The 57671-nt window shown below is 48.5% G+C and carries 51 protein-coding genes, 11 tRNA genes, 3 rRNA genes and 2 other RNA genes (2 of these 67 cut by a window edge); 65 read left to right on the top strand and 2 right to left on the bottom strand.

The window, feature by feature from the left end:
- From fba to QMK20_RS00525, 51 genes are all read left to right on the top strand, one after another.
- On the top strand, window positions 1-123 hold the final stretch of the coding sequence (fba, locus tag QMK20_RS00275; RefSeq protein WP_044646876.1) for a class II fructose-1,6-bisphosphate aldolase. It extends 732 nt beyond the left edge of the window; 123 of the gene's 855 nt are visible here — the last part of the coding sequence; the start codon falls outside the window, past its left edge; the stop codon is at window positions 121-123.
- Window positions 124-331: 208 nt separating this feature from the next.
- Window positions 332-1585, top strand: a complete 1254-nt coding sequence (locus QMK20_RS00280) for a UDP-N-acetylglucosamine 1-carboxyvinyltransferase (RefSeq protein ID WP_025683194.1) — start codon at window positions 332-334, stop codon at window positions 1583-1585.
- A gap of 257 nt (window positions 1586-1842) precedes the next feature.
- Window positions 1843-3177 carry a transcription termination factor Rho gene (gene rho, locus QMK20_RS00285; RefSeq protein WP_044646878.1) on the top strand — a complete coding sequence of 445 codons (1335 nt, stop codon included), beginning with the start codon at window positions 1843-1845 and terminating at the stop codon, window positions 3175-3177.
- A gap of 150 nt (window positions 3178-3327) precedes the next feature.
- A complete protein-coding gene (locus tag QMK20_RS00290; RefSeq protein ID WP_283654122.1) occupies window positions 3328-4599 on the top strand; it encodes a radical SAM family protein in 1272 nt (423 codons plus the stop codon).
- A gap of 157 nt (window positions 4600-4756) precedes the next feature.
- Window positions 4757-4954, top strand: coding sequence for a 50S ribosomal protein L31 (gene rpmE / locus QMK20_RS00295; RefSeq protein ID WP_044646880.1), 198 nt, complete (start codon window positions 4757-4759; stop codon window positions 4952-4954).
- 107 nt (window positions 4955-5061) lie between these two features.
- Window positions 5062-5328, top strand: an RNA gene (gene ffs / locus QMK20_RS00300) — signal recognition particle sRNA large type.
- A gap of 161 nt (window positions 5329-5489) precedes the next feature.
- Complete coding sequence (locus QMK20_RS00305) at window positions 5490-5900, top strand: GNAT family N-acetyltransferase (RefSeq protein WP_283654123.1); 411 nt, start codon at window positions 5490-5492, stop codon at window positions 5898-5900.
- Window positions 5901-6065: 165 nt separating this feature from the next.
- Window positions 6066-7817, top strand: a complete 1752-nt coding sequence (gene dnaX, locus QMK20_RS00310; protein ID WP_283654124.1) for a DNA polymerase III subunit gamma/tau — start codon at window positions 6066-6068, stop codon at window positions 7815-7817.
- 45 nt (window positions 7818-7862) lie between these two features.
- Window positions 7863-8174, top strand: coding sequence for a YbaB/EbfC family nucleoid-associated protein (locus QMK20_RS00315; protein ID WP_013308226.1), 312 nt, complete (start codon window positions 7863-7865; stop codon window positions 8172-8174).
- 26 nt (window positions 8175-8200) lie between these two features.
- Window positions 8201-8800 (top strand): recombination mediator RecR, encoded by a 600-nt coding sequence (recR, locus tag QMK20_RS00320; RefSeq protein WP_044646883.1) that lies wholly within the window; start codon window positions 8201-8203, stop codon window positions 8798-8800.
- Window positions 8801-9012: 212 nt separating this feature from the next.
- On the top strand, window positions 9013-9324 hold the full coding sequence (locus QMK20_RS00325; RefSeq protein ID WP_044646884.1) for a DUF2508 family protein: 312 nt from the start codon (window positions 9013-9015) through the stop codon (window positions 9322-9324).
- Window positions 9321-9596 (top strand): pro-sigmaK processing inhibitor BofA family protein, encoded by a 276-nt coding sequence (locus QMK20_RS00330; protein WP_283654125.1) that lies wholly within the window; start codon window positions 9321-9323, stop codon window positions 9594-9596. Before QMK20_RS00325 ends, QMK20_RS00330 begins: the two co-directional genes overlap by 4 nt.
- Before the next feature lie 463 nt (window positions 9597-10059).
- Window positions 10060-11617, top strand: a 16S ribosomal RNA gene (locus QMK20_RS00335).
- 159 nt (window positions 11618-11776) lie between these two features.
- Window positions 11777-11893: ribosomal RNA gene (gene rrf, locus QMK20_RS00340) — 5S ribosomal RNA — on the top strand.
- Window positions 11894-11931: 38 nt separating this feature from the next.
- Window positions 11932-12008 (top strand) — tRNA-Ile (locus QMK20_RS00345).
- 21 nt (window positions 12009-12029) lie between these two features.
- Window positions 12030-12105 (top strand) — tRNA-Ala (locus tag QMK20_RS00350).
- 265 nt (window positions 12106-12370) lie between these two features.
- Window positions 12371-15298 (top strand): 23S ribosomal RNA (locus QMK20_RS00355).
- Together the 16S, 23S and 5S rRNA genes with 10 tRNA genes alongside form the textbook arrangement of a ribosomal RNA operon.
- 131 nt (window positions 15299-15429) lie before the next feature.
- A tRNA-Ser gene (locus QMK20_RS00360) sits at window positions 15430-15521 on the top strand.
- A gap of 31 nt (window positions 15522-15552) precedes the next feature.
- Window positions 15553-15629, top strand: a tRNA-Met gene (locus tag QMK20_RS00365).
- 10 nt (window positions 15630-15639) lie between these two features.
- A tRNA-Val gene (locus QMK20_RS00370) sits at window positions 15640-15715 on the top strand.
- A 4-nt stretch (window positions 15716-15719) separates the two neighbouring features.
- A tRNA-Thr gene (locus QMK20_RS00375) sits at window positions 15720-15795 on the top strand.
- A gap of 16 nt (window positions 15796-15811) precedes the next feature.
- A tRNA-Asp gene (locus QMK20_RS00380) sits at window positions 15812-15888 on the top strand.
- A 77-nt stretch (window positions 15889-15965) separates the two neighbouring features.
- Window positions 15966-16038 (top strand) — tRNA-Phe (locus tag QMK20_RS00385).
- A 9-nt stretch (window positions 16039-16047) separates the two neighbouring features.
- Window positions 16048-16133, top strand: a tRNA-Tyr gene (locus QMK20_RS00390).
- Window positions 16134-16140: 7 nt separating this feature from the next.
- A tRNA-Lys gene (locus QMK20_RS00395) sits at window positions 16141-16213 on the top strand.
- A gap of 164 nt (window positions 16214-16377) precedes the next feature.
- Window positions 16378-17367, top strand: a complete 990-nt coding sequence (locus QMK20_RS00400; protein WP_283654126.1) for a PucR family transcriptional regulator — start codon at window positions 16378-16380, stop codon at window positions 17365-17367.
- A complete protein-coding gene (locus tag QMK20_RS00405) occupies window positions 17318-17527 on the top strand; it encodes a PucR family transcriptional regulator (protein ID WP_283654127.1) in 210 nt (69 codons plus the stop codon). Before QMK20_RS00400 ends, QMK20_RS00405 begins: the two co-directional genes overlap by 50 nt.
- Window positions 17528-17630: 103 nt before the next feature.
- The gene (locus QMK20_RS00410) at window positions 17631-18755 is read left to right on the top strand and encodes an ABC transporter ATP-binding protein (protein WP_283654128.1); all 1125 of its coding nucleotides are present in this window, start codon (window positions 17631-17633) and stop codon (window positions 18753-18755) included.
- 294 nt (window positions 18756-19049) lie between these two features.
- Window positions 19050-19988 carry an HPr(Ser) kinase/phosphatase gene (hprK, locus tag QMK20_RS00415; protein WP_044645057.1) on the top strand — a complete coding sequence of 313 codons (939 nt, stop codon included), beginning with the start codon at window positions 19050-19052 and terminating at the stop codon, window positions 19986-19988.
- A gap of 43 nt (window positions 19989-20031) precedes the next feature.
- Entirely contained in the window at window positions 20032-21090 is a 1059-nt protein-coding gene (gene lgt / locus QMK20_RS00420) for a prolipoprotein diacylglyceryl transferase (protein ID WP_283654129.1), read from the top strand.
- On the top strand, window positions 21087-21740 hold the full coding sequence (gene ppaX, locus QMK20_RS00425) for a pyrophosphatase PpaX (protein ID WP_283654130.1): 654 nt from the start codon (window positions 21087-21089) through the stop codon (window positions 21738-21740). Before lgt ends, ppaX begins: the two co-directional genes overlap by 4 nt.
- Complete coding sequence (locus QMK20_RS00430; RefSeq protein ID WP_283654131.1) at window positions 21737-22231, top strand: acyltransferase; 495 nt, start codon at window positions 21737-21739, stop codon at window positions 22229-22231. Before ppaX ends, QMK20_RS00430 begins: the two co-directional genes overlap by 4 nt.
- Window positions 22232-22640: 409 nt before the next feature.
- On the top strand, window positions 22641-23846 hold the full coding sequence (locus QMK20_RS00435; RefSeq protein WP_283654132.1) for an ATP phosphoribosyltransferase regulatory subunit: 1206 nt from the start codon (window positions 22641-22643) through the stop codon (window positions 23844-23846).
- Window positions 23843-24487: an ATP phosphoribosyltransferase gene (gene hisG / locus QMK20_RS00440; RefSeq protein ID WP_283654133.1), complete on the top strand. Its 645-nt coding sequence runs from the start codon at window positions 23843-23845 to the stop codon at window positions 24485-24487. Before QMK20_RS00435 ends, hisG begins: the two co-directional genes overlap by 4 nt.
- Window positions 24488-24546: 59 nt before the next feature.
- On the top strand, window positions 24547-25854 hold the full coding sequence (hisD, locus tag QMK20_RS00445; protein ID WP_283654134.1) for a histidinol dehydrogenase: 1308 nt from the start codon (window positions 24547-24549) through the stop codon (window positions 25852-25854).
- Window positions 25844-26452: an imidazoleglycerol-phosphate dehydratase HisB gene (hisB, locus tag QMK20_RS00450; RefSeq protein WP_283654135.1), complete on the top strand. Its 609-nt coding sequence runs from the start codon at window positions 25844-25846 to the stop codon at window positions 26450-26452. The genes hisD and hisB overlap by 11 nt, the downstream gene beginning before the upstream one ends.
- A 3-nt stretch (window positions 26453-26455) precedes the next feature.
- Window positions 26456-27085 (top strand): imidazole glycerol phosphate synthase subunit HisH, encoded by a 630-nt coding sequence (gene hisH, locus QMK20_RS00455; protein ID WP_283654136.1) that lies wholly within the window; start codon window positions 26456-26458, stop codon window positions 27083-27085.
- A 43-nt stretch (window positions 27086-27128) separates the two neighbouring features.
- Window positions 27129-27860, top strand: coding sequence for a 1-(5-phosphoribosyl)-5-[(5-phosphoribosylamino)methylideneamino]imidazole-4-carboxamide isomerase (gene hisA / locus QMK20_RS00460; RefSeq protein ID WP_283654137.1), 732 nt, complete (start codon window positions 27129-27131; stop codon window positions 27858-27860).
- An 11-nt stretch (window positions 27861-27871) separates the two neighbouring features.
- The gene (gene hisF, locus QMK20_RS00465) at window positions 27872-28630 is read left to right on the top strand and encodes an imidazole glycerol phosphate synthase subunit HisF (protein ID WP_025684761.1); all 759 of its coding nucleotides are present in this window, start codon (window positions 27872-27874) and stop codon (window positions 28628-28630) included.
- On the top strand, window positions 28627-29367 hold the full coding sequence (gene hisIE / locus QMK20_RS00470) for a bifunctional phosphoribosyl-AMP cyclohydrolase/phosphoribosyl-ATP diphosphatase HisIE (protein WP_283654138.1): 741 nt from the start codon (window positions 28627-28629) through the stop codon (window positions 29365-29367). The genes hisF and hisIE overlap by 4 nt, the downstream gene beginning before the upstream one ends.
- 36 nt (window positions 29368-29403) lie before the next feature.
- Complete coding sequence (gene hisJ / locus QMK20_RS00475) at window positions 29404-30228, top strand: histidinol-phosphatase HisJ (protein ID WP_283654139.1); 825 nt, start codon at window positions 29404-29406, stop codon at window positions 30226-30228.
- 231 nt (window positions 30229-30459) lie between these two features.
- Window positions 30460-32238, top strand: coding sequence for a tetratricopeptide repeat protein (locus QMK20_RS00480; protein WP_283654140.1), 1779 nt, complete (start codon window positions 30460-30462; stop codon window positions 32236-32238).
- 40 nt (window positions 32239-32278) lie between these two features.
- A complete protein-coding gene (gene trxB / locus QMK20_RS00485) occupies window positions 32279-33232 on the top strand; it encodes a thioredoxin-disulfide reductase (protein ID WP_044645043.1) in 954 nt (317 codons plus the stop codon).
- A 288-nt stretch (window positions 33233-33520) separates the two neighbouring features.
- On the top strand, window positions 33521-34471 hold the full coding sequence (locus QMK20_RS00490; protein ID WP_283654141.1) for an ROK family glucokinase: 951 nt from the start codon (window positions 33521-33523) through the stop codon (window positions 34469-34471).
- A gap of 51 nt (window positions 34472-34522) precedes the next feature.
- Window positions 34523-35422, top strand: a complete 900-nt coding sequence (gene rapZ, locus QMK20_RS00495) for an RNase adapter RapZ (protein WP_013308254.1) — start codon at window positions 34523-34525, stop codon at window positions 35420-35422.
- Between the two features lie 12 nt (window positions 35423-35434).
- Window positions 35435-36421, top strand: coding sequence for a gluconeogenesis factor YvcK family protein (locus QMK20_RS00500; RefSeq protein WP_134911640.1), 987 nt, complete (start codon window positions 35435-35437; stop codon window positions 36419-36421).
- 5 nt (window positions 36422-36426) lie between these two features.
- Entirely contained in the window at window positions 36427-37371 is a 945-nt protein-coding gene (gene whiA, locus QMK20_RS00505) for a DNA-binding protein WhiA (RefSeq protein WP_014279171.1), read from the top strand.
- A 135-nt stretch (window positions 37372-37506) separates the two neighbouring features.
- Window positions 37507-37776 (top strand): HPr family phosphocarrier protein, encoded by a 270-nt coding sequence (locus QMK20_RS00510; protein ID WP_007428150.1) that lies wholly within the window; start codon window positions 37507-37509, stop codon window positions 37774-37776.
- 270 nt (window positions 37777-38046) lie between these two features.
- Window positions 38047-38805, top strand: a complete 759-nt coding sequence (locus QMK20_RS00515; RefSeq protein WP_283656165.1) for an SIMPL domain-containing protein — start codon at window positions 38047-38049, stop codon at window positions 38803-38805.
- 235 nt (window positions 38806-39040) lie between these two features.
- Window positions 39041-39961: a stalk domain-containing protein gene (locus QMK20_RS00520; RefSeq protein WP_283654142.1), complete on the top strand. Its 921-nt coding sequence runs from the start codon at window positions 39041-39043 to the stop codon at window positions 39959-39961.
- Window positions 39955-40152: an RsiV family protein gene (locus QMK20_RS00525; RefSeq protein ID WP_283654143.1), complete on the top strand. Its 198-nt coding sequence runs from the start codon at window positions 39955-39957 to the stop codon at window positions 40150-40152. Before QMK20_RS00520 ends, QMK20_RS00525 begins: the two co-directional genes overlap by 7 nt.
- 127 nt (window positions 40153-40279) lie before the next feature.
- Here the strand turns inward: QMK20_RS00525 and clpP are convergent, their stop codons facing one another.
- Window positions 40280-40876, bottom strand: a complete 597-nt coding sequence (gene clpP / locus QMK20_RS00530; protein WP_025686039.1) for an ATP-dependent Clp endopeptidase proteolytic subunit ClpP — start codon at window positions 40874-40876, stop codon at window positions 40280-40282.
- 208 nt (window positions 40877-41084) lie between these two features.
- Window positions 41085-41159: transfer RNA gene (locus tag QMK20_RS00535), tRNA-Arg, on the bottom strand.
- A gap of 235 nt (window positions 41160-41394) precedes the next feature.
- Between QMK20_RS00535 and QMK20_RS00540 the strand changes: the two genes are divergently transcribed.
- From QMK20_RS00540 to QMK20_RS00605, 14 genes are all read left to right on the top strand, one after another.
- Complete coding sequence (locus QMK20_RS00540) at window positions 41395-42432, top strand: sugar-binding transcriptional regulator (RefSeq protein WP_283654144.1); 1038 nt, start codon at window positions 41395-41397, stop codon at window positions 42430-42432.
- 91 nt (window positions 42433-42523) lie between these two features.
- Entirely contained in the window at window positions 42524-43534 is a 1011-nt protein-coding gene (gap, locus tag QMK20_RS00545) for a type I glyceraldehyde-3-phosphate dehydrogenase (protein ID WP_014279176.1), read from the top strand.
- Between the two features lie 123 nt (window positions 43535-43657).
- Window positions 43658-44839 carry a phosphoglycerate kinase gene (locus QMK20_RS00550; protein WP_149095409.1) on the top strand — a complete coding sequence of 394 codons (1182 nt, stop codon included), beginning with the start codon at window positions 43658-43660 and terminating at the stop codon, window positions 44837-44839.
- Between the two features lie 59 nt (window positions 44840-44898).
- Window positions 44899-45651 carry a triose-phosphate isomerase gene (tpiA, locus tag QMK20_RS00555; protein ID WP_283654145.1) on the top strand — a complete coding sequence of 251 codons (753 nt, stop codon included), beginning with the start codon at window positions 44899-44901 and terminating at the stop codon, window positions 45649-45651.
- Between the two features lies 1 nt (window position 45652).
- Window positions 45653-47197 carry a 2,3-bisphosphoglycerate-independent phosphoglycerate mutase gene (gene gpmI, locus QMK20_RS00560; RefSeq protein WP_283654146.1) on the top strand — a complete coding sequence of 515 codons (1545 nt, stop codon included), beginning with the start codon at window positions 45653-45655 and terminating at the stop codon, window positions 47195-47197.
- A 63-nt stretch (window positions 47198-47260) separates the two neighbouring features.
- A complete protein-coding gene (gene eno / locus QMK20_RS00565) occupies window positions 47261-48547 on the top strand; it encodes a phosphopyruvate hydratase (protein WP_044645031.1) in 1287 nt (428 codons plus the stop codon).
- Window positions 48548-48887: 340 nt separating this feature from the next.
- Entirely contained in the window at window positions 48888-49121 is a 234-nt protein-coding gene (secG, locus tag QMK20_RS00570) for a preprotein translocase subunit SecG (protein ID WP_043922593.1), read from the top strand.
- Between the two features lie 188 nt (window positions 49122-49309).
- Window positions 49310-51937, top strand: coding sequence for a ribonuclease R (gene rnr / locus QMK20_RS00575; protein ID WP_283654147.1), 2628 nt, complete (start codon window positions 49310-49312; stop codon window positions 51935-51937).
- A 267-nt stretch (window positions 51938-52204) separates the two neighbouring features.
- Window positions 52205-52684, top strand: a complete 480-nt coding sequence (gene smpB, locus QMK20_RS00580) for an SsrA-binding protein SmpB (RefSeq protein ID WP_014279183.1) — start codon at window positions 52205-52207, stop codon at window positions 52682-52684.
- Between the two features lie 334 nt (window positions 52685-53018).
- Window positions 53019-53383, top strand: a transfer-messenger RNA (tmRNA) gene (gene ssrA, locus QMK20_RS00585).
- Between the two features lie 631 nt (window positions 53384-54014).
- On the top strand, window positions 54015-54689 hold the full coding sequence (locus QMK20_RS00590; protein WP_283654148.1) for a hypothetical protein: 675 nt from the start codon (window positions 54015-54017) through the stop codon (window positions 54687-54689).
- The gene (locus QMK20_RS00595; protein ID WP_283654149.1) at window positions 54686-56101 is read left to right on the top strand and encodes a phage baseplate assembly protein V; all 1416 of its coding nucleotides are present in this window, start codon (window positions 54686-54688) and stop codon (window positions 56099-56101) included. The genes QMK20_RS00590 and QMK20_RS00595 overlap by 4 nt, the downstream gene beginning before the upstream one ends.
- A gap of 76 nt (window positions 56102-56177) precedes the next feature.
- Window positions 56178-57473, top strand: coding sequence for a pentapeptide repeat-containing protein (locus QMK20_RS00600; RefSeq protein WP_283654150.1), 1296 nt, complete (start codon window positions 56178-56180; stop codon window positions 57471-57473).
- 14 nt (window positions 57474-57487) lie between these two features.
- Window positions 57488-57671: the 5' end (the start) of a hypothetical protein gene (locus QMK20_RS00605; protein ID WP_283656166.1), read on the top strand. The gene runs 323 nt beyond the window's last position; only the first 184 of its 507 coding nucleotides appear in the window; its start codon is at window positions 57488-57490; its stop codon lies off the right edge, out of view.

Genomic DNA, 57671 nt, shown 5'->3' on the forward strand with positions numbered 1-57671 from the left:
GAAGTGCTTGCTGAGAAACCGGATGCTTATGACCCACGTACATTTATCGCTCCAGGTCGTGAAGCGATTAAACAAACCGTTATCGGTAAAATCCGTGAGTTCGGTTCCAACAACCAAGCGTAAGAATAAGTTGATGTACCGTGCGTCTGCATGGTTCAATGTATCTTTTGATTGTAATAGTAGTTCTGCACAGAAGATTTGAATCTGTTCAGTTGAATAGTTTGACTTGGAAAGCACACCGCTTAGCCGGTGTCTTTCCATTTTAACCACCAAAAAGTTGAAAGTTTATTATTTGACCGACTGCAAAACAAGTAGGGGGACCCTCAAGCTTATGGAAAAATTGATGATCACCGGTGGACGGCCGCTTCAAGGTACAGTTTCCATCAGCGGTGCCAAAAACAGTGCCATCGCCTTGATTCCCGCCGCCATTCTGGCAGAGTCGGAAGTCATTTTGGACAATTTGCCGCTGTTGAGTGATGTGGCGGTGTATTCCGAAATACTGGAGGAGCTTGGTGCAACCGTTGCCTGGGAAGGCAGCCAGATGAGAATAGATCCATCCTCCATTAAATCCATTCCCATGCCGAATGGACCTGTTAAGAAATTACGAGCATCCTATTATATGATGGGAGCCATGCTAGGCCGCTTCAAGGAAGCGATCATCGGTTTGCCAGGAGGGTGTAATTTTGAACCTCGGCCCATTGATCAGCATATCAAAGGTTTTGAAGCACTGGGTGCTACGGTTACGAACGAGCACGGTGCTATTCATTTGCATGCCAAAGAGCTGCGTGGTACCAAGATTTATTTGGATGTCAGCAGTGTAGGAGCTACGATTAACATTATGCTGGCGGCCGCACGTGCCAAAGGCGCCACAATTATCGAAAATGCGGCTAAAGAGCCTGAGATTATAGATGTAGCAACCTTGTTAAACTCCATGGGGGCCATTATTAAGGGGGCCGGAACGGAAACGATCCGGATTGAAGGTGTGTCCGAGCTGCATGGCTGCCGTCACTCCATCATACCTGACCGCATACAAGCGGGCACATATATGATTGCTGCTGCGGCTACTCGTGGTAATGTTTTGATTGACAACGTAATTCCCAAGCATATGGAGGCCCTGACTGCAAAAATGCAGGAAATGGGTATTGGTATAGAGGAATATGACGAAAGTATTCGTGTTCTGGGTTCACCTTCATATGAGCATGTTGATGTTAAAGCCTTAATTTACCCCGGATTCGCCACAGACTTGCAATCTCCTATGACCAGTTTGCTTACTCAGGCGCAAGGGGTTAGTGTACTGAGCGATTTTGTTTATAGCAATCGTTTTAAACACGTCCCGGAACTTGTGCGAATGGGGGCTAAAATCCGCGTGGAAGGTCGTTCGGCTATTATTGAAGGTGGCAAGCTAAATGCGGCTAAAGTCAAAGCGGCCGATCTGCGTGCTGGTGCAGCGCTTGTCATTGCCGGACTTACAGTAAGTGAAGGCGTAACCGAGGTGTCAGGTGTCGAATACATCGACCGTGGTTATGACCATCTCGTCTCCAATCTGCGTCTTTTGGGCGCGGACGTATGGCGGCAGACAGAATAACAAACTTCGTACATTTTGGGACTCCCGGAACGGATGAACAATAGAATGGATAGGCTCTATGCAGCCGCTGCATGATACAAGATATAGGTCCATACCTAACAATCTTTTATCGGAAAACCGGAATAATTCGGTATAATCCAAGCAGATGGCTGCATAACTTTATTTGTTTTGGTTAAAATTATGTTGATGGCGTTTATGATATCATTGTCTATCATTTAGTTTTGAATGGACTTAATAATTGAATAGGTGGTTATTATATGGATCTGCAAATTTCCGATCTGGAAGAAATGAAGCTGACCGATCTGTACAAGCTGGCCAAGCAATACCAGATCCCGTACTACGGAACGCTCAAGAAAAAAGAATTAATTTTTGCCATCCTGCGTGCACAAGCCGAGAAGAGCGGATTGATGTTTATGCAGGGCGTTCTGGAAATACTTCCTGAAGGTTACGGCTTTCTGAGGCCGATCAATTACCTCCCGAGTACCGAAGATATTTACATCTCTGCTTCACAAATCCGCAAGTTTGACTTGAGAACAGGCGATCTAGTATCCGGTAAATGCCGGACTCCGAAAGAGAATGAACGATATTTTGGATTGCTTCAAGTTAACGCTGTCAATGGAAGAAGTCCTGAACAAGCTGCTGAGCGGCTACACTTTCCAGCACTGACTCCACTGTATCCGCAAACTAAATTAGTCCTTGAAACTACCCCCAATAATTTGTCTACGAGAATAATGGATATATTGGCCCCTGTCGGACTTGGACAGCGTGGACTCATTGTGGCACCTCCCAAAGCTGGTAAAACACTTCTCCTCAAAGAAATTGCCAATAGCATTTCTACCAACAATCCCGAGATTGAGCTGTTTGTCTTGCTGATTGATGAACGTCCGGAAGAAGTGACTGACATGCAGCGTTCTGTTAAAGGTGAAGTTGTTGCTTCCACTTTTGATGAACTGCCTGAGAACCATATCAAGGTAGTGGAATTGGTTCTAGAGCGTGCCCTTCGCCTTGTAGAGCATAAAAAAGACGTGGTTATTCTGCTGGATAGCATTACTCGTCTTGCACGTGCCTACAACTTGGTTATTCCAGCATCTGGTCGTACGCTTAGTGGGGGGATTGATCCAGGGGCCTTCCACCGTCCGAAACGCTTTTTTGGTGCGGCGCGGAATGTGGAAGAGGGCGGAAGTCTTACTATTTTGGCCACAGCGCTCATTGATACAGGATCGCGGATGGATGACATTATCTATGAAGAGTTTAAAAGTACAGGCAATATGGAGCTTCATTTGGACCGCAAGCTTGCGGAACGCCGCATATTCCCGGCTATTGATATTCGTCGCTCCGGTACCCGGCGTGAGGAAATGTTGTTAGGCAAGGAAGAATTGGATACCATTTGGGCTATTCGTAAAAATATGACGGAAAGCCACGATTTTGTGGAAGGCTTCCTAAAGAAATTGCGGAACAGCAGCAATAACGCAGAGTTTTTGGCCTCGTTTGATACAACGGCACCGTCCGGCGGGTCACAAAGCACTTCAAGCACTCCGCAACGGAGAACCACGCGTTCCACCGCAGCATCGGTTCCAGCTTCAACCAACTAAAAACAGCAGTATAGCTACCCTGAATAACAATGATCAGCCTATGGATAATCGTCATTTCCATGATAGGTATTTATCTGTTCCTCAAGCACGCAGCCGTCAAGGTTCGATTGGTTTAAGGCGTGCGCTTGACGGAACGAAAGGAGCTCCACAATGTATTTGGTGTATGCCGACGAAAAAGGCAATGTATACGATCATGCTTCTTTGTATGGGCTTGCCCGCAGTGCAGACATGATTGTCGAAATCATGGAAGATGAGCTTATTCCGCTACCGGAAGGAGCTACGCTGGTAAGTCTGCCCAACACACGCCCGGTCGGTATGAACCCTGAATCCGGAGAAATGGTTTCCTTGCCAGGCGATATGCAGGCAGTGGGGGCTTTGTTACCTCAAGGCTTTACACGCTTGTGCCTGCCAGGGTATGTGAAGACCGATAAGGAGTATAAGCTCCCCTTGTTCGGCTATTCGGCCGTGGTCTGGAAAGATGGAGCTTTCTATGTAACGGCAGAGCGGAGTGATAATCCGTCCAAATGGAATCCGGAAAACTGTGACCGCCACGAGGTAAAGCAGGGCGTGCAGCGGATGACAGAGCAGTACCCGGAAAATCGGCTGTACCAACATTTGTCCAACTGTGCATTAGGCTATGAGTGTCTTACTTCCTCGAACACGTTCCTGAATCGCTGGGAGGGCGGAGTTCCGGTATCTTATTCTTGTAATGCCGGATGCTTTGGTTGCATATCGGAACAGCCGGATGACAGTGGTTTTGTATCCCCTCAGACGAGAATGAACTTCCGTCCTCGTGTCGATGAGATTGTGGAAGTCATGTTGGAGCATTTGAAAACACCGGAGTCCATCATTAGTTTTGGTCAAGGGTGTGAAGGTGAGCCTTCTACTCAGGCCAAGTTGATTATAGATTCGATCAAAGAGGTCCGTTCCGTTACAGATATGGGATACATCAATATTAATACGAATGCAGGTTTGAACGATCATATCCGGGGAATCGTAGATGCTGGACTTGATCTGATGCGGGTCAGCACGATTAGCGCGCTGGACGACCATTACAATGCTTATTACAAGCCGCGTGGTTACACGTTAGCCAATGTGGAAAAATCACTTCGTTATGCTTCCGAGCAGGGAGTATATACGTCGATTAACTATTTGATTTTTCCGGGCGTGACAGACCGCGAGGAAGAAATCGAAGCGATGATTGAGTTTGCCAAACGCACAAAGCTCAAGCTTATTCAGATGCGCAACCTGAATATTGATCCTGAAAGCTATCTGGAGCTGATTCCACCTGCCCAAGGGGAGCTCCTTGGCATGAAGCAAATGCTTGAGATTTACCGTGAGGAACTGCCTGATGTCGTTATCGGGTCTTACACCCACGTACCGCCCCAAGGGCTGGCGCGTCCCAAATTTGCCAAGGCCTAGAACGGTCAATAGTGGGTTGAACTGCACCTGTTTTACACCATTTTTGGATACACAAAAGAGTTGTTGAAACGCTCATATCCAGGTGCTATAATGTGAACATGTGTTCATACAACTCTGGGCTGATAGGATGTTCAGGGCGGAAAGAGGTGAAAGTTCAATGCAACAAGCTATTCAACCGAAATTTAACGTAACTAATGTCACTTGTGCTTGCGGAAATACGTTCGAAACCGGTTCTGTGAAAGGTTCTCTGCGCGTGGAGATTTGCTCCGCTTGCCACCCATTCTTCACAGGGAAGCAGAAATTCCTTGATGTTGGCGGCCGTGTAGATCGTTTCAAGAAGAAATACGGTATCTAATCGATTACCGCAGGTTATAAAGTTATTAGAGCCTTCTGCTATTGCAGAGGGCTCTTTTTGTTGTGGATGTTTGCTTTTTGTGCGGCCTTGAGATATACTTATTTTCACCGTGCTAGATGGGGAGGTAGCGGTGCCCTGTAACTCGCAATCCGCTATAGCGAGGTTGAATTCCTGTTAGAGGTGTTGTTGATGTGAGGCTGGTCCCTGCGCACAATGTTGACGGTTGGGTCCTCCGCAATGAGTACTTGTGAACCTGGTCAGGTCCGGAAGGAAGCAGCCATAAGCAAGAGCACTCTTGTGCCGGAGGGTAGCCTAGCCCGAGTTGTTGTTCAGGATTGCCGCTCGGATCACAACGATCAATAACAGGTGCACGGTTTATATTTAGAGAATTAGAACATCTTGGCAGTCATTGCGAAGATGTTTTTTTTGTGTTTGGCGATGTTTAATTACATTCATGTTTTTCCTCCTAAACTAACTGGCGTGCAGATTCACAAATGATGGATTAGTTGTTAATGTGACATAAAGGAGGATAAAGATGAGAATTGTTTTTGCAACTGATTCAGACTATGGATACATACGAGACCATGACCATCATATTTCAGAGAGTTTAATACAGGTAAAAATAAAGGGAAATGAAATATACATACTGCGGAATCAAGATGAAAGTAATATCGGATGGATGAGGTATGGATACTTTTGGGACAACACACCTTTCCTGAATATGATTTGGGTCGATGAACAATATCGAGACAAGGGTGTAGGTAAGCAAGTTGTCCTCTTTTGGGAAGATCAAATGAAACAAAAGGGCTTCAAATTGGTTATGACATCTACTCTGGCAAATGAAAAGGCTCAGCACTTCTATAGAAAATTAGGATATTGGGACGCAGGGTGTTTATTACTCGAAAATGAGCCGTTGGAAATAATTCTGACCAAAAAATTATTTTAATTGATTTATTATCCCCTTAAAAAGGATTAGTTTAACCGCTTTTCATAAGGCGGTTTTCTTTTGCTCTTAAATTGAAAGGTGTCCGGTTTAGATTCGGACGGGAGTATAGTATAATGAAGTGAACATAATGTTCATGAAAGTGAATGGGAAAGAGGGTAACGCGCATTGGAACATATAGCGTTGTACCGTGCTTGGCGGCCTCAGTCGTTCAAGGACATGGTAGGACAACAGCATATTATCCAGACATTGCAGAATGCCATCCGCGAAAATCGCACGTCCCATGCCTACCTGTTCAGCGGTCCGCGAGGAACGGGTAAGACGAGTGCGGCCAAAATTTTGGCCAAGGCAATTAACTGTGAGCATGGACCGGCGCCGGAGCCTTGCAACGAATGCGAAGCCTGTAAACGGATCACGGCCGGAGCGGTCATGGATGTACAGGAGATTGACGCAGCCTCCAACCGGGGCGTTGAAGAGATTCGTGATTTGCGCGATAAAGTCAAATATGCGCCGACGGAAGTACGGCACAAGGTTTATATCATTGATGAAGTGCACATGCTGACGACGGAAGCGTTCAATGCGTTGCTTAAGACGCTGGAAGAACCGCCGCCACACGTGATGTTCATATTGGCTACCACAGAACCGCACCGGATTCCGGCGACGATCATTTCGCGTTGTCAGCGTTTTGACTTTCGGCGGGTATCGCTGGAGGAGCAGACGGAGCGGCTTGACCTTATATGTCGACAGGAGAACATAGAGGCTGATTCGGACGCATTGCAGTACATTGCGCGTCTGTCAGATGGCGGAATGCGTGATGCACTTAGCGTTCTGGATCAAATATCTTCGTTTACAGACGGTCGGGTTACTTATCAGCAGGTGCTGGATATGACGGGAGGTATTGCGTCTGAACAATTCGGCAAGCTTGCCTTGGCATTGCTGAAAGAAGATGTCGGCACAGTACTGCAAATGATTGAGAACTTTATGCAAGAAGGTAAAAGCGCAGATAAATGCATGGAAAATCTGCTGTACTATTTCAGGGATCTGCTTATGATTAAGATGGTACCGCAGGCAACTAAAATGACAGAGCGCGTGCTGGAGCCAGAGCAGTTCAAGGAAGTGGCAGAAGCTTTTACCAAGGAGCAGCTTTTTAGCATGATCGACACGCTTAATCGCTATCAGAGCGAGATGAAGTATGCCGTTCAGCCGCAAACCTTGTTTGAGGTGGCTCTATTGAAGCTGTGCAGCATTCCTGGGGCAGCTGGAACCGCTGCTCAGCCAACTACACAGCATTCTGGTGCTGCTGCCAATCAGGAGGATGTAGCCGTTTTGAAGCGCCAGCTTGCCGAGCTGGAGAAGAAGTTGGAACGCGCGTTGCAAGGCGGATTGGCTGCCGGGGCAGGGCAGGATGTATCGTCGGGGAACCGTCAGGCTCCCGGGGGACGCGCTCCCGCTCCGCGGATTTCTGCGCCAGTCAAGCTTCCTTCGCAGCTAGATCGCTATATCGCCGAGAAGTCGGGAGAGGCATTTGCGGCAGCGGGGCGTAAGTGGAGCCAAATTTTGCAGGGAGTCAAAGAAGCGAAAGTCACAGTTCATGCATGGTTTATGGACGGCGAGCCAGTGTCTGTATTAGAGGATAGTGTACTCGTGGCGTTTAAGAACAACATTCACCGTGAAACTACTGAAAAGCCTGCTAACAAGCAGGTCATTGAGAAGGTTCTGCATGAACAGTTGGGCCATCCCTATCGTCTGGTGACAATGATGCAAAAGGATTGGAATGCTGCGATTGAAGGAGTTCCCGATCAGCCTGCCGAAGAATTCCAACTGGAGCAGGAGCATGACGCACCGGGAAAGTCCAAGGAGCCCTGGATTGATGAAGCTATTGAACTTTTCGGGGAAGATTTGGTAGTTATAAAGGATTAAAATCAAAGTGTCTGGATGTATACTTCATTAAAGGAGATGATTGAAATGAACAATATGAACCAAATGATGAAGCAAGTGAAAAAAATGCAGGAGCAAATGCTGAAAGCCCAGGAGGAGCTTGGCGGAAAAGTAATTGAAGGTACTTCCGGCGGCGGTGTTGTGACTGTAGAGGTAAACGGACATAAAAAAGTGCTTTCCATCACAATCAAACCGGAGGCTGTAGATCCTGATGATGTGGAAATGCTGCAAGATCTCGTGTTGACTGCTGTCAACGATGCTTTGTCCAAAGCAGATGAACTGGCTAATGATGATATGGGTAAATTTACAGGCGGGATGAAAATTCCAGGCCTGTTCTAGACTGCGCATAAAGGAGAAGCATACTATTGTATTATCCGGAGCCGATTGCAAAGCTGATTGATGCATTTACGCGCCTGCCGGGGGTGGGGCCTAAGACGGCCGCCCGGTTGGCTTTTCACGTTCTGAAAATGAAGGAAGACGATGTGATTGATTTTGCCAAAGCACTGGTCAATGTGAAACGCAATCTTCACTTCTGTTCCGTCTGTGGCAATATTACGGACACGGACCCTTGTCGGATCTGTCAGGATAAGACAAGGGATGCTTCCGTCATTTGTGTTGTTCAGGATTCCAAGGATCTGGTAGCTATGGAGCGCACCAAGGAGTTTAACGGCTTTTATCATGTGCTTCATGGAGCAATCTCTCCTATGGAGGGAATTGGTCCTGAAGATATCAAGCTCAAGGAATTATTGAACAGGCTTAGTGATGAACGCATCAAAGAGCTGATTTTGGCTACGAATCCGAACATTGAAGGAGAAGCGACGGCCATGTACATTTCTAGGCTGGTGCGTCCTTTTGGAATCAAGGTTACTCGTATTGCTCACGGATTGCCGGTAGGCGGGGATTTGGAGTATGCCGATGAGGTTACGCTGTCCAAAGCGCTGGAAGGCCGCAGAGAGCTGAACTAATAAGTACAACTATACGTTATAGATATTTTTAGTGCCGATAAATCTTATGGATTTTCTCGACAATCTGGGGGCCTTTATGGCTCCTTTTTATTTTGTGATGATATGACTGGTATAGATGGTTCCTGTTCTAAGTTTGTCCTCTGTTAAATAAGTATGAATAAGGTAGTCTTACAGACTGTGCACATAATTCAGCTTGTGAGGAGGATGAATGGATGTGGGAACGGGTGAAGCAAAATTTTCGTCGACAGGAACACGGCAAATCGGAAGCAGAGCATCGTCAGGAGTTGTTTGCCCAGATTCGGGCTTCGCATGCGGAATGGCTAAGAGCGCATCGGTTATTTCATGAAGCTACAGGCGAGGACGAAATCGACTATGCCATTTTTGTTCTGGAAGCTGCGGAGCGTAAATATCAGATACATTTAAAATGTGCCAAAAAGCAAGGGTTGCATCGTTTCCACCTGCCTGCAGATGAACCGGGGTATGCCAATGACGCGGGCCGTGTTCATAAACGGAGAGCCGAATGAGAGGTGCTGTCTGGCTTGTTCTGATTGCTTGCGTTGTGGTACTGTCATGTCTAATCCTCAAAAAACGTCTGGGTATCGGCTGGCTTACTGTGTTTGGGGCGCATATGGCTCTGGTGGCAATTGCGCTGTATGTCATTAATTATTCGGGGTGGATCACGCAGGTGTATATCCCTATTAATCCGGTTACGATGGGGGCTGTAACGGTTTTGGGATTGCCCGGAATTGCACTTTTACTGGGATTGAAAATGATATTGTTTGGACAGGCTATGTGAGTGTGTATAGAGTTTAATCAAGGAACGAGGATTGTTTAATATGCGGAGCTTTTTGGCAAGGGCAAGCGAAAAGTGCTTTTGTTTTAAAATATAGTTGACGGGGAATTCGATTATATGATACATTAATTCTCGGCCCTTAAAGCCCGGGAATTTTTTTTGAGAATAACGCTGAAATGAAATTGAAAAATAATTTTAAAAAAGTGTTGACTTAAATCCCAAATGTATGTTATATTAATCAAGTCGCCGCTGAGATGCGGTGATGAAACAAAGTAAGAGAATATGAAGGTTTGATCTTTGAAAACTGAACAACGAGTGAGTACGGATTTTGCTTGCAAAATCCAACGCTGAGATTTTGGTACATGCCGTCAGGCTGTATAAAATGGAAGCGAACAATGAGATATTTTATCTCGTCAGTTTCAAAATGAGCATATCGCTCTTTCTATAAACTAACTTCGGTTGGTCTTTAATGGAGAGTTTGATCCTGGCTCAGGACGAACGCTGGCGGCGTGCCTAATACATGCAAGTCGAGCGGGGTTGTTTTAAAAGCTTGCTTTTAAAACAACCTAGCGGCGGACGGGTGAGTAACACGTAGGCAACCTGCCCATGAGACTGGGATAACTACCGGAAACGGTAGCTAATACCGGATACATCCTTTCCCTGCATGGGGAGAGGAGGAAAGACGGAGCAATCTGTCACTGATGGATGGGCCTGCGGCGCATTAGCTAGTTGGTGGGGTAAAGGCCTACCAAGGCGACGATGCGTAGCCGACCTGAGAGGGTGATCGGCCACACTGGGACTGAGACACGGCCCAGACTCCTACGGGAGGCAGCAGTAGGGAATCTTCCGCAATGGGCGAAAGCCTGACGGAGCAACGCCGCGTGAGTGATGAAGGTTTTCGGATCGTAAAGCTCTGTTGCCAGGGAAGAACGTCTTGTAGAGTAACTGCTACAAGAGTGACGGTACCTGAGAAGAAAGCCCCGGCTAACTACGTGCCAGCAGCCGCGGTAATACGTAGGGGGCAAGCGTTGTCCGGAATTATTGGGCGTAAAGCGCGCGCAGGCGGCTCTTTAAGTCTGGTGTTTAATCCCGAGGCTCAACTTCGGGTCGCACTGGAAACTGGGGAGCTTGAGTGCAGAAGAGGAGAGTGGAATTCCACGTGTAGCGGTGAAATGCGTAGATATGTGGAGGAACACCAGTGGCGAAGGCGACTCTCTGGGCTGTAACTGACGCTGAGGCGCGAAAGCGTGGGGAGCAAACAGGATTAGATACCCTGGTAGTCCACGCCGTAAACGATGAATGCTAGGTGTTAGGGGTTTCGATACCCTTGGTGCCGAAGTTAACACATTAAGCATTCCGCCTGGGGAGTACGGTCGCAAGACTGAAACTCAAAGGAATTGACGGGGACCCGCACAAGCAGTGGAGTATGTGGTTTAATTCGAAGCAACGCGAAGAACCTTACCAGGTCTTGACATCCCTCTGATCGGTCTAGAGATAGATCTTTCCTTCGGGACAGAGGAGACAGGTGGTGCATGGTTGTCGTCAGCTCGTGTCGTGAGATGTTGGGTTAAGTCCCGCAACGAGCGCAACCCTTATGCTTAGTTGCCAGCAGGTCAAGCTGGGCACTCTAAGCAGACTGCCGGTGACAAACCGGAGGAAGGTGGGGATGACGTCAAATCATCATGCCCCTTATGACCTGGGCTACACACGTACTACAATGGCCGGTACAACGGGAAGCGAAAGAGCGATCTGGAGCGAATCCTAGAAAAGCCGGTCTCAGTTCGGATTGCAGGCTGCAACTCGCCTGCATGAAGTCGGAATTGCTAGTAATCGCGGATCAGCATGCCGCGGTGAATACGTTCCCGGGTCTTGTACACACCGCCCGTCACACCACGAGAGTTTACAACACCCGAAGTCGGTGGGGTAACCCGCAAGGGAGCCAGCCGCCGAAGGTGGGGTAGATGATTGGGGTGAAGTCGTAACAAGGTAGCCGTATCGGAAGGTGCGGCTGGATCACCTCCTTTCTATGGAGAATCGTTTCCTGCAACGGAAACATTCAAATCAGCAGGTACAACGTACCTGCGAACGGATATTCAATTCGGTTCATCACATCTGTGTGAATGAAATGAATATCCAAAGCGACTCACTCGTTGCTCAGTTTTGAGAGCTTAAACTCTCAAACGTTTGGTGGCGATAGCGGAGGGGTTCCACACGTACCCATCCCGAACACGACCGTTAAGCCCTCCAGCGCCGATGGTACTTGGACCGCAGGGTCCTGGGAGAGTAGGACGTCGCCAAGCGCAACCACTAAAGAAGAATTTCTTTGGTGGTTTATTATGGGCCCTTAGCTCAGCTGGTTAGAGCGCACCCCTGATAAGGGTGAGGTCGGTGGTTCGAGTCCACTAGGGCCCACCATATAACTTTATATTACTCTTTGGGGCCATAGCTCAGCTGGGAGAGCGCCTGCCTTGCAAGCAGGAGGTCAGCGGTTCGATCCCGCTTGGCTCCACCAATTACAACTTCATCAAAAAAACTGCATGATGATCATCAACTCTTCGGAGTTTGAGCGATAATCACACAGGATACAGTTTCGATGAAACTGTATTGCACCTTGAAAACTGGATACCGAAACGAAATTGCGTTTTAGAATATTCCTTTACGCTGATCTTGTGTAAACAAGTGAAATAAAGGTAGCAGGTAAGGAAAGATATTTTGCCTTTGGTAAACATCATTCTTTATCGAACATCGATATTTTCTTTCTTTGAAAGAAAAATCTAGGTTAAGCTACAAAGAGCACACGGAGGATGCCTAGGCGCCAGGAGCCGACGAAGGACGTGGCGAACAACGATAAAGCCTCGGGGAGCTGTAAGCAAGCTTTGATCCGGGGATGTCCGAATGGGGAAACCCGGCTGTCTTCATCGACAGTCACTTTCTGCTGAATACATAGGCAGAACAGAGGCATACCAGGGGAACTGAAACATCTAAGTACCCTGAGGAAGAGAAAACAATAGTGATTCCGTCAGTAGCGGCGAGCGAACGCGGATTAGCCCAAACCAAGGAGCTTGCTCCTTGGGGTTGTGGGACGTCTCACATGGAGTTACAAAGGAACCGGTTAGATGAAGAGGTCTGGAAAGGCCCGCCAGAGAAGGTAAAAGCCCTGTAGTTCAAAACTTGTTCCCTCCGAGACGGATCCCGAGTAGTGCGGGGCACGTGAAACCCCGTATGAATCCGGCAGGACCATCTGCCAAGGCTAAATACTCCCTGGCGACCGATAGTGAAGCAGTACCGTGAGGGAAAGGTGAAAAGCACCCCGGAAGGGGAGTGAAATAGATCCTGAAACCGTGTGCTTACAAGAAGTCAGAGCCCTATTGATGGGTGATGGCGTGCCTTTTGTAGAATGAACCGGCGAGTTACGTTCCCGTGCAAGGTTAAGGTGAAGAGCTGAAGCCGCAGCGAAAGCGAGTCTGAATAGGGCGAGTTAGTACGTGGACGTAGACCCGAAACCGGGTGATCTACCCCTGTCCAGGGTGAAGGTGCGGTAACACGCACTGGAGGCCCGAACCCACGCATGTTGAAAAATGCGGGGATGAGGTGGGGGTAGCGGAGAAATTCCAATCGAACCCGGAGATAGCTGGTTCTCCCCGAAATAGCTTTAGGGCTAGCCTCGGAATAAGAGTCGTGGAGGTAGAGCACTGATTGGGTGCGGGGCCCGCAAGGGTTACCAAGCTCAGTCAAACTCCGAATGCCATAGACTTGGTTCCGGGAGTCAGACAGTGAGTGCTAAGATCCATTGTCGAAAGGGAAACAGCCCAGACCATCAGCTAAGGTCCCCAAGTGTGTGTTAAGTGGGAAAGGATGTGGAGTTGCACAGACAACCAGGATGTTGGCTTAGAAGCAGCCACCATTGAAAGAGTGCGTAATAGCTCACTGGTCGAGTGACTCTGCGCCGAAAATGTAACGGGGCTAAACACGCCACCGAAGCTATGGCTTGATATTTAGGTATCAGGGGTAGGGGAGCGTTGAATGTGGGTTGAAGGTGTACCGTAAGGAGCGCTGGACTGCATTCAAGTGAGAATGCCGGTATGAGTAACGAAAAGATCTGTGAGAATCAGATCCGCCGAAAGCCTAAGGGTTCCTGAGGAAGGTTCGTCCGCTCAGGGTAAGTCGGGACCTAAGGCGAGGCCGATAGGCGTAGTCGAAGGACAACAGGTCGAAATTCCTGTACCACCGTAATCCGTTATGAGCGATGGGGTGACGCAGTAGGGTAGTGACGCGGACTGATGGATGTCCGTCTAAGCAGTGAGGCTGGTGTGTAGGCAAATCCGCACATCGTAAGGCTGGGCTGTGATGGGGAGCGAAAATTATAGTAGCGAAGGTCATGATCTCAGACTGCCAAGAAAAGCCTCTAGCCAGGAGAAGGTGCCCGTACCGCAAACCGACACAGGTAGGCGAGAAGAGAATTCTAAGGCGCGCGGAAGAACTCTCGTTAAGGAACTCGGCAAAATGACCCCGTAACTTCGGGAGAAGGGGTGCCTCGGTAGGGTGAATAGCCCGAGGGGGCCGCAGTGAAAAGGCCCAAGCGACTGTTTAGCAAAAACACAGGTCTGTGCGAAGCCGCAAGGCGAAGTATACGGGCTGACGCCTGCCCGGTGCTGGAAGGTTAAGGGGAGTGGTAAGTCCTTCGGGGCGAAGCTATGAACCGAAGCCCCAGTAAACGGCGGCCGTAACTATAACGGTCCTAAGGTAGCGAAATTCCTTGTCAGGTAAATTCTGACCCGCACGAATGGCGTAACGACTTGGGCGCTGTCTCAACGAGAGATCCGGTGAAATTTTAATACCTGTGAAGATGCAGGTTACCCGCGACAAGACGGAAAGACCCCATGGAGCTTTACTGCAGCTTGATATTGAATTTGGGTACGATCTGTACAGGATAGGTGGGAGCCAGCGAGACTTGAGCGCCAGCTTGAGAGGAGGCATCCTTGGGATACCACCCTGATCGTATCTAGGTTCTAACTTGGTACCGTGATCCGGTACGAGGACAGTGTCAGGTGGGCAGTTTGACTGGGGCGGTCGCCTCCTAAAGAGTAACGGAGGCGCCCCAAGGTTCCCTCAGAATGGTTGGAAATCATTCGAAGAGTGCAAAGGCAGAAGGGAGCTTGACTGCGAGACCTACAAGTCGAGCAGGGACGAAAGTCGGGCTTAGTGATCCGGTGGTACCGCATGGAAGGGCCATCGCTCAACGGATAAAAGCTACCCTGGGGATAACAGGCTTATCTCCCCCAAGAGTCCACATCGACGGGGAGGTTTGGCACCTCGATGTCGGCTCATCGCATCCTGGGGCTGAAGTAGGTCCCAAGGGTTGGGCTGTTCGCCCATTAAAGCGGTACGCGAGCTGGGTTCAGAACGTCGTGAGACAGTTCGGTCCCTATCTGTCGTGGGCGTAGGAAATTTGAGAGGAGCTGTCCTTAGTACGAGAGGACCGGGATGGACGTACCGCTGGTGTACCAGTTGTTCCGCCAGGAGCACCGCTGGGTAGCTATGTACGGAAGGGATAAGCGCTGAAAGCATCTAAGCGTGAAGCCCCCCTCAAGATGAGATTTCCCAATTAGTAAGACCCCTTGAAGACGACGAGGTAGATAGGTTGGGGGTGGAAGTGCAGTAATGCATGGAGCTGACCAATACTAATCGGTCGAGGGCTTATCCTAAGTATAGGACGCAATGGAGTTTCGGATCCAGTTTTCAGGGTGTAACCTTGAAATTACGCTTGGTATTCTAATTCACTATGGTGATATATAGAATAACGCGCGGAATTTTTGCTAAGTGAGTCCATTTACATGGAGAGATACCCAAGTGGCTATAAGGGGACCCTCTGCTAAGGGGTTAGACTGCGAAAGTGGTGCGAGGGTTCGAATCCCTCTCTCTCCGCCATTTAGGACAAGCTAGCAAAATATTATGTTATGGCGGTGTAGCTCAGCTGGCTAGAGCGTACGGTTCATACCCGTGAGGTCGGGGGTTCGATCCCCTCCGCCGCTACCATACATACCCAGGAGGCTTAGCTCAGCTGGGAGAGCATCTGCCTTACAAGCAGAGGGTCGGGGGTTCGATCCCCTCAGCCTCCACCATTGTGCCGGTGTAGCTCAACTGGTAGAGCAACTGACTTGTAATCAGTAGGTTGGGGGTTCAAGTCCTCTCGCCGGCACCATTTTTGAAAAATCCAGGGAACTGTGGTGTAGAGGCCTAACATGCCTGCCTGTCACGCAGGAGATCGCGGGTTCGAATCCCGTCAGTTCCGCCATTTTTCAATATGATAGTTTTACGTACTAAAGTGGGAAGGGGGATCCCTCCACACTTTATTTTTTTGTTAATGGATATGGCTCGGTAGCTCAGTCGGTAGAGCAGAGGACTGAAAATCCTCGTGTCGGCGGTTCGATTCCGTCCCGAGCCACCTTTATATGGAGGATTAGCGAAGTGGCCAAACGCATCAGACTGTAAATCTGCTCCCTTACGGGTTCGGTGGTTCGAATCCATCATCCTCCACCAGTTTTATGAGCCATTAGCTCAGTTGGTAGAGCACCTGACTTTTAATCAGGGTGTCGAAGGTTCGAGTCCTTCATGGCTCATCGAAAGTCATCAACTTATAGTTGATGACTTTTTTTGTATGCATTTTTGCATGGATTTAGGTTATGTTTCTTACTAACTTTTTTATTTTAAGGTATCGACAGGTTATAATAAGTTCATTATGTTCGCTTAGAGGTTATTCTAAAAAAAGTGAAGTGGTGATCGCGTGGCTTTGGATACGGAATGGATACAGCAACAGCTTCAGAATATTATTCAAGCACCTTTTACTATACTGCCTTGGTGTCCGGAAATGATTGCAGAAGGTCAGTCAGCAGAATCGGCTGTACCGGATAAGTCATTTGTACGTGATAGCAAAATATATTTTCCGTTCCGTGTGGTAGCAGGAGAATTGGCTGCCTTTGCGGTAGAGGCAAAGCATTTGACGGATCGGGAACGGAAGCTGATTGAGGCGTTACTCTGGAACATGGAGCAATTCAGGCAGGATGAGACGGGGACGCAACAGCCCGATAATCCGGTTTATGCTGAGGAAGAGCGAATGAAGCGTTTTGGACAATGGCTCATACAGCAGGCTGGCAACCTACAGAATGAAGAAGAGCTTCCTGATGAGTTGGGGCTTCGTGATTCGTTGTTGTCTTTTATGGTTCCCATTGTACTGACTGGTGAAGGAACACAGGAGGGCGCTATTGCTTACACTCAGCTATATAGATTGTTAGCCAGTTATTTTGGAGGGAATGTGCTGCTTACTCCACTGAATGAACAGTCTTGGCTGATTATGGCTAAAAAGGAACTACTGTTGGGAACGGAAGACGACCGGGATAAAGATGTCGAAACCAGGGATGCGGATTTTACGGAATCGCTGGAGGAGGTTCTTACGGCTTTCAGCCTGGGTTTATACGAGCTCATTGCAAATGAGTGGGTAGGTGTATTTCATTTGGCGGTATCCAAGCCGTCTATACTATTGCAAAGTCTTCCCAAAGAGCTGAATTTGTTATGGGAGACGATCCATCTTGGCAAAATTTTTCATGTAACAGAGCATATCCACTTTTCATGGGAGTTGCATTTGGAGAGGTTATTAAACCGTATTTCGAAGGAGCAACGCGAGCAATTTTTGGAGCAGGTTGTGCGGTCGTCCGTCATATTAGAGGATGCTGAAACGATGGCTACATTGGATATCTTTTTTTCAACTGGATTGTAATGTGAGTGAGACGGCTAAGCGCCTTTATGTACACCGGAATACGTTAATTTATCGTTTGGACAAGATTAAACAGGAGACGGGACTGGACGTGCGGACGTTTAATGATGCGGTTTTGGTCAAGCTTTTTCTACTATTGTACAAAGTGACAAAAAGGAAATAGCATTTTTGTGCAGTTTGCGAATAGCCACGAAGTGGGTACTAGGGTAAGATACAAGTAAGAAATGTATTCGATTTCAAAACTTGATCTTGGGGAGGCAAAAGCTATGGCTGGTGTACGCTTAGAGCATATTTTCAAGCAATATCCGGGTGCAGATAAAGCTACGGTTGTTGATGTCAATTTGGACATTCGAGATAAAGAATTCCTCGTATTGGTTGGTCCCTCCGGTTGTGGGAAGTCTACTACACTTCGTATGATTGCTGGTCTGGAGGAAATTTCAGATGGTAAATTGTACATTGGGGATCGCGTTGTGAATGACGTGGCTCCAAAAGACCGCGATATCGCGATGGTATTCCAATCCTACGCCCTGTATCCGCACATGAGCGTGTACCAGAACATGGCGTTCGGTCTGAAACTGCGCAAAGTGAAGAAAGAAGAAATCGACAAAAAAGTACGCGAAGCTGCCAAAATCCTCGATATCGAGCACTTGCTGGAACGTAAACCTAAGGCGCTGTCCGGTGGTCAACGCCAACGTGTCGCTCTGGGCCGTGCGATCGTCCGCGATCCTCAAGTCTTCCTGATGGATGAGCCGCTCTCCAACTTGGATGCTAAACTTCGTGGTCAAATGCGTGCTGAAATCACTAAACTGGTTAAACGCCTTGAAACCACTTGTATCTATGTAACACATGACCAGATTGAAGCCATGACGATGGGTGATCGGATTGTCGTTATGAAGGATGGTATCATTCAACAAGCTGCATCCCCGGATGAACTGTACAACCGTCCAGTGAATCTGTTCGTAGCTGGTTTTATCGGTTCTCCTACGATGAACTTTATCACAGGTAAGCTGGCTGAGAAGGACGGCGCGCTGTATTTCACTGCACCGGGTCTGGATCTGTTCGTTCCTGAAGGTAAGGGACAGATTTTGAAAGCCAAGGGTTATATCGGCAAAGAAGTGATCCTGGGTATCCGTCCTGAGGATATTCATGAAGAGCCTGTATTCCTGGAGGCTTCTCCGAATACAATCTTTACATCCACTGTGGATGTAACGGAAAATCTCGGTCATGAAATGCTGTTGTACCTGAGTGGCGCCGGAAATGAAACGATTATTGCCCGTGTAGACGGACGTTCCAATACTCGTGATGGTGTTAAAGCGAAGTTGGCTGTTGATATGAACAAGGTTCATATTTTTGATAAGGAATCGGAATTGAGCATTCTGGTTGGCGAATAAGATCAACCGATGAAAGAGAGTCGCAGTTTCCCAGCCGGGGAAAGGCGGCTCTTTTTGTATATCCCATACAGCTTCCAGCTTCGGCATTGCATTCATTGGAAAATTCCGATACGATGGGTACATTGGTATGGGTCTAGGTTCAGCATGAACACAGGTAGCCCGAAATCATGTTGAAAAGGTGAGCTTGGGCTGGCACAGGATGGGCTGGCAGTGAGCTATATGGTTGATAGGGTGACGCTACATAAATAAGATTACGTATAGAATCCGGTCATGCAGGATGAAGGGGAGAATACGATGGCTAAAAAGGTAAAGGTATCTGAGCTTGTACAGCAATTTCAAATGGAGGTTATTTCTGGCGAGAAAGGTCTGCGCAGGCTGATCACGGTGGATGAATTGAATCGTCCGGGGTTGGAGATGGCTGGGTATTTTGAATACCACACACAGGAGCGGGTGCAGCTTTTGGGAAGGTCTGAGCTGGCTTTTCTCGGTATGCTTCCTCCTGAGGAAAGAAAGGATCGGATGCAGCGTCTATGTACGGAGCTGACTCCGTGTATTATCATCACACGCGGTCTGGAAGTACCGGCAGAACTGGTGGAGGCAAGCGCTGAGCGGGATGTCCCAGTATTGCGAACTAATATGGCCACGACGATTTTATCAAGCCGCATTACGGGTTTTCTTGAAAGAAAGCTGGCTCCTACGGCCACCATCCATGGTGTATTGTGTGATGTGTACGGTGTAGGTATGCTCATTACGGGCAGTAGCGGCATTGGTAAAAGTGAAACAGCACTGGAACTGGTTAAACGCGGTCATCGTCTGGTAGCAGATGATGCAGTGGAAATTCGGCAAACGTCCGATTTTCAGTTGCATGGTACGGCGCCGGAACTGATTCGTCACCTGCTGGAAATTCGCGGCGTGGGCATCATTAATGTGATGACGCTGTTTGGTGCAGGTGCAGTTCGTAACAACAAGCGGATTACGCTGGTCGTCCGTCTGGAGGCATGGCAGCAGGACAAGCAGTATGACCGTCTTGGTTTGGATGAAGAAACGACACGTATTATTGACACGGATGTTCCGCTCGTTACGATTCCAGTTCGTCCGGGCCGAAATTTGGCCGTTATTATTGAAGTGGCAGCAATGAACTATCGTTTGAAGCAAATGGGCGTGAACGCAGCTCTGCAATTTACGAATAAGCTGACTGCTACAATTTCTGAAGATATGGAAGATATGGATTAAGGTTCAGTCGTTTGGAAGGAAGAACAAGGAGTGAGAGAAACATATGTCAACGGCAACATTACTGCTGAATCCGATTGCTTTTTCAATCGGGGCAATTAAGGTCCATTGGTACGGGCTTATTTTGGGGCTGGCGGCGCTTGTGGGTTTATATCTCGCCATTCGTGAAGGCAAAAGATTTGGCATTCCGCAGGAATTTTTTATGGATATGCTGCTGCTGGGTGTTCCTTCGGCTATTATTGGAGCGCGTATTTACTATGTAGCCTTCAAATGGGAAGACTATCGAGATAATCTATGGGATGTTTTTAAAATCTGGAATGGTGGTATTGCGATATACGGCGCATTGATCGGTGCGATTATATGCGCAGTCATCTATTTCCGCTATAAGGGTTATAATTTCTGGCGGATTGCCGATATTTGTGCGCCAGGTCTGCTGATTGGTCAAGCGATTGGCCGCTGGGGTAACTTTGTCAATCAGGAAGCCTACGGTGGACCGACGGAAGTAAGCTTTTTGCGGAATCAACTGCATCTGCCGGATTTCATTGTAAATCAAATGAACGTTAACGGAGTGTTTCACCATCCTACATTTCTGTATGAATCCCTGTGGAGTATTGTAGGTGTGATTCTGCTGCTCGTTATTCGACGTATGAAATTTGTACGTGCAGGCGAAATGTTTGCGTTTTACTTCATTTGGTACTCGATTGGCCGTTTTTTCATCGAGCGTGTACGGACGGATAGTTTGGCTTTTCAGGGACCAGACTGGCTGGCTTCCTTTGTGAATGCTTTGTGGTCTCCTATGGTATGGCTGGGGTTTGAACCAGGGCATCTGGACCCGAGTTACGGTAATGTACGGATCTCGCAACTGCTCCCTATTTTCATTGTTGTAGCCGCTGTAATTTTCATCGTGGTTCGTCGTCGTAAGGGGGCATCTGTTCCGAAATATAGCGATCCGATTGTCTCCAGCAAGGTAGGAGTTGATCAGGTACCTGACGTGACGCCGGAACAGGCTTTCCGCCCGGGTCAAGATACGATTCCTCCGACAACGGCTGCGCCGGATAAGCTACACAAGGAAGACACGGACGAGGACAAGAAGGAGCATCTATGATAAATACGATTTTATTCGACTTGGACGGAACGATTATGGATACGAATGAGCTGATTATCAGCACATTTCTGCACATTTTGAATCACCCGGACGCTGACCCGCTGACGCGGGAGCATATTATCCCTCATATGGGCGGAACGCTGGATGACCAGCTTCGTACCTTTTCGGGATTAAAGGATGTGTCTGAGCTGGTTAAAGGCTATCGTGCTTATAACTTGCTCCATCACGACCAAATGGTGAAGCCTTTTCCGTATGTCATCGAGGTTATTCAGGAGTTGCGTGCGCGAGGAATTAAGCTGGGGGTTGTGACGACTAAAATACGATCCTCTACGATTCGTGTGCTTGATCTGTTCGATCTGACCTCCTCTATGGACTATATTGTGACGGTAGACGACGTAGAGCATCCGAAACCACACGCAGAACCTGTGCTTAAGGCGCTGGCTGGGTTGAACGCCAAAGCAGAGCATACGTTGATGGTTGGAGACAGTTCCTTTGATATTCTATCAGCTCAAGCCGCAGGCGTGAAATCGGCGGGTGTAGCCTGGTCGCTCAAGGGTGAGGGAACTCTACGGGGCTATGGACCGGATTACATTTTGCATGATATGCGGGATTTACTGAAGCTGGAGTTTCAAGGTGTCGATGTGTCGTGAGGAAGGTTGACCGCCATCCCGTGGAAGGTCCCAATGCGCTGTGGCAGATTTACCGGACGGTAAGCCGCTGGAAAGGGATTAAAAACTTTGTTTTTATACAGATCGCCCGGTATTGTCCCGTGCTATCCTGGAAAAATGTCATTTACCGCAGAGTGCTTGGGATGAAGGTAGGGCAGCATGCGGCCTTCGGCCTGATGGTAATGGTGGATGTTTTTTTTCCGGAGCATATTACGATAGGGGACAATTCGGTGATTGGATATAACACAACCATTCTGGCGCATGAATATCTCATACAGGAGTATCGTATTGGTAAAGTAATGATCGGAAATAATGTGTTAATCGGCGCCAATACGACCATTCTGCCCGGTGTTACTATAGGTGATGGAGCTATAGTAGCCGCCGGGGCCGTTGTGCATAAAGACGTGCCGGCCGGAGCATTCGTGGGCGGTAATCCGTTGCGTGAGTTAAGACGGTCGGGTGCGGATGTATAGTAAATAGCATAACAATAAGGTTCCCTTAAGGATTAGGGGGCTTTTTTGTGTTGTTTTTTGTATAAATTATAAATGTGTCTGTTGGCTGAGAGGCTGGCAGTCTTTTTTTAGATTATAGAATTTATAAATTTTCAGCGAAACTGAACAAATCTATAATCGCAAGAAAAACTTTCGCTAAGCGCGGTCTTGCTTCCGTGAAAGTACATCGTTAGATGTTTTTCTTATAGGGTTCATGAATTCTGCAATGGATAAAATAAAGAGAGGGAGACAGTTCTGCAACGTTGCTCTAAAAATGGGCTGCTCCATTCGGTTGACGTTCGCAGTCAGAGCATGATAATATATCGAATATACTTTAGTTTATTAGCACTTTACCATGATAAAGATATTGCGAAATCATGAGGTGATAGAGATGACCAAGCCAAAAGGATTTGAAATCCCCGTAGGGGTTCGGGATTACCTTCCGCGTGCGGTGTCGAAGCTGCGGGCGATTGAATTGAATGTACTCGAATGTATGGAACGTTGGGGCTACCGTCAGATTATGACGCCTACGATGGAATACTACGATACGGTGGGTGTGGCTAGTTCTACTTCGGATCGGAAGTTGTTCAAGCTGCTCAATAACCGGGGAACTACGCTGGTGCTGCGATCTGATATGACCGCGCCGATTGCGCGTGTGGTATCGTCGCTGTTGAAGGAAGAGGAAGTACCACTCCGGCTTTCCTATCACGCAAATGTATTTCGGGCGATTGAGGAAGAGGCGGGAAGAGAAGCGGAGTTTTTCCAGACGGGCGTGGAGCTGGTGGGCGATGACTCGCCCGAGGCTGATGCGGAGGTCGTGGCACTGGCGATTGCATCGCTGCAGGCGGCAGGGGTGTCCTCTTTTAAAATTGCTATGGGGCATGTGGGATTCCTGAACGGTCTGTTCGAGGAAATCATTCCGGGTCGCCAGGTTGAACAGCAAGCGTTAAAGGAACTGTTATTGAACCGTGATGTGGTGGGCTACCGGACAGCGATTGAGGCTTTGGGTTTGCCTACCGAACATCGGGATAAGCTGGAGGCTATTCTCCGGCTTCGCGGGGGCAAAGAAATTTGTGAGCAGGCTACCCGTCTTAGCGTCGAGCAGCAGACGATTCAATCCATTGCGCATCTGTGCGAGGTTTGGGAAGTGCTGGAGAGTTACGGCGTGTCTGAGCATGTGCTAATTGACCTTACTATGATCGGAGACTTTTCATATTATACAGGAATGACTTTTGAGGGGTATGCGGCGGAAATCGGATTCCCCGTATGTAATGGAGGGCGCTATGACAATCTGCTACAGCAGTTTGGTCGTTCCGTTCCTGCCACAGGATTCGCGTTGAAGACGAACCGAATCGTTGATGGTGTGGACGGTATCCAGATCGAGGCGAAACACCCGGTGCTCATTCGTTATGACGAGCAGGGACGCAGAGAGGCATTATCCGCTGCGGCACAGCTTCGAGGAGCAGGACGGACAGTGGTGACAGGGCTGAGTGGTGGGCCTGAGGATCGCCGCCGCGAGCAACAGGACTTGTACGCAGAGGTTTACAGCTACACAGTCGAAGAAAGACAACCGGTACAAGGGAGGGAATTACCATGACGGAGACGTTGAAGGTAGCCATGCCGAAGGGACGGATTTATAAGCAGGCTTCTGAGCTGTTTCGTCGAGCAGGGGTTCCTATTCCTGTGGATGTGGATGAAACGCGCAAGCTGGTCATTCCGCTACCTGAACTGGGAATGGAGTTTATTATGGCGAAGCCGGTCGACGTTCCCACGTATGTGGAGTACGGAGCTGCGGATATCGGCATTGTAGGCAAGGATGTTTTGCTGGAAGAGAACAAGGATGTGTATGAGCTGCTTGATCTGGGGATTGCCCGTTGCCGAATGTCGGTCATTGCTTTGCCGGATTGGCAGCCGGGTATTCGTCAGCGGGTGGCTACGAAGTATCCGAATGTGGCTTCCCAGTATTTTCGGGAGCAAGGCCAGCAGGTGGAGGTTATCAAGCTGAACGGTTCTATCGAGCTGGCACCGTTAATCGGCTTGGCAGACCGGATTGTCGATATGGTGGAAACAGGGCAGACCTTGAGAGAGAACGGTCTGGTCGAGCAGATCAGTATTTTGGATATTACGAGTCGGCTGATTGCCAACCGGGTCAGCTATCGGATGAAAAACGGCCCGATTCAGGCGTTGTGTGACCGATTGCATCAGGTGATTCCAGCTGCGGTGGCACCGCGGGACTGAGGAGTAGGCTAGGGTTAGGAGAAATATTCTGCAAGCTGCAAGTAAGGGGGAATGGACAAATGAAGATCGTTTTAGCCCGTGATTTCAATCTCCAGCGCGAGGTCGATTATGGCACACCTGAGCAAAATGAAGCCGTTCGTGCGATTATCCGTTCGGTACGGCAGGAGGGAGATGCTGCTGTCCTGCGGTATACGGAATCGTTCGACGGTGTATCGCTGACGGCGGAGCAGCTCCGTGTGACGGAGGAAGAATTGAAGGCGGCATATGACAAGGTGGAGCCTTCTTTTTTGCAGGCGATTCGGGAGGCGGCGGACAATATCCGTGCTTTTCATACGAAGCAAAAACGTAATTCGTGGATGGATTTGCAGCCGGACGGCAGCCTGCTGGGCCAGATCATCCGACCGTTGAAGCGTGTAGGCGTGTATGTTCCTGGTGGTAAAGCAGCTTATCCGTCCTCGGTACTGATGAATGTGATCCCGGCTCAGGTGGCTGGTGTACCGGAGATCGTCATGGTGACACCCCCAGCAACAGGCGGCAAGGCGGGAATTGATCCATATACACTGGTTGCTGCGGCAGAGGCGGGTGTGACAGAAATGTACCGAGTTGGCGGAGCGCAGGCGATTGCGTCTCTCGCTTACGGGACTCATAGCATCGAACCCGTCGATAAAATTTGCGGCCCAGGCAACATTTATGTAGCGCTGGCGAAGCGCGAGGTATACGGGGCGGTGGATATCGACAGTATTGCAGGACCGAGTGAAATTGTCGTGCTGGCTGATGATACGGCGAATGCCTCTTATGTAGCCGCTGATCTGCTCTCGCAGGCAGAGCATGACGAAATGGCCTCGGCCATTCTGGTTACGCCCTCGCAGCGCTTGGCAGAAGAAGTATCAGCCGAGGTACAGCGCCAATTGGCAGAGCTGCCGCGCAGAGATATTGCTGCTGCATCCGTTGATGCCTATGGAGCGATTATTGTCGTTGATACGTTGCATGAGGGGATCCAGATTGTGAACAAACTTGCCCCGGAGCATTTGGAAATCATGACAGAGAATCCGATGGAGCATGTGGGTCTGATCGAAAATGCGGGAGCGATTTTTCTGGGAGCGTACAGCTCGGAGCCGGTAGGCGATTATTTTGCCGGGCCTAACCATATTATTCCGACTAATGGAACCGCGCGGTTCTCTTCTCCGGTCGATATTGATGATTTTATCAAGAAGTCGAGTATGATCTATTACAGCAAGGAAGCGCTGCTGCGCAATGGAGAGACGATTATGCAGCTTGCCCGGCATGAAGGGCTGGAAGGTCACGCAAGGGCGATACAGGTTCGATTGGACAATGAGAAAAAGGCGGTGGATGGCGATGGGGAATGAAAATAACGGAGCAGGACGTACAGGCAGCGTCAGCCGGAAGACGAACGAGACGGATATTCAGCTATCTTTTGCAGTAGATGGCACAGGGCAGGCCGAAATCGAGACAGATGTCCCCTTTCTGAATCATATGCTGGATTTGTTCACCAAGCATGGACAATTTGACCTGAACGTACAGGCCAGAGGGGATGTTGACATCGACGATCACCATACCGTGGAGGACATTGGTATCTGTCTGGGGCAAACCTTACTAGAATCGTTAGGTGATAAAAAGGGAATCAAGCGCTATGCCAGCGTCTTTGTACCGATGGATGAGGCGCTCGCGCAGGTCGTCATTGATCTTAGTAACCGACCGCATTTTGAGTATCGTGCGGAGTATCCGTCACAGCAGGTAGGGAGCTTTTCGACGGAGCTGGTGCATGAATTTCTGTGGAAATTCGCGCTGGAGGCTCGTATGACGCTGCACGTCATTGTTCACTACGGGCAAAATACCCACCATATGATCGAGGCGGTGTTCAAGGCACTGGGACGTGCACTGGATGAAGCGACATCCATTGACCCGCGGGTGACGGGAGTGCCTTCGACGAAGGGAGTGCTGTAGTCCATGTCCATTGCTATTGTGGATTACGGCAGAGGCAATCTGCATAGTGTGAGCAAGGCGGTTGAGCGTCTTGGCTATGAGGCTGTAGTGACAGGAGATGCGAAAGTGATACGTTCCGCCAGCGGTGTGATTTTGCCGGGTGTAGGGGCGTTCGGAGACGCTATGGAGCATTTGCGTTCCAGTGGCCTGGATCGGGTCATTCAGGAGGTCGCGAGCGCTGGACAGCCGCTGCTCGGCGTTTGCCTGGGGATGCAGCTGTTGTTCACTCGTGGCGAAGAATATGGCAGCCATGAGGGGCTGAATATTTTGCCGGGAGAGGTCGTGCGCTTTGCTCCTGATCTGGGTGTGAAGGTGCCGCATATGGGCTGGAACCGTCTGCGCATGACGCAGCCGGAGCATCCATTGTTGCAAGGCTTGGAGGAAGGGCATGTGTATTTTGTGCATTCTTATCATGCCAAGCCGGAGGTAGAAAGCGATTTGTTGGCGGTGACCGATTACGGTGGGCCGGTAACAGCTATCGTAGGCAGAGGCCATGTATACGGTATGCAGTTCCATCCAGAGAAGAGTGGGGAAATGGGTATGCGACTGCTTCGTCAGTTTTTGGAACTGGCGGAGGCGGAGAAGCGAGCGTAATTACACATAGGTATTTTTGAATAGCTCACAAGGGGGTCATACTTTGTTCACGATATATCCGGCGATTGATATTCGCGATGGCAAATGTGTACGGCTGGTGCAGGGTGATTATAACCAGGAGACGATATACAATGAAAATCCGGTGGAGGTGGCCCGGGAATGGGAGCGCTTGGGCGGTTCCTACATTCATCTGGTCGATCTGGACGGTGCTAAAGCGGGTCAACCTGTGAACGATGAGCTGATCGGACGCATCGCGTCTGCGGTGCAGGTACCTGTACAGGTGGGTGGTGGCTTGCGTACGCGCGAGCATGTGGAGCGGCTATTGTCACTGGGCGTGAGCCGCGTGATTTTGGGCACGGCGGCGATTGAGGACCGTGCTTTTACGGAAGCGGTGTTGGGTACCTATGGTGACCGGATCGCGATTGGTCTGGATGCGCGAAATGGCTATGTAGCGACACGAGGGTGGCTCGAAACCTCGGAGGTGCGAGCGGATGAACTGGCGGCTGAGCTGGCCTCCAAGGGTGCAGAAACGTTCATTTTTACGGACATTTCCCGCGATGGAATGATGCAGGGTCCGAATGTAGAGGCGATCGTGGCGCTTGCGAAAAGCAGTGGACGCACCGTGATTGCTTCTGGCGGTGTCAGCAAGATGGACGATCTGATTACGCTAAGTGCTTATGCGCAAAAAGGTGTAGGCGGCGCTATTGTGGGTAAGGCATTGTATACAGGCAGCATTAATTTACAGGTCGCCGTACAAGCTGTAGCAAAGGCATAGGGGGAGTAGGCATGCTGGCTAAACGGATTATTCCCTGCTTGGACGTAAAGGATGGCAGGGTGGTTAAGGGCGTCAATTTTGTGAACTTACGCGATGCAGGCGATCCGGTAGAGCTGGCGGCGCTTTATGACCGGGAAGGCGCAGACGAAATCGTATTTCTGGATATTTCCGCTTCGGTTGAAGGTCGCGCCACTATGGAAGAGGTGGTTCGTCAGACAGCGGGGGAAATTGCCATTCCCTTCACCGTGGGCGGCGGGATATCGCATGTCGATGATATGAAGCGCATCCTGCGTGCAGGGGCCGATAAAATCGGCATTAATACGGCGGCTGTTCGCAACCCTCAGCTGATTGCGGAGGGTGCGCGCAGCTTTGGCTCACAATGCATCGTAGTCGCGATTGATGCCAAGTACAATGAGGCTTGGGGCGAATGGGAAGTGTATACACACGGAGGCCGCACGCCATCCGGCATTCGGGCCTTGGCTTGGGCCAAGGAGGCTGAACGGCTGGGGGCAGGCGAAATTCTGTTGACCAGCATGAATGCGGACGGAACCAAGGATGGTTTTGATCTGCCGCTGACCTCTGCGGTGTCGGATACCGTGGGTATTCCGGTCATTGCTTCCGGTGGAGCGGGCAAGCAGGAGCATTTTTATGACGTGTTTACGGCGGGTAAAGCGGACGCTGGCTTAGCGGCAACCATTTTTCACTATAAAGAAATAGGAATTCCCGAGCTAAAACGGGATTTGAAGCGCAGAGGAGTGGAGATACGATGAGCAACGAATTGAACCAGCAGCTATCTCTGGAACAGGTATTGGATAATATCCGCTGGAATGAAGCGGGACTTGTCTCGGCGATTGTGCAGGATGATGCCACGCTTCAAGTATTGACGCTGGCCTATATGAATCGAGAATCGCTGAAGCTTTCTCTGGAATCGGGAGAGACGTGGTTTTGGTCCCGTTCCAGACAGGAACTGTGGCACAAGGGGGCAACCTCGGGGAATACGCAAAAAATCACCTCCATTCAGCTGGATTGTGACGGTGACGCTCTGCTTGTTCGTGTAATTCCCAATGGCCCTGCCTGCCATACCGGAGCGACGAGTTGCTTTTTCCGTGATATTTCTGCGTCAGGAACGGCTGTAGCTCCTGCTTCGGAAAATGCCGGGGGCCAAGCGTCGGTGGCGACTCAAACGGGCACGACTCATGCTGCAACAGACCGCTTTGAGGTGCTTGCCCAGCTGGAAGCAATCATTAAGGAGCGGGAAGTGACACGTCCTGAAGGGGCCTATACGACCTACCTTTTTGACAAAGGCGTGGATAAGATTCTGAAAAAGGTTGGCGAAGAAGCATCCGAGACGATCATTGCCGCCAAGAATAAGGATAATGAGGAGCTTCGTCTGGAGGTCAGCGATCTGATTTATCACTTGCTGGTACTGTTACAGGAGCGCAAACTACCGCTGGATGATGTGCTGACTGAGCTGAACCGCCGTCATGAGCGTCCCCGTCGTGATTAAAATGGGTGATGTAGCGCTGAAAGAGGGGAGAGCCGCATGAAAATTGACTATCATACGCATCATGCCCGCTGTGGTCATGCGATAGGAAATCTGGAAGAGTATGTGCAGCAGGGTATTCGGTTGGGGCTGGATCAGCTCGGCTTGTCCGATCACATGCCGCTATTGCATGTTAACCCGGCCGACTATTATCCGGAGATGGCGATGCCTATGGAAGAGCTGCCACGTTATGTGGAAGAATGTCTGGAATTAAAACAACGCTATAAGGGACAGATTGACATTCGTGTCGGCTTGGAAGGCGACTACATCGAGGGCTGGGAACAGGAAATCGAAGACATCATCACCGCATATCCGTGGGATTATGTGATTGGCTCCGTACATTTTCTCGGGGAGTGGGATGTAACAGATTTCCGTCAGGTGCACCATTGGGAAGGCAAAAATGTGCTGGAGGTGTACCGGACTTATTACGATGCGGTTTCCAAAGCGGCAGCGACCGGGTTGTATGACATCATGGGTCATCTGGATGTCATTAAGCGTTTCGGCCACTATCCGAAGTCGGAGGAAGCGGAGGAGCTGCGTGAGCTGGAGCGCTCTACACTCTCGGCCGTTGCCCGCAGCGGGCGGGCGATGGAGCTGAATGCATCGGGGCTATCCAAGCCCTGTGCAGAGATGTTCCCGAGCCGCCGCATGCTGGAGGAGGCATTGGCGCTAGGCATCCCGCTGACGGTAGGGTCAGATGCTCATGATCCGGCGAAGCTGTCCGAGCATTTGGAGAAGGCGCGCGCGCTTCTGCATGAGGTCGGATATCGGGAGCTTGCCGTATTCCGGCAGCGTGAGCGCTCGTCCGTGCCGTTGACGCTTTGAGGTCTATGTTCTGCCTAATATATAGCCCGATAATCAGCCGAACGTTGCCTTTTTACACATGAAGGCGCGTGCGGCTATTTGGCTTATTCACTCATTTTCCAGCGGATGGGTCAGGACAGGGTTCCGTTTTTTGGGATGAGGTATACCCTACTGTCAAGTCGTTTTAAAGTTGTGGTATACTGAAGGGTATGAACATGCCAGTTACAGTTAAAGGAGGTGCCTTTGTTATTTATGAAAGGGAAACATCTGCGAGCTTCGGGACCTAGCCCTAAGATTATTGTTTTGCGTTTCGACGCATCTTTCTTTTTTGAGAAAGCTGTGCGCTCGCTTGATCGCAATCATTATGACAAGGCATTGAAATATTTTCGCAAAGCCGTTGAATATGAACCGGATAATCCGGTGAATCATTGCAATATGGCGGGTATATTATCAGAGATGGGGGATTATGCAGGTTCGAATGAGATCCTGTCCTCTGTTCTGAGCGACGTAGACCCGTCGATGACAGAGTGTTACTTCTATATGGCGAATAATTACGCCAATATGGAGCAGTTTGAAGAAGCGGAGAAAGCCTTGGTCACGTATTTGGAGGAGGACGAGGAAGGACAGTTTCTCGATGAAGCCGAGGAAATGATGGAGCTGCTCTATTATGAGCTGGACCGTCCAACCAAGCTGAACCGCATTAAGGCCCGGCAGGGAGTGGTCGAGCATGATCAGGCCCGTGTCCTGCTGGAGGAAGGGAAGTTTGCTCAGGCGGCCCAATTGCTTAAGCAAATTTCAGAGGAACAGCCGGACATGTTCGCTGCGCGGAACAATCTGGCGCTGGCGTATTACTACATGGGACTGTTTCAAAATGCGAAGACAACCATTCTTCGGGTACTGGAGGATGAACCAGGTAATTTGCATGCGCTGTGCAACTTGGCGATCTTTTATCAGCATGAGGGCGGCGGCCCGGAATTGGATCGTCTGATTCAAACGTTGACGGTCACCATACCATTTCAAGAGGAGCAGGTATTCAAGCTGGCTACTACGATGGGGATTCTCGGACGTCATGAGGAGGCCTACAGACATTTCCGCAGGTTGCTCCAAGGTGACGGAGAGAATAATGATGACGCCTCCCTGTACCATTATACGGCGGTGGCTGCCAGCAATACGGGAAGATATGCGGAAGCCCGGCGGTTGTGGGGTCATTTGCAAAAGCAGGATGCTTCCTCGGAAGTTCCACGGTTTTTCCTGTCCCGGCTGGAGGAGCTCCAGCAGGAGGGCACACCGCTGCAAGTACTCAGCTACCATTACCATCTCCCCTTTGAGGAGCAATTCCGCATGTGGGAGAAGTTCGGAGCTGACCAGGTGCCTGACAGTATGAAGCGAGATCCGCTAATTCGGTCTTCCTTCTTCTGGGCGTTGCGCCACGGCGATCGAGCGACCCAGCTTCAAGTCATTCAGGCGCTAAGCCTGATCGGTGACGATGAGGTGCGACAGGCATTGGAGTCCTTCGTAGAAGACCCGGATCAGGAAGGCGAGTTGAAACGGCGCGCCTTGCAAGTACTGCAAGAGCTGACGGAGCCGTCAGTTAAGGACATACAGGAGACAAATCAGGAAACGGAGCGACTTCTGCGACCAGAGTCAGAGAAGGTTCACCACGTATCCGAAGATGAGGTGTCTGCCCATTCAACTGTCCATCCGGAATGGCAGGCAGTGTTGGATAAGGTACTTGCCGTTATGAGCAAGTCTGATCCGGTCATGCAGCGCGATTTGAGGTCACTTTGGCTAGAATATCTGGATCGGCTTGCCCCGGAAGTCCCGATTGTTCAGCATACTGAGGGATGGGCAGCGGCGCTGGAATACTTGACAGCCAAAATGAATCATCATTCGGTGACCTATCAGGAAGTAGCTGACCGTTATGGTATTTCCGTATCGACCGTAAGCCGCTATGCACGCCAGATTGACAGCGTGTGCGGTATCAAGCAGAAGATGAAACAGCCGCTCTCCACGTTTAAAAAGCAGGTCTGAGATCTGATACAAACACCACTTAGAAGGAGGCAACAAACGTATGTATAAATCCATAATTATTGGTACAGGTCCTGCAGGCTATACAGCAGCTATTTATTTGGCGCGCGCAAACATGAATCCACTGATCATTGAGGGAATGCAGCCCGGCGGGCAGCTTACCACAACGACTGAAATTGAAAATTTTCCGGGTTTTGAGCAAGGTATCCTTGGACCTGAGTTGATGGATAACATGCGCAAGCAAGCCGAACGCTTTGGCGCTGAATTTACTTCTGGCTGGGTAGAGGAAGTGGATTTCAGCAAGCGCCCTTTTAAAGTGAAGGTAGAGGGAAGAGGCATCATTGAGGCGGAGTCGGTGATTATTGCTACAGGAGCGTCCGCCAGATATCTTGGTATTCCGGGTGAGCAGGACAACGTGGGACGCGGAGTCAGCACTTGTGCGACCTGCGACGGCTTCTTTTTCCGTGGGAAAAAAATCATCGTAGTGGGTGGCGGAGATTCAGCCATGGAGGAAGCGAGCTTCCTGACCCGGTTTGCTTCCAGCGTAACCTTGGTTCACCGTCGCGATGAGCTGCGGGCGTCTAAAATTATGCAGGATCGCGCACGGGAAAATGAAAAAGTACATTGGGCGTTAAACCGGACTCCTGTGGAGGTCGTAACGGGAGAGACGGGATTAAAGGGCTTGAAGGTACACAATAATGAGACGAATCAGGATGAGCTGCTTGAGGCAGATGGTGTGTTCGTAGCCATCGGACATACGCCTAATACAGGCTTCCTGAACGGCCAAATCAGTACAGACGATCATGGTTATATTCAAGTGAAGCCAGGAACGACAGAAACGAACATTCCCGGGGTATTTGCCTGCGGGGATGTGCAGGATAACCGTTACCGTCAAGCCATTACGGCTGCGGGAACGGGCTGTATGGCGGCTATGGACTGCGAGAAATATCTCGAAGGTAGCGCTGTTCATGACTGGAGCGAAACACTGGATCAATAAAGAAAGCTACAGAATACAATATGGCTAAGGTGAGGGCGATGGATAGGCCCTGTTAAGACGTGCCTTGGATTCAGGAAGAGAAAGCCTGCTGCATCTGCACAGGCTTTCTCCTTTTTATGGATGACGAGACCTGAAGTTCCGCTAATCCTGCGCTTTCCAACAGGGAAGTGTCCTTGACCGTAACGGGGGCTTCAATTATAGTTGGAACGTAGGTAACTATTATAAGTCAAGATTTTAATCATATATTTCATACACAGTTTTTAAGTAAACATAAAGGTGGCTTGGAACATGTCTGAAAGTATCTATGTGGGTGTCGATTTGGGCGGTACAGCAATCAAGGTAGGCATTTGTAATGAAGACGGACAGCTTTTGCACACATACGAAGGACCAACGGAAACAGCTAAGGGCGTAGACGTTGTGATCAGCAATATCGAAAAATATGTGCGGCACATTGTTGAGCAATCTCCCTATGAATGGGATCAACTGAAGGGTGTCGGAGCGGGCGTTGCCGGTTTTACGAATGTTCGCGAAGGCATTATAGTCCTCGCTCCCAATATTGGCTTTCGTGACGTACCGATTCGTGCGCTGTTGGAGGAACGGATCGGCAAGCCTGTAAAAATAGACAACGATGCTAACGTCGCTGCACTTGGCGAAGCTTGGGCCGGGGCGGGCAAAGGTATAGAAAACTGCGTATGCTATACCCTGGGTACGGGTGTTGGTGGTGGTATTATTATTAATGGTAAAATATATCAAGGTTTTTCAGGCATGGCTGGAGAAATTGGTCATATGAGCGTTGTACCGGATCTGGAGGCCATTCAGTGTGGATGCGGCAAAATGGGTTGCCTGGAAACCGTATCTTCCGCAACGGGCATTATCCGTATGGCAAATGACGCTGTGGAACGTGGAGATCGGACTTCTCTGGCGCTGGAAGATCAAATCGCCGCCAAGGAAGTATTTGATGCAGCCAAGGCCGGGGATGAGGTCGCACTCCGTATCGTGAAGCGAGCTGCCTTTTATTTGGGGAAATCTATGGCAGCGGTTGCCACCGTGCTAAACCCGGAGCTGTTTATTGTAGGCGGGGGTGTTTCCAAAGCGGGTGATTTCTTGTTCGAAGAGATGCGTCTGGTATTTGCCAAACTGGCACCTGAGCCGCTCCAGCAAGGGGTATCTATTGTTCCGGCATCGCTTGGCAATGACGCAGGTATTGTAGGAGCAGCCGGTTTGCTGCTGCGCTCCTGATCCATAGGTTACTGACATAGAGCGAAGAAGCAAAAGGAGAGGGAAGTCCATATGACAGACAACTTAAAAAACGCTGCGCCGTGGGCAACACTCATTATTATTACGGGAATGTCAGGCGCAGGGAAGACCATTGCAGTGCAAAGCCTGGAAGACTTGGGCTTCTTCTGCGTTGATAATTTACCGCCTGTGCTGATTCCCAAATTTGCTGAATTAATTGAACAGTCCAACGGTAAGATAGGCAAAGTGGCGCTGGTGATTGACTTGCGCGGGCGAGAATTTTTTACAGCCTTGTCGGAATCATTGAACTATATTAAGGATCATTTTACGATTCATTGTGAAATTTTGTTCCTGAATGCCAATGACGGTGTTCTCGTACAGCGATACAAGGAGAGCCGTCGTCGCCACCCGCTTGCTCCGGATGGTATGCCTCTTGACGGTATACGACTGGAGCGCAAAATGTTGGAGGAGCTGAAAAGCTCGGCAACACAGGTCATTGATACAAGTGTAATGAAGCCTGCAACTTTAAAGGCGCGGATTATTTCCCGATTTTCTCATCTGGAGAGCAGCATGCTTTCCGTAAACATTACCTCTTTCGGCTTCAAATATGGTATTCCCATTGATGCCGATCTCATATTCGACGTGCGTTTCCTGCCCAATCCTCACTATGTGGACCAATTGCGACCACACACCGGACAGGATAGCGATGTGTATGATTATGTTATGAAATGGCCGGAGACTCAGGCATTTCTGACCAAGCTACTGGATATGTTACATTTTTTGATTCCGCAATACCGCAAGGAAGGCAAAAGCCAGGTCATTATTGGTATCGGGTGTACCGGCGGTAAGCATCGTTCTGTCGCGATATCTGAATATTTAGGAAAAATGCTGGGTGCCAGTGAAACAGAATCAGTTTCTGTTTCACATCGGGATGCTGATCGCGACCGGCATTAATGAGGTGAAAACATGAAAGAGACCGGATCACAACGGGAGCGCCCTCGTATTGTTGTTATGGGCGGCGGAACCGGCTTGTCCGTCATGCTGCGGGGGTTGAAACAAAAGCCGCTGGATATTACGGCTATTGTTACAGTCGCTGACGATGGCGGAAGCTCCGGGATATTGCGCAGTGAGCTACAAATGCCCCCTCCGGGGGATATTCGTAATGTGCTGACTGCACTGGCTGATGTAGAGCCGGTGATGTCCGATATGCTGAAATATCGTTTCGGTGCAGGATCAGGCTTGGCAGGCCATAGTCTGGGCAACCTGATTTTAGCGGCGATGACCGATATATCAGGAGATTTTGTGACGGCGGTGCGTGAGCTTAGCCGTGTATTTGCTGTACGGGGGCGTGTGCTGCCGGCGGCTGAAGAAGGCGTTGTGCTGAGTGCCGAAATGGAGGATGGCACGGTGGTTACCGGTGAATCCAAAATCCCGGAAGCGGGCGGCAGAATCAAACGTGTTTTTCTTGAACCGACTCACGTGGAGCCGTTGCCTGAGGCTGTAGAGGCCATTAATGAGGCCGATGCGATCCTGATTGGTCCTGGCAGTCTGTACACCAGCATTTTGCCGAATTTGCTTGTACCGAAGCTTGCAGAGGCTGTGGTGAAATCAGACGCTATCAAGATATTCGTCTGCAACGTTATGACTCAGCCAGGCGAAACGGATGGATATACAGTGGGGGACCACTTGCAGGCTATTTATGAGCATGTAGGGCATCATTTGTTTGATTATGTGATCGTCAATAATGGAGAGATTCCGCCTCAGGTACAGGAAATGTATGCCGAGCAGGGTGCCAAGCCAGTTCAAGTAGACATGGGAGAGCTGACTGAGCGGGGGTATAAAGTGGTGGCAGATACGCTTGTTCTGTTCCGCACCTATTTACGGCATGATGCCGACAAACTGAGCCAGCACATTTACCAATTGGTACAAAACTGGATATTAAGAAGGAGGTGAGTCCCTTGTCCTTTGCGGCACAAACAAAAAAAGAGCTTACGATGATTGAAAGCCAGCCCTGCTGTGAAAAAGCGGAACTATCTGCGCTCATACGTATGCTCGGGTCCGTACAGCTGTCCAACAAAAGGGTGATATTGGACGTGTCCACAGAAAATGCCGCGATTGCAAGGCGGATTTACTCCTTGATCAAAAAGCATTTTCAAGTTCATATTGAGCTGCTTGTACGGAAAAAAATGCGCCTGAAAAAAAATAACGTGTACATTGTCCGCATTCCAAGCGGTGTACAAGAGCTCTTGAAGGATCTTTACATCGTATCAGAAGGGTTCTTGTTCACGGACGGGATTAATCGGGATATCATTCGGAAAAACTGTTGTAAGCGGGCTTATTTGCGTGGCGCTTTTATGGCAGGTGGTTCTGTGAACAATCCGGAGGGATCGTCTTACCATCTGGAGATTTCCTCGATGTATGAGGAGCATTGCCAGGCGCTGGTCGATCTGGCGAATGAGTTTCATCTGAATGCCCGCTGCATTGAGCGAAAAAAAGGCTTTATTCTCTACATCAAGGAAGGCGAAAAGATCATTGAGCTACTCAGCATCATTGGCGCGCATCAGGCTTTGTTCAAATTCGAGGATGTCCGCATTATGCGTGATATGCGTAATTCCGTCAACCGGATTGTTAATTGTGAAACGGCTAATTTGAACAAGACGATTGGAGCTGCTGTCCGGCAAATTGAGAATATCAAGCTGCTGGAGAGGGAAGTCGGCCTGGATACGCTGCCAGATAAGCTGCGCGAGGTGGCGGAAATACGTCTCGCTCATCCTGATTTGAATTTAAAAGAAGTCGGGGAAATGCTCAAAGGGGTTGTGAGTAAGTCGGGTGTCAATCATCGACTTCGCAAAATTGACGAGATGGCTGACAAAATCAGGGGAGAAAACGGCCTGATTCCATAAAAGGAGTGTCTGTGGGGCTTCAGCCCCGGTTTTTTTAGTTTTTTTTCTAGTGTCTGTCCCGGGTTAATGTTATAATGTGATAAATAAAATGGAGTAAGTAGTGTCCAGATTTATTTGATGAGGGGGTAAGCTGACATGTCAAAACATCCGGTAGTCGTACGCTTGAAAACAGGACTGCACGCCAGACCTGCTGCGTTGTTCGTACAGGAAGCGAATAAATATTCATCTGAGATTTTTGTGGAAAAAGAAGACAAGAAGGTTAATGCCAAGAGTATTATGGGTATTATGAGCCTTGCCATCAGTACAGGTACTGAAATTTACATTAGTGCTGAAGGTGCGGATGCCGAACAGGCTGTAAACGCTTTAGTAAGTCTGGTTAGTAAAGTAGAGCTGGAAAATCAATAAATAAACATCTGCTTTGTGATATGGTATATGCTCTTAGTGAAAAGCCCCTTTGGGGCTTTTTTTGTACCCGAAAAAACAGAGTGGGCAATCCCCTGTTGGGCTGCTACAATGTGGTCTCTTTGAATATCGGCGCTGTGTTTAGCCCAAGCTACAAGCAATTTAAATTCTGTGATGGTACTCTGTTTCGAAAATGTGGTGCCTAACTGCAACCTTTTCCCTTAGTTTCCGTCTGGAAGGTACATACATCATCAAGAAAAGAGGGCGAATATGATGAAGCATTGGACAAAAGCTGCAAATACAGCAGTTCTGGCAGGAGCATTATTGGCAGGAGTAGTAGCGGGAGGATTATGGACAGGAGCAGATCGCGCCTATGCCGCGTCAGCATCTACGACGGTAAGCAGTGTAATTAATGTGAGTGGCAGCGGGGAAGTATTGGTTAAACCCGATATTGCCTATCTATCCATCGGCGTACAATCTGAAGGAAATACAGCAGCAGCTGCCCAAAAAGCCAACGCCGCTAAAATAAGTAAGGTCACACAACTGCTGAAAGAAAAGTGGAGCATCAGTGCAGACGACATTCAGACGAGCCAGTTCTACGTGCAGCCTAACTATACCTATGACGAAAAACAAGGACAGAAGCTCAAAGGCTATATTGCCAATCATACGCTTTCCGTAAAGTACCGTAATTTGGATAAAATCGGTCAGTTACTGGATGAGGCTACACAGTCTGGAGCGAACAACGTGGATAATGTGCGTTTTTCGGTAGAAAACTCTTCAGCTTATGAAGAAGAAGCGATTGCCAAGGCGTTGGGAAATGCTCAATCCAAAGCCAGTGCTGTAGCGAAGGCAACCAAACGAGGGCTTGGAACTCTCCTGAACGTAACGGTAGATGGGGGAGATGCCCAAATCTTCACACAACGTGAGGCTGCTATGAGTAAAGCACTCTTGGATACAAGCGGCGGAACAGAAATACAATCCGGTCAAGTGACTGTGAAGGTCCAAGTATCGGCACAATACGAATTGAACTAACGTACAGATGATAACGAAGCCACAAGCGTCCTGCTTTATTTGCAGGATGACTTGCTGGCTTTTTTATATGTCGAAATTATTTTGTAATGAGTCTGTAATAGCTGGGTCCCCTAGATGTACAGATTGAAATCGGAGAGTGTACAGATTGTAAACTACGAACATAGGGGGATAGATATAATAAGTAAAGTAATCAATACACGTAGAATACACATCTATAACAGGAGGAATATTTAATATGAACAAGCATACAAAAAAATGGGGCTCCGCACTGCTGGCAGCGGGAATTTTAGTAGGAGTTGCAGTTGTTCCCGTTTCCTATATCGAGGCAGCTTCATACAAACAACAGGCTACAGCACAGCAACCAGGTATTTCTATTAAATGGAATGGTAAAACGTTGGCGACCAAAGGGATTCAGGTGAACGGAAGCACAGTGATTCCCGTAGCAGCATTGCGCGACAGCCTGGGGATTCCGGTGAGTTATGATGCCAAAACAGCGACTTATACCGTAGGTAGTGGGTACAATAAGCTTTACATCATGTCCTCTTCCTCCGATGGTCCCTATGTCAATGTCAATGGAATAACCACACGCAACATGGACGCCAAACAGATCGCCGGGAAGCTGTACATTCCTATGAGTCTGCTGAAAGACTATCTGGGTATCGATGCTCAGTGGAATGCAGCTCAGAAAACAGTAACAATGAGTAAAAGCCAGCTAAATCCGATCACGATTACGTCCCAATCTCTTCCGGCTTCGAGTGATGCAAAGGTTTCCTACAAGGTTAAGTACTCGCAAATCAGCGGTGGCCAGCTAAACCCTGAAGCTCAGCAGGCCATTAATAGTGTGCTCAAAAAGCAAGCGGAGGGAATACTGGCAGCAGGCAAAAAGCAAGTAGCAGAGGGTGAACCTACAGTAGAAAGACCGTATACTTTCAGTAATGATTTTGCTATTGCCTATAACCAACAAGGGATTTTGAGCATCATTATGGAGGATTACTCCGATACGGCTGGTGCTCATGGTATGACGGCCCGTAAAGGATATACGTTCTCACTCGCTGATGGAAAATTGCTGCAATTGTCTGACGTGCTGAAGGCCAATCCTAATTACAAACAGTTTCTTAATAGCGACCTGAAGAAAAAATTAATGGTCCAATGGTGAATGAAGGCGGCTTTGGTGGCTTCAAGAATATTGCGGCTAATCCGAATTTTTATGTAACGAATAGCGGTGTGACGATTGTGTTTGACTTGTATGAGTATGGGCCTTATGCGTATGGTATTCCTGAGTTCACTTATTCGTTTGGTCAATTGTTGCCTCAAGGCAGCAAGCCTTTTACTGGACAGAATGAATAGTACAAATGAATAAGTTAGATTATCTGTACACAAAAGAATAGTAAACGAAAAAAGCTGCCTACCGGATACAATCATCCGGGGCAGCTTTTTTCGTTTACCAGCTATTCAGAGGCCATAATTCGTTCTCTTACACACCTTCTGGAGAGGAGCTAGTAAGCACTTTATCAATAATACCGTATTCCTTGGCATCATCCGCGGACATGAAATAGTCACGGTCTGTGTCTTTTTCAATGCGCTCCAGTGGTTGGCCTGTGCGATCTGCGAGAATGCGGTTCAATTTGTCGCGCATTTTCAGAATGCGGCGGGCGCGGATTTCAATATCCGTTGCTTGACCTTGTGCGCCACCCAGCGGTTGGTGAATCATAATCTCACTGTTCGGCAAAGCAAAACGTTTGCCCTTGGCACCTGCGTTCAGCAAGAACGCACCCATGGAAGCCGCCATACCTACACAAATCGTAGACACGTCAGGTTTAATATATTGCATCGTATCGAAAATGGCCATACCGGCTGTGATCGAACCGCCAGGGCTGTTAACATACAAGTGAATGTCTTTTTCAGGATCTTCGGCAGCCAAAAACAGCATTTGCGCAATAATAGAGTTGGCTACAACGTCATTGACGTCCGAGCCCAACAAAATAATGCGATCCTTCAACAGTCTGGAATAAATGTCATAGGCGCGTTCGCCGCGGTTACTTTGTTCTACTACCATAGGAACATAGCTCACGTCAAAAAACCTCCCTTTAATATCGTTAATGGATTTGGTGGACATGCCGATTACACGTCCCTATTTATAAACTGTTACCGTATTAACCACATGATAAACAATTTCAAACAAAAAGTCAAAGAAAGTCAAACTAATAGTCAAAAAAAGAGCCCTCTGCGCTCTTATTGGTTAAAACAGTATATAGAAGCATTTAGACATTCATATAAAATGGCGCGCCCGCGAGGAATCGAACCTCGATCTCAGGCTCCGGAGGCCTACGTCATATCCGTTGGACCACGGGCGCACAGCTAATTGGAAACAAAGATGATTATATGATATACGGCATTGAATTGCAAGCTTTTATTACGTGCGCATATTCACATAAAAAGTTGAGAAATATAGGTTCAGATAGACTTGCATGTGGAGCAAATATTGGGTAAGATATACGTGGGACTTAAAAAGTTAACCCGGGACGTTTTAAGACCAGTTAGTGATATAGTATTAAAGATAGAACTTAGAAGTGTGCGGGAGTGGAAAGCATGCGAAAGATATTAGAAATACAGAAGCAGCTTCTGCCCGACCTCATGGATGTTTTGAAAAAAAGGTACACAATCCTGCATCAGATTATGCTGTCCGATGTTATTGGACGCAGAACGCTGGCGGCTTCACTGAACATGACCGAGCGCGTGTTGCGCGCCGAAACCGATCTTCTTAAAGCCCAAGGGCTGATTGAGATTGAGAGTGTGGGCATGAAGGTGAGCAAAGCAGGACTGGATCTGCTGGAACAGCTGGAGCCAATTGCGAACAACTTGTTCGGCCTGTCCCAATTGGAGGATCAGATTCGTCAAGCCTATGGTTTGAGGAAGGTGGTTGTCGTTCCAGGGGATTCGGATGCTTCTCCTTTAACGAAGCAGGAGCTGGGTCGTGCCGGGGCAAAAGCGCTGCTGAGTGTTATGGACGACGAGGATGTGGTCGCCGTAACAGGTGGCACGACGATTGCCGACGTGGCGGACCAACTGACACTACCTGCTAATGGCCCACTTAAGGGCGGATGGTTCGTACCAGCACGTGGGGGTTTGGGAGAAAGCATGGAAATGCAGGCGAACACAATTGCTTCCACAATGGCTCGTAAGGTCGGCTCACAATACCGTCTGCTCCATGTACCGGATTTGCTCAGCAATCATGCTTACAACTCCCTGCTTGAAGATACGAATATTCAGGATATTTTAAGCCTGATTCGCGAGAGTCGGATCATCATTCACGGGATAGGCAACGCCATAGCAATGGCACGTAGACGCAAGCTCGACCCTGAAACCTTTGCCCAGATCAGCAGTGAGGGCGCGGTTGCCGAATCGTTTGGCTATTATTTTAACGAAGACGGCGTCGTTGTTCACAGAATGCTGACGCTTGGACTCCGTTTGGAGGATATCAGGCGTACCGAGACGGTTCTAGGCGTAGCTGGAGGTAAGAGCAAGGCGGCCGCTATTCATGCAGTGCTGCGTTTCGGGCAGGAAGATATTCTTGTCACCGACGAAGGCGCTGCTGCTGAAATTGTAAGCCATTATTTGAATGGTTAAACGGATTTATGAATTGTGTTGTCTTGACGGGCTTTCGGGTCTGTCTTGAATATATAAACTAAACTAAACGAACTTTGGGAGGAACTCACTCATGACAGTTAAAGTTGGTATTAACGGTTTCGGACGTATTGGACGCCTTGCTTTCCGCCGGATTCAAAACGTGGAAGGTATTGAAGTAGTAGCAATCAATGACTTGACAGATTCCAAAATGCTGGCACATCTGTTGAAATATGATACAACACAAGGTACTTTCCAAGGAGAAGTAGAAGTACACGATGGCTTCTTCAAAGTTAACGGTAAAGAAGTTAAGGTTTTGGCTAACCGCAACCCAGAAGAACTGCCTTGGGGAGACCTGGGTGTAGATATCGTTCTGGAATGCACAGGTTTCTTCACAACTAAAGAAGCTGCTGAGAAACATTTGAAAGGCGGCGCTAAAAAAGTTGTTATCTCCGCTCCAGCTACTGGCGACATGAAAACTGTCGTTTACAACGTAAACCATGAAATTCTGGACGGTACTGAAACTGTAATCTCCGGTGCTTCTTGCACAACAAACTGCCTGGCTCCTATGGCTAAAACTTTGCAAGACAAATTTGGTATCGTTGAAGGCCTGATGACTACAATTCATGCTTACACTGGCGACCAAAACACTTTGGATGCTCCGCATGCTAAAGGCGACTTCCGTCGTGCTCGCGCTGCAGCTGAAAACATCATTCCTAACACAACTGGTGCTGCTAAAGCCATCGGTCTGGTAATTCCTGAACTGAAAGGTAAACTGGATGGCGCGGCTCAACGTGTACCAGTAGCAACTGGTTCCCTGACTGAGCTGGTAACTGTTCTGGAGAAAAACGTAACTGTTGAAGAAATCAACGCTGCGATGAAAGAAGCTTCCGATCCTGAAACTTACGGCTACACTGAAGACGAGATCGTTTCTTCCGACATCAAAGGTATCACTTTCGGTTCTTTGTTTGACGCAACTCAAACTAAAGTCCTGACTGTTGGCGACAAACAACTGGTGAAAACTGTAGCTTGGTACGACAACGAAATGTCCTACACAGCACAATTGATCCGTACGTTGGAATACTTCGCTAAATTGGCTAAGTAAGAACAGTCTTATCGCGCAACATCATAGAGCGGAAACAGCAGTTATTGTTTCCGCTCTTTATATATCAAAATGTGCCTTAAATTCCTGTTTCGTAAAATTAAAAGGGTGCGGAGGAATATGGAGATGAACAAAAAGAGCGTACGTGATATAGAACTGAATGGAAAACGGGTGTTTGTTCGTGTAGATTTTAACGTTCCGGTTGAGGACGGTAAAATTACGGATGACAAGCGTATTCGTGAAACCTTGCCAACGATTAACTACCTGATTGAAAAAGGTGCAAAAGTTATTTTGGCGAGTCACTTTGGACGTCCAAAAGGTCAGGTCGTTGAATCCATGCGTCTGACTCCTGCTGGCGTGCGTTTGTCTGAACTGCTCAAAAAGCCTGTTGTTAAAGTGGACGAAGCAGTTGGTGAGGCTGTTAAAGCGAAAGTGGCTGAACTGCAAAACGGCGACGTGCTGTTGCTTGAAAATGTACGTTTCTATCCAGGAGAAGAGAAAAATGATCCTGAATTGGCGAAGCAATTTGCTGAGCTGGCTGACATTTTCGTGAATGACGCATTTGGTGCAGCGCACCGTGCTCATGCTTCCACAGAAGGTATCGCGCATCTTCTTCCGGCTGTTTCCGGCTTGCTGATGGAGAAAGAATTGTCTGTAATCGGTAAAGCTCTTTCAAACCCAGATCGTCCTTTTACAGCCATTATCGGCGGTTCCAAAGTAAAAGACAAAATCGACGTGATTGACAACCTGCTGAACATTGCAGATAACGTAATCATTGGCGGCGGTTTGGCTTATACATTTTTTAAAGCTCAAGGTCATGAAGTGGGTCAATCCCTACTGGATGAATCCAAACTGGACGTAGCTCTTGGATTTATCGAAAAAGCGAAGAAACTCGGCAAAAACTTCTATCTTCCGGTAGATATCGTTATTTCTGACGATTTCAGCGCTACGGCGAACACGAACATTGTTGATATTGACGGCATTCCTGCAGATTGGGAAGGCGTGGACATCGGACCGAAAACACGTAAAATCTATGCAGATGTTATCAAAAACTCCAAACTGGTTGTATGGAACGGACCAATGGGCGTATTTGAAATGGAGCCTTTCGCTGGCGGTACGCGTGAAGTAGCGGAAGCTTGCGCAACAACAGAAGCATACACCATCATTGGTGGCGGTGATTCTGCGGCAGCGGCTGAGAAGTTCCATCTGGCTGACAAAATGGATCATATCTCTACTGGCGGCGGCGCATCCCTTGAATTTATGGAAGGCAAAGCACTTCCGGGTGTTGTTGCACTCAACGATAAGTAATCAAACGTACTGCGCATAATAAATGCTTTAGGGCAGCTAATAGTTAGGAGTTGAAACCATTGAGAACACCGATTATCGCGGGTAACTGGAAGATGTTTAAAACCGTACCAGAAGCTAAAACTTTCATCGAAGAGATCAAAGGGAAAGCAGAGGTTGCAGGAGTGGAAAGCGTGATCTGCGCACCATTTACGAATCTTCCTGCTCTGGTTGAAGCAGTAAAAGGTACATCTATCAAAATCGGCGCACAAAACCTGCACTTTGCAGAAGACGGCGCATTTACAGGTGAAATCAGCGGCGGGATGCTGAAAGATCTGGGCGTAGACTACGTTGTGATCGGACACTCCGAGCGTCGTGAATATTTTAACGAAACAGACGAAACAGTGAACAAAAAGGTTCATGCGGCATTCCGCCACGGCCTGACTCCGATCGTATGTGTAGGCGAAAAGCTGGAAGACCGTGAAGCCGGTCAAACCAAAGCGGTTGTAAAAGTGCAAACTGTAGCGGCTTTTGCTGGTTTGGCTAAAGATCAGGCTGCACAAGTGGTTGTTGCTTATGAGCCAATTTGGGCAATCGGAACAGGTAAATCCTCCACTTCGCAGGATGCGAATGAAGTCATTTCCTATATCCGTAGTTTGTTGAAAGAACTGTACGATGAAAATACAGCAAATGCTGTACGGATTCAGTATGGTGGCAGCGTGAAACCTGAAAATGTGGCTGAATATCTGGGCCAAAGCGACATCGACGGCGCACTTGTAGGTGGCGCTAGTCTTCAACCAGCGTCTTACATCGCGCTTGTTGAGGGGGCGAAGTAAGATGACAGTACCAAAACCGGTAGCCTTAATTATTATGGATGGATTCGGACTGCGCGAAACTGTGGAAGGCAATGCGGTTGCACAGGCGAACAAGCCGAACTACGACCAATACTTAAGACAATACCCTCATTCAACGCTTACAGCGTCTGGTGAAGCGGTAGGTCTGCCGGAAGGGCAAATGGGTAACTCCGAAGTAGGTCACCTGAACATCGGCGCAGGCCGGATTGTATATCAGAGTTTGACCCGCATTTCGAAGTCCATTCGCGAAGGCGAGTTCTTCCAGAATGAAACTTTGCTTAAAGCAGTACAGCATGCCAAAAAGAACAACACGAAGCTTCACCTGTATGGACTTTTGTCCGATGGTGGCGTGCATAGCCATATTAGCCATCTGTTTGCTATGCTGGATTTGGCGAAAAAAGAAGGTTTAACAGAAGTATACATTCATGCATTTATGGATGGACGCGATGTTATGTCTGACAGCGGCGTGGACTTCATGCAACAGCTGATCGCCAAAATTCAGGAAGTGGGTATTGGTAAAATCGCGACTGTACAAGGACGCTATTATGCCATGGACCGCGACAAACGTTGGGAGCGTGTAGAGAAATCTTACCGTGCAATCGTGTACGGCGAAGGTCCTCAATATACAGATCCAATGGAAGCGTTGAAAGAATCGTATGAAAAATCGGTGTTCGACGAATTTGTGGAGCCGACGGTTATTGTGAAGGCTGACGGAAGCCCTGTAGGGCTGGTCGAAAGCAATGACTCAGTAATCTTCCTGAATTTCCGTCCTGACCGTGCGATTCAATTGTCTCAGGTATTTACGAATAAGGATTTCCGTGGCTTTGATCGCGGACCGAAATTCCCTAAAGATTTGCACTTTGTTTGCCTGACATTGTTCAGTGAAACGGTTGAAGGCTTCGTAGCCTACGAACCGAAAAACCTGGATAACACATTCGGCGAAGTATTGGTGCAGAACAACAAAAAGCAATTGCGTATTGCCGAGACCGAAAAATATCCGCACGTTACCTTCTTTTTCAGTGGTGGTCGTGATGTAGAACTGCCTGGCGAAACTCGTGTTTTGATTAACTCGCCTAAAGTGGCTACATATGACTTGCAGCCTGAAATGAGCGCTTACGAGGTTGCGGATGCTGCTGTTAGGGAAATCGAAGCCGATAAGCATGATGCGATTATCCTGAACTTTGCCAATCCGGATATGGTTGGACACTCCGGCATGCTGGAGCCAACGATCAAGGCGGTAGAGACGACGGATGAATGTGTTGGACGTGTTGTAGATGCGGTTAAAGCCAAAGGTGGCACTGTTATTATCATTGCCGACCATGGTAATGCGGATATGGAAATTGACGAGCAGGGACGTCCGTTCACAGCTCACACAACTAACCCGGTTCCGTTCATTTTGACTGACGAAAATATCGTTTTGCGTGAGCATGGAATACTGGCTGACGTAGCTCCGACGCTTCTGGATTTGATGCAACTTCCGCAGCCTGCGGAAATGACAGGAAAATCTATGATTGCATCCCGCAAGTAAGCTTGATTTAATAAGTATAGGCTTGACCAATAAATCATGATCGACAAAGGAGATTAAGTACAAATGACTATTATTTCTGACGTGTACGCTCGCGAAGTCCTCGATTCTCGTGGTAACCCAACTGTTGAAGTGGAAGTATATCTGGAATCCGGTGCTATCGGTAGTGCCATCGTTCCTTCCGGTGCCTCTACAGGCGCGCACGAAGCTGTAGAGCTTCGCGATAACGACAAATCCCGTTACCTGGGTAAAGGCGTTCTGCAAGCTGTTAAAAACGTGAACGAAATCATCGCTCCTGAAGTTATCGGCTTGGATGCTGTAAACCAAGTAGAAATTGATACATTGATGATCAAGCTTGATGGTACACATAACAAAGGTAAATTGGGTGCAAACGCAATTCTGGCGGTATCTATGGCTGTAGCTCGCGCTGCTGCTGAAGCTCTGGGTCTGCCACTGTACACTTACCTGGGCGGATTTAACGCTAAACAACTGCCAGTACCAATGATGAACATCGTTAACGGTGGCGCACATGCGGACAACAACGTTGACGTACAAGAGTTCATGGTTCTGCCTGTAGGAGCTCCTACTTTCAAAGAAGCTTTGCGTATTGGTGCGGAAATCTTCCACAACCTGAAATCCGTACTGAACTCTAAAGGTTTGAACACAGCTGTTGGCGATGAAGGCGGTTTTGCTCCTAACTTCAAATCCAACGAAGAAGCTCTGTCCACTATTATCGAAGCGATCGAAAAAGCTGGTTACAAACCAGGCGTTGACGTATTCCTCGGTATGGACGTTGCTTCCACTGAGTTCTACAAAGATGGAAAATACACACTGGAAGGCGAAGGAAAATCCTTCACTTCTGCTGAATTCGTTGACCTGCTTGCTTCTTGGGTTGATAAATATCCAATCATCACCATCGAAGATGGTTGCTCCGAAGATGACTGGGAAGGTTGGAAATTGCTCACTGAAAAACTGGGCAACAAAATCCAATTGGTTGGTGACGACCTGTTCGTAACCAATACAGAGCGTCTGGGCAAAGGTATCGAAGAAAACATCGGTAACTCCATCCTGATCAAAGTAAACCAAATCGGTACGCTGACTGAAACATTCGACGCTATCGAGTTGGCTAAACGTGCAGGATACACAGCTGTAATCTCTCACCGTTCCGGTGAATCCGAAGACAGCACAATTGCTGATATCGCTGTTGCAACAAATGCAGGCCAAATTAAAACAGGTGCGCCTTCCCGTACTGACCGTATCGCGAAGTACAACCAATTGCTCCGCATTGAGGATCAACTGGGTGAACTGGCTCAATACCACGGCCTGAAATCTTTCTACAACCTGAAAAAATAATATTACGCAAAGATGCTGACGGTGGTCAGGCGGCTGTGATTCAAGAACACAGAGTCTGAGCGCTCGAAGCCTTTTACGTAATTACAAAACAGATCTGTTCGCTAACGTGAACAGGTCTGTTTTTTTGTTTTTGCCCATGTGACGTCGGTTTTACTCTTTTGCAAGGCTTAATGAAGTGACTCGGTATAGCTGGTTGTTATCTACTGGAAGCTGTGGTAGAATAAAAATAGTGTTTTGCGTTAATTTCCGGCTATTCATAACATGATATGATCATGTTTTCATAAAAGAGGCTGTGTTGTTTTGCAAAACGGATGTATTAGCTCAGGAGGTGGGATTTTTCATGGAAATCTTTTTGAAAGTGCTGCTCGTTGTGTTCTCGATTGCTGTTATTGCGGTTGTTTTACTGCAAAAGGGGAAAAGTGCAGGTTTGTCCGGTGCCATCTCTGGCGGTGCTGAGCATCTGTTCGGCAAGACAAAAGCTCGCGGTATGGATTTGATTTTACAGCGCGTGACTGCTGTTTTGGGTGCGGGCTTTATGATCGTTTCCGTTTTGGTTGCATTTTTTGCAAAATAAGCTAAATAATAACCTTAAGCCTTCGTTTCACGGGAAACGGGGGCTTTTTTTGGATTTTAGATAGGCAGGGATGCCGTCGATTGAATTCGTGTATACTAGGGTATGAGTATATAAAGAGCCTTGTATCAGGAACAAGGAACATGCGGATTATTACTGAAAATTAAAGGTCACCCGAGGTGGACGATATTATGATAACAGAGCAACAATTACTTGATTTTATGCGCGAGACCGCATACAAACCTATGACTTACCAGGAGCTTGAGCAGCATTTTGAAATTAAGGACGCGGCGGATTTCCGCGAATTCCTTAAGCTTTTGAACGCGCTGGAGGAAGACGGAAAAATTCTGCTGACCCGGACGAACCGCTATGGTGTGCCGGAACGGATGGATTTGCAGCGCGGACGTTTGCAGGCTCATGCCAAGGGATTTGCTTTTCTGATCCCGGAAGACCGGGAGCACCCGGATGTATACATTCATGCTAATGACTTGAAGAGTGCAATGAATGGAGACACGGTACTGGTAAGAGTAACGTCGAAGGGACCTTCGGGTGGCCGTTTGGAAGGCGAAGTCGTGCGGATCGTGAAGCGCGCAGTGCTACAGGTGGTAGGCGTGTTCCAGAGCCACGAAGCATACGGTTTTGTTTTGCCGGATGATAAGCGGATTAACAGGGATATTTTTATTCCAAAAGCCAGCTCCAACGGAGCCGTGAACGGTCAAAAAGTCGTTGTGCGCATTGTGAGCTATCCGGAAGGACGAGCTGCGGCGGAAGGTGAAGTATTGGAGGTGCTGGGTCACAAGGATGATCCTGGTGTCGATATTCTATCGGTTATTCGCAAGCATCAGCTTCCAGAAGCTTTTCCCGATGAAGTGACAGAGGAAGCGGAAAAGGCTCCCGATGCGATTACGGAAGAAGAAATAGTGCGTCAGGGGCGGCGCGATCTGCGCGATAAAACGATTGTAACGATTGATGGCGAGGATGCCAAGGATCTGGATGATGCGGTTAATGTAGAGCGTCTGCCAAACGGCAACTACCGTCTGGGCGTTCATATTGCCGACGTAGGGTATTATGTGCGTGAGAGCTCCAAGCTGGATCAGGAGGCGTATAACCGCGGTTGTAGCGTGTACTTGGTCGACCGTGTTATTCCTATGCTTCCGCATCGGCTTTCCAACGGGATTTGTTCCTTGAATCCACAGGTGGATCGACTGACTTTGTCCTGTGAGATGGAATTTAATGAGCATATGAAGGTCGTAAAACATGATGTTTTCACCAGTGTCATTAAAACGAAGGAACGAATGACGTACACCAACGTTCGCAAAATCCTCGAAGAGGAAGATGCTGAACTGATGGAACGGTACAAGGAGCTGGTGGAAGACTTCCGTACGATGAAGGAACTGGCATTGAAGCTGCGAGCTAACCGGATGCGACGGGGTGCGGTTGATTTTGATTTTGATGAAGCAAAAGTAATTGTGAATGATGAAGGCAAGGCCGTGGATATCGTTAAAAGAGAGCGCACGATTGCTGAGCAGATCATTGAAGAGTTCATGCTGGCAGCCAATGAAACGGTAGCCGAGCATTTTCACTGGCTCAAAGTACCGTTCCTGTACCGGATTCATGAAGACCCGGACCCGGAGAAGCTGCAAAACTTTATGGCTTTTGCGGCCAATTTTGGGCATCAGATCAAAGGTCGGGGGAACTCCATTCATCCGCGTGCGCTGCAAACGTTGCTGGAAGACATTCAGGGCACGAAGGAACAAACGGTGCTTAGCACCATGATGCTGCGTTCGATGAAGCAGGCAAAGTACGATGCGGAGTCGACAGGACATTTTGGACTGGCTGCGGAGTATTATTCTCATTTTACATCGCCGATTCGCCGTTACCCTGACTTGGTGATTCACCGTGTCATTCGTGAGGTATTGGAAAACGGTGGGGCTTTAACAGCCGAGCGTCAGGAGTATTTGACTGCACGGATGCCTGATATTGCACAGCAATCTTCAGAACGTGAACGTGTGGCTGTGGATGCAGAGCGTGATACGGAGCAGATGAAAAAGGCTGAATACATGCTGGACAAGGTCGGCGAGGAATTCGAGGGAATCATCAGCAGCGTAACCAGCTTTGGTATGTTCATTGAGCTGGACAATACGGTGGAAGGCCTGACGCGTCTGAGTGCGCTTACGGACGATTATTATCATTTTGACGAGCAGCATATGGCGTTGATCGGTGAACGTACCTCCAAGGTGTTCCGCATCGGAGATGAGGTTAAGGTTCGCGTCGCGCGCGTGAATATGGAAGATTACACGATTGATTTTGAACTCGTCGATATGAAGCAGCAGCAACGCCGTGAACGCACGGGTGGTTCAAAGACAGGCGCTGGCTTTGCGCGTGGCGGTGAGGGCCGAGGTAAAGGAAAGCCCCATGAGGGGCGCGACCGTAAGAGCGGCAAGGACAAGGCTGGCAGAGAGCGTAAAGGCGGTCGTGATGCTGCCGGGAAGCCTAAAGAAGCTGGTTTAGGCGTAGGCGGCGGAGGTATTAGTACCGCAGGTCGTACGGGCCGTAGCGGCGGAAACGGAGCAGGAGCTGGCTCAGCCAGCGGTTTCGGTTTTGGCAGCGGCAAGGGCGGTTACAACTCGCCAGCATCAAGTGCGGGTAAACGTAAGAAGAAGACGTCAGCCAGCGGTATTTTTATCGGCGGAGCAGCTACACCAGGCAGTGATGCCAGCCCGAGCGGTGACGACGCTGCACGTCGTAAGCGGAAGAGCAAAGGCAGTGGTGGTGGCGGTAATAGCACCGCTGGGTTTGTCCGGAAAAAGAAGAAGTGAATGATGTAGATGGTAGCTTACTTTCTTGTTAGATAGATGAATCTTTGGAATCAGTGTATTAAGCTGATCTTTGGCTTAGATTACGGCGGTTTCTGTCTGATGTTTTGGACGGAGGCCGCTTCGTTTTAAAGACTTGACCTTTCTTGCTTTTACCGTCTGGATTTTGTTACAATATATTTCTAAGCCGCTCATTTGCAGTTATGTAGTGAACGGGCTGGAGTTTTCTTTTTACGGAATAGATTACATTAGGAACAAGGAGTGGTATTCATGGGTAAGAAGGCAGACGGGAAAGTGCTCGCCCAGAACAAAAAAGCTTCCCATGACTATTTTATCGAGGACACCTACGAGGCGGGCATGGTGTTAACGGGAACGGAAATTAAGTCTTTGCGTAATGGTCGCTCTAATATCAGTGATGCGTTTGCCACCATTCGTAATGCTGAAATTCACATCCACAACATGCATATTAGTCCTTTTGAACAAGGCAATCGTAACAACCCGACCGATCCGACGCGTACTCGTAAGCTGCTGCTGCACAAAGAGCAGATTCGCAAGCTTATTGGTCTGTCCAAACAGGAAGGCTACACGATTGTGCCGTTAAAGATTTATGTTCGCAACGGCTATGCCAAGCTGTTACTTGGACTCGGTAGAGGTAAAAAGCAGTACGACAAACGAGATGCTGCGGCCAAACGTGATGCACAGCGTGATATCCAACGCGCTCTGCGTGAGAAGCAGAAAATTGCGAGATAATTTAGCGTAGCTTGGAGTCATTAGACGAAGTGAAGCCAACGTGTGATTAGGCTGGAGCTGGAGTTTTCCATTGTTACTTGAATTAAGAGGGCATGGTACAAATTACGTGAATAAGCTACTTGTTCCTATAATGGTGCTATTTTGTGGAGCTTAAATGGCTTCATTCCGTTTCGTTATGATGTGTAATATGGTATACTAATGAAGTAGTAAGTTTTAAAGTTTTACTTTTGAGCTTGTTCGACTGTTGAATCTCAGGATTCAGCTTACGATATAGTTACATGCATGCTTATGCTCCGGTATTTCCGGATTTATCCGTGGAGCCCTTTTATAATAAGGGGGCGTTTATGGATTCGACGGGGATAGTTCGAGCATGGGTAGCGGGTAGTGGGGACGCGTCCGCTTCATCAACGCTAAAGCCTATTAAACGGCAAACAACAAAACAACTACGCTTTCGCAGCCTAAGAAACTGTGTGCGTGCTTCTACCCAGCATCGTCCATGTGACTGGGATAGGGGCTAACAAATAGTGGAATACACTGTCTCATCTCCGCCTGCGGTGAGCTGAAGAAGACAATCAGGCTGACCCGAAGGGAATCCGGTGACAGGGAGTTCCTAGGGTGACATCAAAACTGTCACTACACCCGTAGAAGCTTATGTGTCGTTATCTTCGGACAGGGGTTCGACTCCCCTCGCCTCCATCTAAAAAACCCGCTCACTGAGCGGGTTTTTGCTTTTTATTACGCAAAAATGTAGACCAAATGTAGACATGAAATTATTAAGGGTCAAATTGTACTGGGACTCGTAGACATCATGTCTACAACTTGGTTTATAAATTTTCTGCACTGCATACAACTGAATGGTATTGATTTTTCATTTGCATAAGTTGAATTTGAAGGGGAATAGAGCAGGTAGAGAGAATGCTTGGCAAGCAGGCTGACATGGAATTTGCTCCATTTTTATAGAAAAATAGCGACGGTACCTACGTTGGCGTAGAATGACGCTTTCGTCGGTACCGTCGCTTTTTGAGGTTCAAAGGGGGTGATTATTTGCCCTTAAAGAGAAAAAGGAGCGTCTGGTGCTGTGCTCTGCATGATAATTTCTTTTTTTGGCTAAGACGGATTTAGTTTGATCGGTAGTCCGTTCCTATTCATCCTCTTTTCCATATTAATTTCAGAAAGATACATTGAAAATAACGCATGGGATGGTTCTTTCTGTAAACATAATCTCTATTCTGGCCGATACATATATAAGATGGGCTATTGTTAAATATCCCCTCTCACTTTCGTATTTTGAAGTAAACTCTCATCTTTTGAAGTAGAAGGGACTACCTCTATGAACTATATGGACGAGCATATCCTAAGTCTCAAAAATAAGCTTAACCACGATGTAGCATCTAATAACGAAAATATGAACCTATCTCAACCTGCTGTATCCGATCAGGATAACTCTGTTACTGAACAAAACAGGGTGCTGCGGATGGGTGATGAACTGATCCCGTTGGAATGGGAAACGATTTTGGATGGACAAATGGCGGTTAGCATCCCCAAATTTTTTAGCCTGATGCCACTGGAGCAAGCCCGATTTAAATATCCTTCGGAACAGCGTCCGCAGATCATTTATACCTCTTTGGACGGCACGGTGAACATCACCTTTAATCCGACTGAATCGGCTTTGGAGGTGGACGAGCTTCCCGAGTTTGTAGAACAAATGGCGGATGTATTGCGGTCTGTACAACCCGTTCGTAACTGGATCGGTACGGAAATGATTGTGAATCGTTCCGGGCTGTCCATCGGGCTGGTCCGTTTTGTGGCAGCAGGTGTAGATGTTAATCTTTACAACGAAATGCTGCTGTTTGTCCGTAAAGGACAGGTGACGATGGGCACATTTAACTGTATGGAATCAGACATGGAAGCGTGGTTGCCTGTGGCAGAAAATACAGTGCAATCGCTCCATGTTGTTCCGTTTCCTTCGAATTCCACATTTGAGAAAGGGGTGGCTTTCCTATGAGCCTCGGTTACGATCAAATTCAAATCTATCCATATGTCATGGTCGATCTGGAGCAACTTACCCTCACGAAAAAAATCAACGAGCATACCCGGCTCTATTTTACAGGAATCATCCCTGAGGATATGCAGGACAGCTATGTGGAAACGACGGAAAAGAACACCGTCATCGAGGTGAGCCAGCGGGATGAAACGGGCGAAAGCAAGCCGCTGTTCAGCGGGATTGCCCTGTCGGTCGAAGTGAAGGTCGTGCGGGATGTGTACTATCTGGAGGTGGAGGCGATTTCCCATACCTACCGGATGGATATCCAGCAGCGTACCCGTTCTTTTCAATATACGAAAATGACCATTCCTCAGATGCTGGAACAGATCGGCAAGGACTACGAAGGGCTGGATGTGATTGATGGAGCGACAGGTGGAGAGCCAATCGGAAGGTTGGCCATCCAGTACCAGGAGACGGACTGGGCGTTCTTGAGACGTATGGCCTCCCGGTATCATACGAGCCTGATGCCTGTGGCTCGTTTTGACAGTCCAAAATTTTATTTTGGCATTGAGGATAGTCCCGCACAGGTGGTGCTGGATCATACCCGTTATACCGTGCGCAAGCAGATGCTGCCTTTCCGTTATTTTCAGGAAAATGAGCAGGCGAAGGTGACAGAAAATGACTTTATTTTCTATGAGGTAGAAACGGACGAGGTACTGGATTTGGGAGCTCAGATGACCTTTCAGGGACACAGCTTGTATGTAGTGGAAGCCTATACCGAAATGAGGCAGGGGCTGCTGCGTCATCAATATGTGCTTGCCTCGTACAAAGGATTACGGCAAAAAAGCTACTATCAGGAAAAGCTGGCGGGAGCCTCGTTAAGCGGTGTGGTCGTGGACGTGCGTCAGGATCAGGTGCGCATCCATCTGGATTGCGATGAGAAGCAGGATGTAGATAAGGCGCATTGGTTCAACTATTCGACGGTGTATAGTGCTGGAGGTCATACAGGCTGGTACGTCATGCCGGAAAAAGGAGACCCCGTATCGCTGTATTTTCCGGGCAGTCGTGAAGAAGATGGGATTGCGGGGAGTGCGATTAGGCGTGCAGGCAGAGGAAGCGGACACAACAAGTTCTCCAATCCGCAGATGAAAATATGGCGAACGCCTCATGGCAAGGAGATTCGTTTGGGTCCGGATGAGCTGGTCGTGACGGGCAAGGACGGCGCTATTTTTATCAAGCTGGACGACAAGGAAGGTATTCATATCGTAAGCAGCAAGCAGGTAAATATCTCGGCGGGTGGCAATCTGAGCCTGTCGGCAGGGAAAACGATGAGTCTGTCCGCAGGCAGTGAGCTGCGTATGGATTGCAACGGCAGTCATATTCAATTGAGCGGATCAGCGGACATGAAGGGCAGTGAAGTGAAGTCGAATTAGGTTGTAGTGCGGCGGCTGAATGGCGGCAACATGATGATATGACATATGAAGAGTTTTAGGTGGTGGATGAAAGCAGATGGAGAAGCCCATAGATGAGCTGGACACGCAGCAACAACAAGCCATCTTGAAACAGGCGTGGTTTCTGATCCGTAGAGACTGGGCACTGAAGTTCAAGGCGACGCAAGAACAACGGATTCAAGCCTGTGTCGAGGCCTTCCAAGGGTATTGTTGGAAGGTTCGGCAGGAGCAGCTTCAAGGAAGAAAAGGAAAGATCGGTTATATCACGTACTCCATGCTGCGTACCACATGGTTGGAGGAGCAGCCAACTTATCTTGTGGAGGCTTCAGATGCTTTATGGATGCTTGATCCTGAACCGATCCGATTCGAATATGATGCAGAGTGGACGTTCTCTTACTGGAGCGATTTGCAGCGGCAATTGCGAACGGAGGTAGAAAAGCAGCAGGTTTCTCTATCGGAGCTAGAATGGGAGCAGATCATGCTGGAGGCAGCGGTACATATTCATGCGCTAGTGGTGAATATGATGCGTTTGGCGATGAAACAGGCGGTGCGTTTACCTGAATTTCAGGAGTTGGAGCGGGAAGAAACATTTGAGATTCGTGTTGGAGAGTACCTGGATCAGAGTGTGTCTGTGCATAAGGAAGACCGCAGACCGATGGATGCGAACGTAATCAAGTCGTGGCTGGAGGAAAAAGAAGAACAAGCCTACAGCTATCAGGCGTTGGAGGGCATCCAGCTCTTGGACGCAGATTATAGCCAGTTGGATTTTCGGTATACGGCCTTTCGTCAGATCGAGATGGAACACAGTCGCTTGCATGGTTGCGTTTTGGTCGGAACGATCTGGCAGGAAAGCCAGCTCCAAGGCACCGACTTCACCTATAGCTTGCTTCACGGAGCCGATTTTAGCGGATGTTCCATGAGAGGGGCAATATTGGATGCTGTTATGGGCAACGCCGGATACGGCTCGGATGCTTCTTTAGATTGGGAGCCATTGGGGTTTGCTGGGGTAGATTTCACAGGGACGAGCTTGCAAGGAGCTCATTTTCAAGATGCACAGCTGCGAGGAGCTGTATTTCAAGATGCCCTGCTGCAAAGAGCGTCCTTGAATGGAGCAGATCTAACGGATGCCTATTTTGAGGGAGCGGATGTGTCAGGTGCTTCCTTTGAGGGAGCTTGTTTGATCCGGGCCGATTTTACAGGTGCAAATGTGCAAGGGGTCATTTTTACCGATGAACAGCGAAGGGAGGCCATTGGGTTGGAATGTTTATCCCCTGAGGTATCCCATTCGTGGGAAGAGCCTTCTACATTTTCACAGGCGGGGGATGGCGTTAGGAAAAGGGGGTGGTTGCATTGAGATATTTTCGACTGATGGTAGACGAGCGGGTAAAACATCGGGTGGAGCCTGCTGCGCTGTCTCCCCTGCAAGTAGAAGACATCTTGACAGATGCCCCGATGAAGGGACCGCAGGATGAACCTCTTTTTTTAGATGTACATACTGATCAACGAACGATATACCCCGATTTTTTGGAATTTCCTCTGCCGCTGATGTCGG

The sequence above is a fragment of the Paenibacillus sp. RC334 genome (assembly GCF_030034735.1).
Taxonomy (GTDB): Bacteria; Bacillota; Bacilli; order Paenibacillales; family Paenibacillaceae; genus Paenibacillus; species Paenibacillus terrae_A.

What these genes read in the sequence shown, in the direction of transcription:
- QMK20_RS00280 (WP_025683194.1), top strand. Translation starts at nt 332, where the DNA reads ATGGAAAAATTGATGATCACCGGTGGACGGCCGCTTCAAGGTACAGTT.
- rho (WP_044646878.1), top strand. Translation starts at nt 1,843, where the DNA reads ATGGATCTGCAAATTTCCGATCTGGAAGAAATGAAGCTGACCGATCTG.
- QMK20_RS00290 (WP_283654122.1), top strand. Translation starts at nt 3,328, where the DNA reads ATGTATTTGGTGTATGCCGACGAAAAAGGCAATGTATACGATCATGCT.
- rpmE (WP_044646880.1), top strand. Translation starts at nt 4,757, where the DNA reads ATGCAACAAGCTATTCAACCGAAATTTAACGTAACTAATGTCACTTGT.
- QMK20_RS00305 (WP_283654123.1), top strand. Translation starts at nt 5,490, where the DNA reads ATGAGAATTGTTTTTGCAACTGATTCAGACTATGGATACATACGAGAC.
- QMK20_RS00315 (WP_013308226.1), top strand. Translation starts at nt 7,863, where the DNA reads ATGAACAATATGAACCAAATGATGAAGCAAGTGAAAAAAATGCAGGAG.
- QMK20_RS00325 (WP_044646884.1), top strand. Translation starts at nt 9,013, where the DNA reads ATGTGGGAACGGGTGAAGCAAAATTTTCGTCGACAGGAACACGGCAAA.
- QMK20_RS00330 (WP_283654125.1), top strand. Translation starts at nt 9,321, where the DNA reads ATGAGAGGTGCTGTCTGGCTTGTTCTGATTGCTTGCGTTGTGGTACTG.
- QMK20_RS00405 (WP_283654127.1), top strand. Translation starts at nt 17,318, where the DNA reads ATGCTGAAACGATGGCTACATTGGATATCTTTTTTTCAACTGGATTGT.
- QMK20_RS00410 (WP_283654128.1), top strand. Translation starts at nt 17,631, where the DNA reads ATGGCTGGTGTACGCTTAGAGCATATTTTCAAGCAATATCCGGGTGCA.
- hprK (WP_044645057.1), top strand. Translation starts at nt 19,050, where the DNA reads ATGGCTAAAAAGGTAAAGGTATCTGAGCTTGTACAGCAATTTCAAATG.
- lgt (WP_283654129.1), top strand. Translation starts at nt 20,032, where the DNA reads ATGTCAACGGCAACATTACTGCTGAATCCGATTGCTTTTTCAATCGGG.
- ppaX (WP_283654130.1), top strand. Translation starts at nt 21,087, where the DNA reads ATGATAAATACGATTTTATTCGACTTGGACGGAACGATTATGGATACG.
- QMK20_RS00435 (WP_283654132.1), top strand. Translation starts at nt 22,641, where the DNA reads ATGACCAAGCCAAAAGGATTTGAAATCCCCGTAGGGGTTCGGGATTAC.
- hisG (WP_283654133.1), top strand. Translation starts at nt 23,843, where the DNA reads ATGACGGAGACGTTGAAGGTAGCCATGCCGAAGGGACGGATTTATAAG.
- hisD (WP_283654134.1), top strand. Translation starts at nt 24,547, where the DNA reads ATGAAGATCGTTTTAGCCCGTGATTTCAATCTCCAGCGCGAGGTCGAT.
- hisB (WP_283654135.1), top strand. Translation starts at nt 25,844, where the DNA reads ATGGGGAATGAAAATAACGGAGCAGGACGTACAGGCAGCGTCAGCCGG.
- hisH (WP_283654136.1), top strand. Translation starts at nt 26,456, where the DNA reads ATGTCCATTGCTATTGTGGATTACGGCAGAGGCAATCTGCATAGTGTG.
- hisF (WP_025684761.1), top strand. Translation starts at nt 27,872, where the DNA reads ATGCTGGCTAAACGGATTATTCCCTGCTTGGACGTAAAGGATGGCAGG.
- hisIE (WP_283654138.1), top strand. Translation starts at nt 28,627, where the DNA reads ATGAGCAACGAATTGAACCAGCAGCTATCTCTGGAACAGGTATTGGAT.
- hisJ (WP_283654139.1), top strand. Translation starts at nt 29,404, where the DNA reads ATGAAAATTGACTATCATACGCATCATGCCCGCTGTGGTCATGCGATA.
- QMK20_RS00480 (WP_283654140.1), top strand. Translation starts at nt 30,460, where the DNA reads ATGAAAGGGAAACATCTGCGAGCTTCGGGACCTAGCCCTAAGATTATT.
- trxB (WP_044645043.1), top strand. Translation starts at nt 32,279, where the DNA reads ATGTATAAATCCATAATTATTGGTACAGGTCCTGCAGGCTATACAGCA.
- QMK20_RS00490 (WP_283654141.1), top strand. Translation starts at nt 33,521, where the DNA reads ATGTCTGAAAGTATCTATGTGGGTGTCGATTTGGGCGGTACAGCAATC.
- rapZ (WP_013308254.1), top strand. Translation starts at nt 34,523, where the DNA reads ATGACAGACAACTTAAAAAACGCTGCGCCGTGGGCAACACTCATTATT.
- QMK20_RS00500 (WP_134911640.1), top strand. Translation starts at nt 35,435, where the DNA reads ATGAAAGAGACCGGATCACAACGGGAGCGCCCTCGTATTGTTGTTATG.
- QMK20_RS00510 (WP_007428150.1), top strand. Translation starts at nt 37,507, where the DNA reads ATGTCAAAACATCCGGTAGTCGTACGCTTGAAAACAGGACTGCACGCC.
- QMK20_RS00515 (WP_283656165.1), top strand. Translation starts at nt 38,047, where the DNA reads ATGAAGCATTGGACAAAAGCTGCAAATACAGCAGTTCTGGCAGGAGCA.
- QMK20_RS00520 (WP_283654142.1), top strand. Translation starts at nt 39,041, where the DNA reads ATGAACAAGCATACAAAAAAATGGGGCTCCGCACTGCTGGCAGCGGGA.
- QMK20_RS00525 (WP_283654143.1), top strand. Translation starts at nt 39,955, where the DNA reads ATGGTGAATGAAGGCGGCTTTGGTGGCTTCAAGAATATTGCGGCTAAT.
- QMK20_RS00540 (WP_283654144.1), top strand. Translation starts at nt 41,395, where the DNA reads ATGCGAAAGATATTAGAAATACAGAAGCAGCTTCTGCCCGACCTCATG.
- gap (WP_014279176.1), top strand. Translation starts at nt 42,524, where the DNA reads ATGACAGTTAAAGTTGGTATTAACGGTTTCGGACGTATTGGACGCCTT.
- QMK20_RS00550 (WP_149095409.1), top strand. Translation starts at nt 43,658, where the DNA reads ATGAACAAAAAGAGCGTACGTGATATAGAACTGAATGGAAAACGGGTG.
- gpmI (WP_283654146.1), top strand. Translation starts at nt 45,653, where the DNA reads ATGACAGTACCAAAACCGGTAGCCTTAATTATTATGGATGGATTCGGA.
- eno (WP_044645031.1), top strand. Translation starts at nt 47,261, where the DNA reads ATGACTATTATTTCTGACGTGTACGCTCGCGAAGTCCTCGATTCTCGT.
- secG (WP_043922593.1), top strand. Translation starts at nt 48,888, where the DNA reads ATGGAAATCTTTTTGAAAGTGCTGCTCGTTGTGTTCTCGATTGCTGTT.
- rnr (WP_283654147.1), top strand. Translation starts at nt 49,310, where the DNA reads ATGATAACAGAGCAACAATTACTTGATTTTATGCGCGAGACCGCATAC.
- smpB (WP_014279183.1), top strand. Translation starts at nt 52,205, where the DNA reads ATGGGTAAGAAGGCAGACGGGAAAGTGCTCGCCCAGAACAAAAAAGCT.
- QMK20_RS00590 (WP_283654148.1), top strand. Translation starts at nt 54,015, where the DNA reads ATGAACTATATGGACGAGCATATCCTAAGTCTCAAAAATAAGCTTAAC.
- QMK20_RS00595 (WP_283654149.1), top strand. Translation starts at nt 54,686, where the DNA reads ATGAGCCTCGGTTACGATCAAATTCAAATCTATCCATATGTCATGGTC.
- QMK20_RS00600 (WP_283654150.1), top strand. Translation starts at nt 56,178, where the DNA reads ATGGAGAAGCCCATAGATGAGCTGGACACGCAGCAACAACAAGCCATC.